The 57671-nt window shown below is 63.0% G+C and carries 46 protein-coding genes and 1 pseudogene (2 of these 47 only partly in view); 19 read left to right on the top strand and 28 right to left on the bottom strand.

What is annotated here, in order from left to right; genetic code table 11:
- The 9 genes from pcaD to LPJGGPFB_RS18590 all read right to left on the bottom strand — a co-directional run.
- Nucleotides 1-436 carry the 5' portion of a 3-oxoadipate enol-lactonase gene (gene pcaD, locus LPJGGPFB_RS18630; protein ID WP_173421433.1) on the bottom strand. Its footprint begins 383 nt before the window's first position, so only the first 436 of its 819 coding nucleotides appear in the window; it begins with the start codon at nt 434-436; its stop codon lies beyond the left edge, outside the window.
- Nucleotides 437-574: 138 nt separating this feature from the next.
- Nucleotides 575-1906, bottom strand: coding sequence for an MFS transporter (locus LPJGGPFB_RS18625; protein ID WP_173421432.1), 1332 nt, complete (start codon nt 1904-1906; stop codon nt 575-577).
- Nucleotides 1907-1950: 44 nt separating this feature from the next.
- Nucleotides 1951-2739: a benzoate diol dehydrogenase BenD gene (gene benD / locus LPJGGPFB_RS18620; RefSeq protein WP_173421431.1), complete on the bottom strand. Its 789-nt coding sequence runs from the start codon at nt 2737-2739 to the stop codon at nt 1951-1953.
- Nucleotides 2736-3758 carry a benzoate 1,2-dioxygenase electron transfer component BenC gene (gene benC / locus LPJGGPFB_RS18615; protein WP_173421430.1) on the bottom strand — a complete coding sequence of 341 codons (1023 nt, stop codon included), beginning with the start codon at nt 3756-3758 and terminating at the stop codon, nt 2736-2738. The genes benD and benC overlap by 4 nt, the downstream gene beginning before the upstream one ends.
- A 42-nt stretch (nt 3759-3800) precedes the next feature.
- Nucleotides 3801-4289: a benzoate 1,2-dioxygenase small subunit gene (benB, locus tag LPJGGPFB_RS18610; RefSeq protein ID WP_173421429.1), complete on the bottom strand. Its 489-nt coding sequence runs from the start codon at nt 4287-4289 to the stop codon at nt 3801-3803.
- Nucleotides 4286-5644: a Rieske 2Fe-2S domain-containing protein gene (locus tag LPJGGPFB_RS18605; protein ID WP_173421428.1), complete on the bottom strand. Its 1359-nt coding sequence runs from the start codon at nt 5642-5644 to the stop codon at nt 4286-4288. The genes benB and LPJGGPFB_RS18605 overlap by 4 nt, the downstream gene beginning before the upstream one ends.
- 109 nt (nt 5645-5753) lie before the next feature.
- Entirely contained in the window at nt 5754-6692 is a 939-nt protein-coding gene (gene catA, locus LPJGGPFB_RS18600; protein ID WP_173421427.1) for a catechol 1,2-dioxygenase, read from the bottom strand.
- Between the two features lie 74 nt (nt 6693-6766).
- Complete coding sequence (gene catC, locus LPJGGPFB_RS18595) at nt 6767-7057, bottom strand: muconolactone Delta-isomerase (RefSeq protein ID WP_173421426.1); 291 nt, start codon at nt 7055-7057, stop codon at nt 6767-6769.
- A 2-nt stretch (nt 7058-7059) separates the two neighbouring features.
- Complete coding sequence (locus LPJGGPFB_RS18590) at nt 7060-8250, bottom strand: muconate/chloromuconate family cycloisomerase (protein WP_173421425.1); 1191 nt, start codon at nt 8248-8250, stop codon at nt 7060-7062.
- A 163-nt stretch (nt 8251-8413) separates the two neighbouring features.
- Here LPJGGPFB_RS18590 and LPJGGPFB_RS18585 point away from each other — a divergent pair, with 163 nt between their 5' ends.
- Nucleotides 8414-9382: a LysR family transcriptional regulator gene (locus LPJGGPFB_RS18585; RefSeq protein ID WP_173422227.1), complete on the top strand. Its 969-nt coding sequence runs from the start codon at nt 8414-8416 to the stop codon at nt 9380-9382.
- 85 nt (nt 9383-9467) lie between these two features.
- Here LPJGGPFB_RS18585 and LPJGGPFB_RS18580 read toward each other — a convergent pair whose 3' ends face one another.
- From LPJGGPFB_RS18580 to LPJGGPFB_RS18550, 7 genes are all read right to left on the bottom strand, one after another.
- Entirely contained in the window at nt 9468-10934 is a 1467-nt protein-coding gene (locus LPJGGPFB_RS18580; RefSeq protein WP_173421424.1) for a UdgX family uracil-DNA binding protein, read from the bottom strand.
- A complete protein-coding gene (locus LPJGGPFB_RS18575; protein ID WP_173421423.1) occupies nt 10934-12166 on the bottom strand; it encodes a putative DNA modification/repair radical SAM protein in 1233 nt (410 codons plus the stop codon). Before LPJGGPFB_RS18575 ends, LPJGGPFB_RS18580 begins: the two co-directional genes overlap by 1 nt.
- Before the next feature lie 261 nt (nt 12167-12427).
- A complete protein-coding gene (msrA, locus tag LPJGGPFB_RS18570) occupies nt 12428-12934 on the bottom strand; it encodes a peptide-methionine (S)-S-oxide reductase MsrA (protein ID WP_173421422.1) in 507 nt (168 codons plus the stop codon).
- Nucleotides 12935-13185: 251 nt separating this feature from the next.
- On the bottom strand, nt 13186-14166 hold the full coding sequence (locus tag LPJGGPFB_RS18565) for an extracellular solute-binding protein (protein ID WP_173421421.1): 981 nt from the start codon (nt 14164-14166) through the stop codon (nt 13186-13188).
- A 65-nt stretch (nt 14167-14231) separates the two neighbouring features.
- Entirely contained in the window at nt 14232-15872 is a 1641-nt protein-coding gene (locus tag LPJGGPFB_RS18560) for an ABC transporter permease (protein WP_173421420.1), read from the bottom strand.
- On the bottom strand, nt 15869-16930 hold the full coding sequence (locus tag LPJGGPFB_RS18555) for an ABC transporter ATP-binding protein (protein ID WP_173421419.1): 1062 nt from the start codon (nt 16928-16930) through the stop codon (nt 15869-15871). The genes LPJGGPFB_RS18560 and LPJGGPFB_RS18555 overlap by 4 nt, the downstream gene beginning before the upstream one ends.
- A gap of 26 nt (nt 16931-16956) precedes the next feature.
- Nucleotides 16957-17775: an inositol monophosphatase family protein gene (locus LPJGGPFB_RS18550; protein WP_173421418.1), complete on the bottom strand. Its 819-nt coding sequence runs from the start codon at nt 17773-17775 to the stop codon at nt 16957-16959.
- A 257-nt stretch (nt 17776-18032) separates the two neighbouring features.
- Between LPJGGPFB_RS18550 and LPJGGPFB_RS18545 the strand changes: the two genes are divergently transcribed.
- The 6 genes from LPJGGPFB_RS18545 to LPJGGPFB_RS18520 all read left to right on the top strand — a co-directional run bounded on the left by LPJGGPFB_RS18545 (nt 18033) and on the right by LPJGGPFB_RS18520 (nt 26616).
- Nucleotides 18033-18821: a DeoR/GlpR family DNA-binding transcription regulator gene (locus LPJGGPFB_RS18545; protein ID WP_173421417.1), complete on the top strand. Its 789-nt coding sequence runs from the start codon at nt 18033-18035 to the stop codon at nt 18819-18821.
- Nucleotides 18822-19248: 427 nt separating this feature from the next.
- Entirely contained in the window at nt 19249-20604 is a 1356-nt protein-coding gene (gene hemA / locus LPJGGPFB_RS18540) for a 5-aminolevulinate synthase (RefSeq protein ID WP_173421416.1), read from the top strand.
- Between the two features lie 17 nt (nt 20605-20621).
- A complete protein-coding gene (locus LPJGGPFB_RS18535) occupies nt 20622-21941 on the top strand; it encodes an efflux RND transporter periplasmic adaptor subunit (RefSeq protein WP_173421415.1) in 1320 nt (439 codons plus the stop codon).
- An 8-nt stretch (nt 21942-21949) separates the two neighbouring features.
- A complete protein-coding gene (locus LPJGGPFB_RS18530) occupies nt 21950-25069 on the top strand; it encodes an efflux RND transporter permease subunit (protein ID WP_173421414.1) in 3120 nt (1039 codons plus the stop codon).
- A 168-nt stretch (nt 25070-25237) separates the two neighbouring features.
- Nucleotides 25238-26101 (top strand): AraC family transcriptional regulator, encoded by an 864-nt coding sequence (locus LPJGGPFB_RS18525; protein ID WP_173421413.1) that lies wholly within the window; start codon nt 25238-25240, stop codon nt 26099-26101.
- A complete protein-coding gene (locus LPJGGPFB_RS18520) occupies nt 26098-26616 on the top strand; it encodes a DUF1801 domain-containing protein (RefSeq protein WP_173421412.1) in 519 nt (172 codons plus the stop codon). The genes LPJGGPFB_RS18525 and LPJGGPFB_RS18520 overlap by 4 nt, the downstream gene beginning before the upstream one ends.
- 50 nt (nt 26617-26666) lie before the next feature.
- On the opposite strand, the gene LPJGGPFB_RS18515 is transcribed toward LPJGGPFB_RS18520, so the two are convergent.
- The 6 genes from LPJGGPFB_RS18515 to LPJGGPFB_RS18490 form a co-directional block, all read right to left on the bottom strand.
- Nucleotides 26667-27464, bottom strand: a complete 798-nt coding sequence (locus LPJGGPFB_RS18515) for a M55 family metallopeptidase (protein ID WP_173421411.1) — start codon at nt 27462-27464, stop codon at nt 26667-26669.
- Nucleotides 27465-27481: 17 nt separating this feature from the next.
- Nucleotides 27482-28588: an aminotransferase class I/II-fold pyridoxal phosphate-dependent enzyme gene (locus tag LPJGGPFB_RS18510; protein ID WP_345791048.1), complete on the bottom strand. Its 1107-nt coding sequence runs from the start codon at nt 28586-28588 to the stop codon at nt 27482-27484.
- A 5-nt stretch (nt 28589-28593) separates the two neighbouring features.
- Nucleotides 28594-30261, bottom strand: a complete 1668-nt coding sequence (locus tag LPJGGPFB_RS18505) for a serine hydrolase domain-containing protein (protein WP_173421410.1) — start codon at nt 30259-30261, stop codon at nt 28594-28596.
- Between the two features lie 51 nt (nt 30262-30312).
- Nucleotides 30313-31185: an ABC transporter permease gene (locus LPJGGPFB_RS18500; protein ID WP_077504655.1), complete on the bottom strand. Its 873-nt coding sequence runs from the start codon at nt 31183-31185 to the stop codon at nt 30313-30315.
- Nucleotides 31182-32219: an ABC transporter permease gene (locus LPJGGPFB_RS18495; protein ID WP_345791047.1), complete on the bottom strand. Its 1038-nt coding sequence runs from the start codon at nt 32217-32219 to the stop codon at nt 31182-31184. Before LPJGGPFB_RS18495 ends, LPJGGPFB_RS18500 begins: the two co-directional genes overlap by 4 nt.
- 78 nt (nt 32220-32297) lie before the next feature.
- Complete coding sequence (locus LPJGGPFB_RS18490) at nt 32298-34226, bottom strand: ABC transporter substrate-binding protein (RefSeq protein WP_173421409.1); 1929 nt, start codon at nt 34224-34226, stop codon at nt 32298-32300.
- Nucleotides 34227-34349: 123 nt separating this feature from the next.
- Between LPJGGPFB_RS18490 and LPJGGPFB_RS18485 the strand changes: the two genes are divergently transcribed.
- The 3 genes and pseudogenes from LPJGGPFB_RS18485 (at nt 34350) to LPJGGPFB_RS18470 (ending at nt 38715) form a co-directional block, all read left to right on the top strand.
- Entirely contained in the window at nt 34350-35303 is a 954-nt protein-coding gene (locus LPJGGPFB_RS18485; protein WP_173421408.1) for a LysR family transcriptional regulator, read from the top strand.
- A 267-nt stretch (nt 35304-35570) separates the two neighbouring features.
- Nucleotides 35571-37450: pseudogene (locus LPJGGPFB_RS33720) on the top strand (ABC transporter ATP-binding protein).
- Nucleotides 37451-37488: 38 nt separating this feature from the next.
- Complete coding sequence (locus LPJGGPFB_RS18470; RefSeq protein WP_173421405.1) at nt 37489-38715, top strand: alanine racemase; 1227 nt, start codon at nt 37489-37491, stop codon at nt 38713-38715.
- Nucleotides 38716-38822: 107 nt separating this feature from the next.
- Here LPJGGPFB_RS18470 and LPJGGPFB_RS18465 read toward each other — a convergent pair whose 3' ends face one another.
- Together LPJGGPFB_RS18465 and LPJGGPFB_RS18460 are read right to left on the bottom strand one after the other, a co-directional pair.
- Entirely contained in the window at nt 38823-39995 is a 1173-nt protein-coding gene (locus tag LPJGGPFB_RS18465; protein WP_234902979.1) for an MFS transporter, read from the bottom strand.
- 49 nt (nt 39996-40044) lie between these two features.
- The gene (locus LPJGGPFB_RS18460) at nt 40045-40305 is read right to left on the bottom strand and encodes a DUF1127 domain-containing protein (protein ID WP_234902931.1); all 261 of its coding nucleotides are present in this window, start codon (nt 40303-40305) and stop codon (nt 40045-40047) included.
- Between the two features lie 126 nt (nt 40306-40431).
- Between LPJGGPFB_RS18460 and LPJGGPFB_RS18455 the strand changes: the two genes are divergently transcribed.
- The 9 genes from LPJGGPFB_RS18455 to LPJGGPFB_RS18415 all read left to right on the top strand — a co-directional run bounded on the left by LPJGGPFB_RS18455 (nt 40432) and on the right by LPJGGPFB_RS18415 (nt 51462).
- Nucleotides 40432-41949, top strand: a complete 1518-nt coding sequence (locus LPJGGPFB_RS18455; protein WP_173421403.1) for a winged helix-turn-helix domain-containing tetratricopeptide repeat protein — start codon at nt 40432-40434, stop codon at nt 41947-41949.
- Nucleotides 41950-42074: 125 nt separating this feature from the next.
- Complete coding sequence (locus tag LPJGGPFB_RS18450) at nt 42075-43883, top strand: ATP-binding protein (RefSeq protein ID WP_173421402.1); 1809 nt, start codon at nt 42075-42077, stop codon at nt 43881-43883.
- Nucleotides 43884-44051: 168 nt separating this feature from the next.
- Entirely contained in the window at nt 44052-45002 is a 951-nt protein-coding gene (locus LPJGGPFB_RS18445) for an AraC family transcriptional regulator (protein WP_345791046.1), read from the top strand.
- A 239-nt stretch (nt 45003-45241) separates the two neighbouring features.
- Nucleotides 45242-46519, top strand: a complete 1278-nt coding sequence (locus tag LPJGGPFB_RS18440) for an ABC transporter substrate-binding protein (RefSeq protein WP_173421401.1) — start codon at nt 45242-45244, stop codon at nt 46517-46519.
- A 101-nt stretch (nt 46520-46620) separates the two neighbouring features.
- A complete protein-coding gene (locus LPJGGPFB_RS18435) occupies nt 46621-47481 on the top strand; it encodes a carbohydrate ABC transporter permease (protein WP_173421400.1) in 861 nt (286 codons plus the stop codon).
- Nucleotides 47481-48302 (top strand): carbohydrate ABC transporter permease, encoded by an 822-nt coding sequence (locus tag LPJGGPFB_RS18430; protein ID WP_173421399.1) that lies wholly within the window; start codon nt 47481-47483, stop codon nt 48300-48302. The genes LPJGGPFB_RS18435 and LPJGGPFB_RS18430 overlap by 1 nt, the downstream gene beginning before the upstream one ends.
- A gap of 17 nt (nt 48303-48319) precedes the next feature.
- Complete coding sequence (locus tag LPJGGPFB_RS18425) at nt 48320-49366, top strand: NAD(P)-dependent alcohol dehydrogenase (protein WP_173421398.1); 1047 nt, start codon at nt 48320-48322, stop codon at nt 49364-49366.
- A 3-nt stretch (nt 49367-49369) separates the two neighbouring features.
- Nucleotides 49370-50461, top strand: a complete 1092-nt coding sequence (locus LPJGGPFB_RS18420) for an ABC transporter ATP-binding protein (RefSeq protein ID WP_173421397.1) — start codon at nt 49370-49372, stop codon at nt 50459-50461.
- Nucleotides 50462-50649: 188 nt separating this feature from the next.
- Nucleotides 50650-51462: a nickel-binding protein gene (locus tag LPJGGPFB_RS18415; protein WP_173421396.1), complete on the top strand. Its 813-nt coding sequence runs from the start codon at nt 50650-50652 to the stop codon at nt 51460-51462.
- On the opposite strand, the gene LPJGGPFB_RS18410 is transcribed toward LPJGGPFB_RS18415, so the two are convergent.
- The 4 genes in view from LPJGGPFB_RS18410 to nirB are tightly spaced (at most 4 nt apart) and all read right to left on the bottom strand, a layout consistent with a single transcriptional unit that may run on beyond the window.
- Nucleotides 51459-52880, bottom strand: a complete 1422-nt coding sequence (locus tag LPJGGPFB_RS18410) for a siroheme synthase family protein (protein ID WP_173421395.1) — start codon at nt 52878-52880, stop codon at nt 51459-51461. The two genes, LPJGGPFB_RS18415 and LPJGGPFB_RS18410, sit on opposite strands and share 4 nt — an antisense overlap.
- Nucleotides 52852-55509 (bottom strand): nitrate reductase, encoded by a 2658-nt coding sequence (locus LPJGGPFB_RS18405; RefSeq protein ID WP_173421394.1) that lies wholly within the window; start codon nt 55507-55509, stop codon nt 52852-52854. The genes LPJGGPFB_RS18410 and LPJGGPFB_RS18405 overlap by 29 nt, the downstream gene beginning before the upstream one ends.
- A 2-nt stretch (nt 55510-55511) precedes the next feature.
- Nucleotides 55512-55862: a nitrite reductase small subunit NirD gene (gene nirD, locus LPJGGPFB_RS18400; RefSeq protein ID WP_173421393.1), complete on the bottom strand. Its 351-nt coding sequence runs from the start codon at nt 55860-55862 to the stop codon at nt 55512-55514.
- Nucleotides 55863-55866: 4 nt separating this feature from the next.
- Nucleotides 55867-57671 carry the 3' portion of a nitrite reductase large subunit NirB gene (gene nirB, locus LPJGGPFB_RS18395; protein WP_173421392.1) on the bottom strand. 655 nt of this gene lie beyond the right edge of the window, so 1805 of the gene's 2460 nt are visible here — the last part of the coding sequence; its start codon lies beyond the right edge, outside the window; the stop codon is at nt 55867-55869.

The raw sequence follows: 57671 nt of genomic DNA, 5'->3' as shown, positions 1-57671 counted from the left end.
CCTCCAGCCCTCCGGCTTGCACAGCCTCGATACGCTCCAACCAGCCTTCCGCAGTGCCGATCTTCGCAGCGGTCGCACATAGGACGAGTTTGCCAAGACGCTTGCCGGCATGAATACCCAACCACTGTCCCGTGAGACCGCCGATCGATAGGCCGCAGAAATGCGTTCGCGCGATGTCCAGCGCATCCAGCAGCGCCAGGACATCTCCACCGAGGTCGTCGAGAGAATAGGGCGGAGACGGTGCGGACGATCGGCCGTGCCCCCTGCGATCGTAGCGCAAGATGCGGTACTGCGCCGACAGGACGTCCACCTGAGCGTCCCACATATGCATGTCGGTGCCGAGCGAGTTGCAGAACACGAGCCAGGGCTTGTCGTCGCTCGCGTATCCATCGATGCGGTAATGCAGACGGTGATTGGCAAGCTCAAGATAGGTCACAGCGCAATTGCTCCGGTTGTTGCGGCTAGGGATGTGTGTCCGGATGGTCGAGCGTCCGCCGCCCATTCGGGCGGGCCAGAATGGGCGGCGGGGCAGTCCAGTGCGAGCGGTCGGCCTTGCTACATCAGCCGGATAGCCTCAGGCGGTCGCAAGCCGGGCGACTGCGGAGCTGCGGGCGTTGCTGACTGCAAATACGAGCATGGCAAGCGCGGCGACCGCCGCCGGGATCGAGAAGATCAGGAAGTTCTGTTGAAGCGGAAATTCCTTGGCAAGAAGCACGCCGCCGAGCGTCGGGCCGACGATCGCGCCGATCCGACCGACGCCCGACGCCCAGCCAAGCCCGGTGGAACGGACAGAGAGATTGTAGAGCTGCGCCACGCTCGCATAGAGCAGGATCTGCGTGCCGATCGTGGTGGCGCCTGCGACGAAGACCATCAGGAACAGGATCCCTGCCGACGGGTTGAGGCCGATCAGCGCGATGGATGCGGTGGCCGCAACGAAGAAGCCGACCACCACCTTTGGCAGACCGAAGCGGTCGCCCAGCCGGCCGCCGACGATCGCGCCGGCCATGCCGCCGAAATTGAGCGAGAAGAGGCTGAGCAGGCTTGCCTTCTCGGCATAGCCGGCTTCCTGCAGCACCTTCGGCAACCAGGACGAAAGCAGATAGACGAGCAGCAGGCAGCAGAAAAAGGCGGTCCACAGCATGAGCGTGCGCAACGCACGCTGGTGACGAAACAGTTCCGCGATTGATGCGGACGCGCCCTTGGCTTCGGAAAACACCAGCCGATCACTGGCGCCAAGGGCTAGTGCAGGCGCGAGCTTCGCGTAGATCTGTTTCGCCTTCTCCTGTTTGCCCTGGCGGATGAGGAAACCGAGCGATTCCGGCAGCTTCCACAGGATGATCGGCAGGAGCAGCAATGGCAGCGCCGCCACGAAGAACATCGGCTTCCAACCGAATTGTGGAATGATGCCGATGCCGAGACCGGCCGCGACCATGCCGCCGACCGAATAGCCCGAGAACATGATGGCGACCATGGTGCCACGAAGACGCTTGGGCGCATATTCGTTCATCAGCGCCACCGCATTCGGCATCAGCCCGCCGCAACCGAGACCGGCAAAGAACCGAAAAATCTTGAACTGCTCAGGCGAATTCGCAAAGCCGGCGAGCAGCGTCGACACGGTGAACAGCAGGAAGCTGATCGCGATGCCTTTCTTGCGGCCGATCCTGTCAGCCAGAGGCCCGAAGAAGAGCGCGCCGAACATCATGCCGAACAAGGCCCAGGCCTGGAGCGCCCCAGCCTGCGGCTTGCTCAGGCCCCACTCGGCAATCAGCGTCGGCAGCACGGTGCCGGCGACGAAGACGTCGTAGCCGTCAACGATCAGCAGCAGAGCGCAGAGCGCGACCACCAGCCACTGAAATCTCCCGAACGGATTGTTGTCTATCGCTTCATTCACATCGATGGTGCGCATGATCACTCCTCCCCGAGTCTGTTACGCATTCATGTCTCACGTCGTCAGCCGAGGTCGCCCCCGGCAACCGGCAGCACGCTTCCGGTGATGTAGGAAGCCTCGTCCGAAGCCAGGAACAGGATCGGCGCCACCTGTTCGTCGGTTGTCCCGTAGCGCTTCATGAAGGTGGATTGTTTCACCTGCTGCACGACCTCGCCCATCCAAGCTTTTTCGGCGTCCGTATCGCCTTCGGCATTGCGTGGAATGAGGCGCGGCGGTGCTTCGGTCCCCCCGGGCGCCGTGGCGACAACACGGATATTGCGATCAGCGACTTCCATGGCGAGCGACTGCGTCAGGGCGTTGACGCCACCTTTTGCCGCCGAATAGGGCACGCGATGGATGCCCCGCGTCGCATTCGACGAGACGTTGACGATGGTGCCGCCGCCGCGAGCGAACAGATGCGGCAGCGCGGCGTGGCAGCAGTAGAGCGTCGGCATCAGCGAGCGGCGGATCTCCGCATCGATCTGCTGTGGCTCGAATTCGCCGTAGGGCCGCATGCGGATCGCCCCACCGACCGTGTTGATCACGACATCAATGCCACCGAAGGTCTCCGCTGCGAAATGCATGGCGGCCGCCGCACCCTCATAGGCTTCAAGGTCGGCGTTGAAGGCCGCGGTTTCAGCATCCCGGGCCTCGGCCGCAGCATCGGCGACGAAGTCGGCGCGGTCGACGAACAGAACCCGTCCACCCTCTTCTGCCGCGCGGATCGCCACCGCCCGACCGATACCCTGCGCCGCACCGGTTACCACCAGCACCTTGCCGGAAAACCGACCTTTAAAGAGCGGCGCACTCATGCGGCCACCTTCGCGATCGCATTCGGCGTAAACTTCTCGTAGTGGAAGCTGTTCGGCGTCACATGGTTCTCGTCGAAGTGCCTCCGGACGGCATCTACCATTGGAGGCGGACCGCAGAGATAGACGTCAACGTCACCGTCGTTGAGGACATCCGCGGGCATATGCTGCGTGACCCAGCCCTTGCGCGGATGACTGGAGGCTTCCTCGGCCACGACGGTCACAAAGGTGAAGTTGGCAAGCCGTTTGGCATAGGCCTCAATCTCGTCGACGAGGACCAGATCGAGATCGCGCGTGACGCCATAGATCAGATGGATGTTTTGCTGCGAGTTTTCGCGGGCGAGCACCTCCAGCATCGACAGGAACGGCGCAAGCCCGGTACCGCCGGCCAGAAACAGGAGTGGCCTCTGAACCTCACGGAGATAGAAGCTGCCGAGCGGCCCGGTCAATTGCAGCGTAGTTCCGACCTCGGCACGCTCCAGCCAGTTGCTCATCAGCCCGCCGTGAATCTTCTTGATGAGAAAGCCGATGCGCGCCTCGCCAGGTGCCGTGCTGAACGAGTAGGAACGGTTCTGGCCACTGCCGGGCACGTCGATGTTGGCATATTGCCCAGGCAGGAAAGCCGGCGCTGTGTCGATATCGAGCTCGAGCACGATCGCTGCGTCATTGTGGGGGCTCACGCGCGCAACCGTCGCGGAGAAGCTCTGCTGTCCGGTCTTGCAAGCGGCCGATGTCGTTGGAACTGCGACCACGCAATCCGATGTCGGCTTCATCTGGCAGGTCAGCACGAGGCCGCTCTCCGCCTCGTCTGATGTCAACGCATCATCGATGAAGTCGTCACCGAGGTCGTAGCTGCCGCTCTCGGCCCGGCACTTGCAGGTGCCGCACACGCCGTCGGAACAGTCCATCGGCAGGTTGATCTTGTTGCGAAAGGCGGCGTCGAGCACTTTCTCGCCGTCCTTGCATTCGATGAAACGGGTGACCCCGTCTTCGAAGTTCAATGCGATCCTGTAGCAGCTCATGGAACCCTCCTCTTCAGTCCCTGTTCCGACCGGCAACGTGCGTCAAAGGTGATAGACGTCGACGACCTGGCGGATGTAATCGTTCTTCAGCACGATCTTCTTGCTGGCGATCAGCAGCCTGTCGCCTTGCCTTTGCAGCGTGACGAACATGGTTCCGAAGAACAGGTCGGTAACCTTGTAGCGATGGTTCAAGGTCTGGAAGTTGTAGCGCACGTCGACCGCACCGCCCCGATCCTCCAGCACCTCGACATTCGTCACGTTGTGGCTGGTGCGCGGTTCGGGTGTCGACGCGCCGGAGCGCTCGGTCTTGATGCGGAACACCCGGTCCTCCAATCCGTCGCGGCTCGGATAATAGATCAGCGAGATCTCCGAGTGCGGATCCTCGGTCAGTTGATCGTCGTCGTCCCAGGCCGGCATCCAGTAGGTGACGTCAGGCGCATAGCAGGTCAGCCACTCGTCCCATTGGCGATCGTCGAGCAGGCGAGCTTCACGGTAGAGGAAGGCGCAGATGGCGTCGTAGGAAGTGCTCATGCGACCACTCCGCTCTTTTCGGCGACAAGCGCATCGCGCATCACCTTGGCCCAGTATTCGTGCTGGCGGACGAAAAGCCCCTCGTCCTCGCTGCGCTCGCCTGACAACAACGGCTCGATGCCCATGCGCCTGGCGTTTTCGTCCGGGCCGTCGATCCACAGGGGCGCACCGCGCGACAGGTCGTTCCAAAGCGCTGTCGTTCCGGCGTAACCCTGTTGGCAGGCGCGGAATTCTTCGAGGTCGTCGGACGTGCCCATGCCGGAGACATTGAAGAAATCCTCGTACTGGCGGATGCGCAACGCGCGGTCGGCGGCGCTCTCACCTTTCGGCGCGAAGCAGAAAATGCTGATCTCCGTCTTGTCGACACTGATCGGCCGCGTCACGCGGATCTGCGTGCTGAACTGATCCATCAGGAAGACATTCGGATAGAGGCAGAGATTGCGGGTCTGGTTGACGATGAAATCCGCCTTGTCCTCGCCGACCCGTGCCACGATCTCGTCCCGCCGGTTGTAGACGGGGCGGACCTCCGGGTTCATTGTATTGGTCCACAGCAGGATATGGCCGTTGTCGAACCCGTAGACGCCGGCGACCGAGCGGCTCCAGCTGTTGGCGTCGACCGCCTTCGTGCCTTCCTCGTTGCGCCGGCCCATGGTGGCGGCGTAGTTCCAGTGCACGGAGCTGACGTGGTAGCCGTCGCAACCGTTCTCCATCTGCAGTTTCCAGTTGCCGTCATAGATGTAGGACGAATTGCCCCGCAGCACTTCCAGTCCATCAGGAGCCTGGTCTACGATCTGGTCGATGATGACTTTCGTCTCGCCCAGATAGTCCTCCAGGGCTGGAACGTCTTCCTTGAGACTGCCGAACAGGAAGCCGCGATAACTCTCGAACCGAGCGACACGTCTCAGGTCATGCGAGCCATCCTTGGCAAACTGCGGCGGATACTGCGTCGACTTTTCGTCCTTGACCTTCAAGAGCTTGCCGCTGTTGGAAAAGGTCCAGCCGTGGAAGGGACAGGTGAAGCTGCCCTTGTTGCCGTGCTTGCGGCGGCACAACATCGCGCCGCGATGCGCACAGGCATTGATGACCGCATGCAGTTCGCCGTGCTTGTCGCGCGTGACGACCACCGGCTGACGGCCGATATAGGTCGTGTAGTAGTCGTTGTTGTCGGGGATCTGGCTCTCATGGGCCAGATAGACCCAGTTGCTTTCGAAGATGTGTTTCATCTCCAGCTCGAACAGGTCTTCGTTGGTGAAGATATCGCGGCGGCAACGGAATATGCCGGCCTCCTTGTCGTCCTGCACGGCGGTCGCGAGCAGATGATTGAGGTCCCGGGCCTTGTCGATGATCGCAGACATGATCTATCTCCCGCAAAGCGCGCACTTGAGGGCGCAGCCTTTGCAACACAGTCGTTTATGACGATGATTGTCGGGGATGGCGGCCCATCCGGGCCGCCGGTTTTGCCGCTCAGGCGGCCGCGCGCTTGCGCTGTTCGTTGACCTGGTTGTCGATGCCGTCGACCAGCGCCGTCAGGTAGATGTCGAACTTGATCTCCGCGAAGGGCCCGGCCAGGCCATTGGCCTTGATGCTGGCCTCGTCGGTCCGTTCGGTGACGGCCGGAACCAGTCCATCCCTTGTGGCATAGGCGAAATCGTCATCGACCAGGGGATCGCCTTCGATGTTGATCTGCGTCGTCAGCTTGCGGTGATCGCCGGCGCTGATGAACAGGTGGATATGGGCCGGACGCTGGCCATGGCGGCCAAGCGCCGACAACAGCCGTTCGGTCGGGCTGCCGGGCGGTACCCCATAGCCATGCGGCACGATGCTCTGGAACTTGTAACAGCCGTTTTCATCCGCAACGATCGTGCGGCGCATGTTGAACGGCGCCTGCTTTCCCGTCGGGTCGAAGTGGGAATAGAAACCGCGGGTGTCGCAGTGCCAGACTTCGACGGTGGCCCCCGGCAGCGGCTTGCCATTGGCGCCGAAGACGGTGCCGTGCATGATCAGGGTGTGGCCGTTTTCGTCCGTGCCATCGTCGAGGCGGGCAAATCCGTGCGACACCGGCGCGCCGGCCACGTAAAGCGGGCCTTCGATGGTGCGCGGCGTCGGGTTTTCAATGCCGAGAGCCGCATCGATCGCATCGAGGCGCTCATCGAGGAAATGGTCGAGGCCAAGACCGGGCGAGATCAGCCCGGCCTGGCTGGTGGCGCCGATCTCGTTGATCCAGGCGATGCCGGTCCAGTATTCATCGGGGGTGATGTCGAGATCGTCGATGGCCTTGAACAGGTCAGACATGATCCGGTGGACGATCTGCTTGACACGCGGACTGCCGCCGTTGTTGTCGAGGCCGCTCAGAACCTTGAGAAAGTCCTGTGTCTCCGGCCTGTCGAAGATCTGCACGTTCATTTTTCATCCTCCTCTTGGATTGCTCAATAAGTTCGCGCCTTTCGCGTCCTCCCGGGCGCAGCGCCGATGATTGTCTAGCTATCGTCCTCGCGAACCGACGAGGGATGCCGCACCAGCGGCGTCACCTCGATCTCCATGAACTTAAACAGCGGAAGGCCGGAAAGTATCTCGTGCAGCTCCGCATTGTCCTTCACGTCGAAGACGCTGTAGTTCGCGTACTGGCCGACAATGCGCCAGATATGTCGCCACTTGCCGCTCTTCTGCAGCTCCTGCGAATAGGCCTTTTCCCGGACGATGATCTCGGCCGCCTCGGCCTGCGGCAGATCGTCTGGAATGTTCACGTCCATGCGCACATGAAAGAGCATGTTCAGCCTCCCTGCCCGGCAATGCTGATCGACTTGCGCAGTCCATCGCGCGTGAAGAAGGCCAGACGCTCTTCGTCAAGCTCGATTCCGAGCCCGGGTCCTGAGGGAACCGTCAGCTCAAACTCGCTGTAGTTAAGCGGTGTCGCCAGGATCTCTTCCGTCAGCAGCAGCGGCCCGAACAGCTCAGTGCCCCATTGAAGGTTGGCAAAGGTGGAAAACACCTGCGCCGACGCCACCGTGCCAACGGCGCCTTCAAGCATCGTGCCGCCGTAAAGACCGATGCCGGCCGCATCGGCGATAACAGCGACCCGTTGAGCATTGAAGAGCCCGCCGCTTTGCTCGATCTTGACGGCAAAGACGTCTGCACCACTGACTTTCGCCAGTTCGAAGGCGCTTTCGGCGCCGTGCAGCGATTCATCGGCCATCAGCGCGACGGGAAAGCGACGCACAAGCCGTGCGAGCGCCGCCGCCGAGGCGACCGGCTGTTCGACCAGATCGCAACCGGCGTCGGCCAGCGCGGCCATGCCATAGGCAGCATCCGTCTCGCTCCAGGCCATGTTCACGTCGACCCGCACCGAGGCGCGTTCGCCGAGCGCCCGCTTGATCGCCGCAACATGGGCGATGTCCTGGCGCAGCGGTCGTGCTCCGATCTTGAGCTTGAAGATCCTGTGACGGCGCAGGTCGAGCATCTTCTCGGCCTCGGCGATATCGGTCTTCGTATCACCGGATGCCAGCGTCCAGGCGACCGGCAGGCGGCTTCGCAAACGCCCACCCAGCAGCTCGCTGACGGGCAGGCCGAGCCGCTTGCCATGCGCGTCGAGCAGTGCGGTTTCAACCGCACATTTGGCGAAGCGGTTCTCCTTGACCATCTTGCCGATGCGCGCCATCAGCGCCCGAACCGCGGTTGCGTCCTGACCGACCATGACGGGGCGAAAATAGGTATCGACCGCAAGCTTCATGCTTTCCGGGCTTTCGCCGCCATAGGCCAGGCCCGCAATCGTGGTGCCCTCGCCGATGCCGACGATGCCGTCGCTGCAATGGACTTTGACCAGCATCAGGGTCTGGCCGTTCATGGTCGCCACCGAGAGCTTGTGCGGCCGGATGGTCGGCAGATCGACGAGCAGGGTCTCGATGCGCTCCACCAGAGGGAACGCTGCTGCAGTCGGGCCAACGGATGTCAAGGTCGTGTTCATGGGGCGACTTTGCGCCGGGCACGAAGTCCCGTCCAACATCAATTGCGTCTGCTACGATACCTTTCTGGTATCATAGGCGAAAAAATGTCACCCTATCGGCACTTCCCGCGGTGCAGCATATCGTCGACACCAGCGAAATCGGTCTAAGGGGTGCAAGCAAATGATGGATCTCCGCCAGCTTCGCTATTTCGTAGCCGTCGCGCGTGAGCGAAATTTTACCCGCGCGGCCCAGATGCTGCACATCGCCCAACCGCCCCTGAGCCGGCAGATCCAGTTGCTCGAGGAGGACCTTGGCGTCCCCCTCATCATCCGCAAGAGCCGCCCGGTCCGGCTGACCGAGGCAGGGCGCCTGTTCTATGAGCAGGCGCTGCAGGTGCTCGGCAGGGTCGAACAGATGCAGGCGGCAACCCGCCGCGTCGGCTTGAACCAGAACAGCGTCGTGTCCATCGGCTTCGTTGCCTCGACCTTGTATGGCGGGCTGCCCTCGCTCGTGCGAAAGCTGCGCCAGCACGCCCCGGAAGTGGATATCCAGCTGTTGGAAATGGTCTCCGTCCAGCAGATCCCCGCCCTCAAGGAGGGTCGTATCGACATGGGGTTTGGTCGCCTGCGCCATAGCGATCCGAACGTGGTCGGCACAGTGTTGCGCGAAGAACGCCTAGTCGTCGCCATACCCAAAGATACGCCGCTTGCCGAGGATGCCTCGCCGCTTGCGGTCGCCGCCCTTGCCGGTCAGAAGGTTATCGTCTACCCCAAGGAGCCTCGTCCCGGCTATGCCGACCATGTGCTCAACCTCTTGCAAAGCCATGACGCACGCCCGGCCGAAGTTCAGGAAGTGCGGGAGATCCAGACGGCCCTCGGGCTGGTGGCCGCTGAAGCCGGCGTCTGCATCATCCCCTCCTCCGCACGGCAGATGCGGTCTGACGTGCATTACCGTCTGCTTGAGGGAGAGGGAGCAACCTCGCCGGTCATCCTCAGCCATCGCGTCGGCGACAATTCCCGGTACATCGAACTCGTCAAACGGCTGATCGAGGAAATGTACGCGGAAAACCCGCCATGGCTGGATCCGGAATACAACCTTCTTCCCACCCGTGGCTCGACCGGCAGCCCAACGGCGCACCTAGAGAGGTTTTGACAGGCGCGCAATGCCCCGCCTGGCAACCGCGCACGTCAAGCGGCTATCTCGGCCGACCAGTGGCCTCGCGATCATCCGATCGCTTTTATGACCCGGGCGCACCAAACGCAGCGACCGCGGCCAGGTCTCGCTTGAAATGGACCATCTCGACCTCTCGGCGGGCGGCATCCGGAATGCGCAGCAGGAAGGATGGATGAACTGTGACGAACACGGCCGGACCATGTTCAGAGCGCCGTATCGTTCCCCTGACATCGGCAATCTTCGGGCGCTCTCCGGTGAGCGCGAACAGTGCTGTCGCCCCCATCGCCACGACCAGCCTCGGTTTGACCAGTGCCAGTTCGAGGTCGAGCCACCACCTGCAATGTTCCACCTCGCCGGCATCGGGCCTTTGGTGCAGCCGCCGCTTGCCGCGCATCTCGTATTTGAAATGCTTGACGGCATTGGTGACATAAAGGGAACGACGATCGAGCCCGGCTTCGTGCGCCACCGCGTCAAAAAGCTTGCCGGCCGGTCCGACAAACGGTCGTCCGGCGAGATCCTCCAGGTCTCCGGGCTGTTCGCCGACGATCATGATCGGTGCACCGGCCGGCCCTTCTCCGAACACCGTCTGCGTGGCGCTGCAATGGAGTGGGCACCGAGTGCAGCGGGACGCCTCGGCACGAAGTTCCTCCAATGTCCAGGGCACCGGCGGCCCTTCTTCCCGCACTTTTGCTGCGGCCTCAATTCGCGCGTGAAAGGCCGGCGGGTCTCGTGCCATTCGCTCGCCCATGGCAACGACGCTCGCCTCAGCACCTGCGATCATCCCGGGAATAAGCGAGGCCTCCGGAAGGTTTTTCCAGTACTTCTTCGGCATTTCCGCCTGCATCGCCTTCACCTTCAGTCGGGCGGGATTGAAGATGCTGGAAAAATAGGTGCGCCAGAGTTCTTCGGTGTCGTCCGACAACGCGGTCTTTTGGCCCGGGGTTGAGGACACCTCCAGCAGCTTGCCGTTCCAGGCGGCGATGCCGCGCGGGGTTGCGATCATCCAATCCATGTCGAAGAACCGCCTGTGAAAGAACGGTGCGACCCGAGCGACGATGTAGTGATCCGGCTCGAACCATGCGACGAACCGGCGGCGGCCGGCGTCTTCGCACGCACCGACCTCCTTGAAACGAACAAAGGCGGTCATCTTGTGGCTGTCGCGCCGGACCGATTTGGCCAATCCGTGCAGCGCCGCGACGTCGCCATCCGTCGCGTTACCCAACAGGTCGCGATCCCGTTGCAGTCGATGGAGAACCCGGTAGAGAACGCCGAACCGAACCGGATCGGCATGACAGATGGCGGTGGCCGCAAGGTCGAGGAACAGCCTGGGCACCGTCAACGCCGGTGAGGCATGCTCCAACGGCACTTGCTTCTCCGGATCACCTCGCTCCCGATCAAACAGATCGGCGCTTGCATCGGCCTCTTGACGCCATTCAACCGCCTCCGGCGGCACGCCCGCAAGCAGCAGCCTGCGCGCCGCATCGCGCCATTCGCCGAGCTCCCCTCGTCCTTCCAGGGCAACGACCCGCATCAAAACAGATCCAGCTGTTCGGGCTTGGGCTCGAACATCGAGCGTAAATCCGATCGGTCGATCAACTTGTGCGGCGTCCAGCCCTCCGTCGACAGGAATGACCGCACCTTCTTGACCGAAATGTGCAGCCGGGCAAGATCCTCCAACCTCAGACGACGCAAACGACGTGCCGAAAGAATGGCCCTGACGGCCTTCGTGCCAAGGCCGGGAACGCGCAAAAGCGCTTCTCTCGACGCGGAATTGACGTCGAGCGGGAAAAAATGCCGATTGACCAGCGCCCAGGAAAGCTTGGGGTCAAGCTTGAGATCAAGCATGCCATCCGGCTGGTTGGCGGTGATTTCATCGATGTCGAACCCATAGAAGCGATAGAGCCAGTCCGCCTGATAAAGCCTATGCTCGCGCATCATCGGCGGCTTGATCAGCGGCAGCTTGCGGGATGCATCGGGAATGGGACTGAAGGCCGAATAGTACACCCGGCGCAGTCCATAACTGCCGTAGAGCCTGGCGCTCGTGGCGAGGACCACGCGGTCATTCGCCTGGTCGGCTCCGACGATCATCTGGGTGCTTTGACCCGCCGGCACGAAGCGCTTCCTTCGCTTGGTCTGCAGTGTCGCGTCATTGGCCTCATCGATCTTCAGCCGCAACTCCCCCATCGATCTGCGGATGTGAGCCGGCCGCTTTTCCGGCGCGTAGGCCGCAAGACCCGCGTCTGTCGGAAGTTCGATGTTGATGGAAAGCCGGTCGGCATAGATGCCGGCTTGCTCGACCAGCAGCGGCGATGCCTCGGGGATGGATTTCAGATGAATGTATCCGGAGAAATTGTGGTCAACGCGCAAAGCCCGGGCGATGCGGACCATCTCTTCCATCGTGTAATCCGATGACCGAATGATACCGGACGAGAGAAACAGCCCTTCGATATAATTGCGCCGGTAGAATTCCATCGTCAGCCAGACGACTTCTTCCGCCGTGAACCTCGCACGCTCGACATTGCTTGACGAGCGATTGATGCAATAGGCGCAGTCATAGATGCAGAAATTCGTCAGCAGTATCTTGAGGAGCGAAATGCATCTGCCATCGGGAGCATAGGCATGACAAATGCCGGAGCCTTCCGTCGACCCCAACCCGCCGGTATCCGCCGAGCTTCGCTTGACGGTTCCACTCGAAGCGCACGAGGCGTCGTACTTTGCCGCATCCGAGAGGATTGCGAGCCGTTCTTTGAGTGATTTCTTCATATTTGTTCACTATATGTTCCATTCGTGCTTGCGTCAACATCGACGTGCTTCATGCCAGTTCGTGCCCGGCGTGCGATTTGCTGACTGTGGAAGACCGTGCCGGCAACGGGCCGGGTGATGCCGATGACACCGTTGAGCGAGGCGGTTGGACCCGCGTGTCCCAGGTCGGCCACCCTGGGCATCGCTCAGAAACGGCAAAGGCGCTCCAGCTTCGAGCCGGGGCGCCACAATGATCTCTACCGCAAATGGTCAGGCTGCAGCCTAGGCGGCCGCCTCCCGCTTGGGCAGCACCCAATTCGCCCGCGGAAAATGGCAGGTGTAGCCGTTGGGATAGCGCTTCAGGTAGTCCTGGTGTTCCGGTTCCGCTTCCCAGAAAGCGCTGGCCGGCTCGACCGCCGTCACGGTTTTTCCTGGCCAAAGGCCCGACGCATCCACATCCGCAATGGTATCTTCGGCTATTCGCCGCTGCTCATCCCCAAGAACGTAAATCGCCGATCGGTAGGAGGTGCCGACATCGTTGCCCTGCCGGTCGAGCGTGGTCGGATCGTGAATCTGGAAGAAGTACTCCAGAATCCGGCGGTAGCTGATCATCTCGGGATTGAAAACGATCTCGATGGCTTCGGCGTGTGTACCATGGTTGCGATAGGTGGCATTGGCCACATCGCCGCCGGTATAGCCCACGCGGGTCTCGATGACACCGGGCAGCGCGCGGATCAGATCCTGCATGCCCCAGAAGCAGCCACCAGCCAAAACAGCTTTCTCGGTCATTTGTTATGTCTCCACTTGCTTGAGATCGGCACCATAGCGCTTGGCGTTCATTTCGCCGAGCGGAATGAACCGCAGTGCCGCGGAGTTGATCCAAGAACGCAGCCCGACACAGGCAGAGACGTCAGACCCGGCGCAAGGAAGGTCAAGGGATGGTGGCGTGCGGGCGGGAGAGTTGCCCGCACACCACCCACGCGGCAAGGAAGCCGCGTTGAGGCGTGAGCCCGAGGCGGCTTCCTTGCACGGCTGGATCGTTACTTGCTCGAACCGGCCTTCGGCAGAGCGGCCCATTCCGCGAGGAATGTGTCGCGGCTGCGGGCGGCCTCTTCCTCGTCGATCTTGAAGACCTTGATCGAGGCGAGTTCCGGCAGCTTCACGAAGTCGGAAACCTGGATGTCCGTGCGGCTCGGACGGCGAAAGGCGACCTTCAGCAACTCGATCTGCGCTTCCTTGGAAAGCAGCGTATCAATTGTCTTCTTGGCATTGTCACCAGCCGGTGCGCCTTTGACGAGCGCAGCGAATTCCGGCGTCGTGAAGGTGCCGGAGGAGGGGTAGACGATGCTGATCTCCGTCTGGCCGCCGTCGACATAGCTGTAGCTGTTCGTCTCGAAGGTGATGCCGACGGTATATTCGCCCATAGCCACGCCCTTCGGCACGGCCGACGACGAACTGCTGACGACGAGATTGGCAACCAGCGCCTTGTAGGTCGCTTCATCGAGCAGCTTCGACAGGCCCCAGACGATCGTGTAGCCGGTCGAGCTGTTGGCCGGATCGGGCAGGACGATACGACCCTTCCAGGACGGATCGGCCAGGTCCTTCCAGTCGCCCGGCGCCGCGGAACCGTTCAGCTGGTCGGTATTGACCATCACGGTGACGACATGGACGTTGGCGGGCTGGAAATAATCTTCGGGAACACGCAGGTCCGCAGGCATCGCGGCCAGTTCCGGCGAGGTGTAGGGTTCGAGTACATCCTTGAAAGCGCCCATCGTGTTGGCCGAGGACGACCAGAAGACGTCGCCCTGGGGGGTGGCCTTCTCCGCCTCGATGCGGCGCAGCAACACACCGCTGCCACCGGTAATGATGCCGGTCGTCAGCCCGGCCTTCTCCTTGATGACGGCCTGCACGGCCTCGACGGCCGGGACCGGGTTGGTGGTGTAGATCACGGGATCGGCAGCGGCGGCGCCTGCTGCGGCAAAGCCGGCGAGAAGCATGGTCGTTGCGGCAAGTTTCATCATGGCAGTTCCTCCTGGTTGGTCTGAGATCGGCCGCGTCCCTCACGCGGCCGGATGGTCGTTGATTTTCACTTCGAGCCGAACAGGTCCACTTTGAACACGGTCGTGGCGATCACGACCGGCAGCAGGATCACGGCAACCAGCACCAGGCCATAGGCCGAGGCATAGGCCATCAAGCCCGAGTCGATCAGCCGGAAGATCTGGATCGGCAGGGTTTCGCGGCCGCCGGAATAGACAAGCAGCGAAGCCGAGAGTTCGGAGACGGTGGTCGTCCAGGTCAGGATCGCGGCCGAGGCGACGGCAGGCAGCATCATCGGCAGCACCACGCGCAGGAACGTCCTGAACGGCGGCGAGCCGAGGCTGATGGACGCCTCTTCGATGGAGTTCGGGATGTTGTGCAGGATCGCCTGGCCGTTGCGCATGCCGAAGGGCATGCGGCGGATGACATAGGCGAGCACGATGATCGTCGAGGTCCCGGTCAGCGAGAGGAAGCCGCCGTTGAAGGAGGCGAGCAACCCGACGCCGAGAACGGTGCCCGAGAGCGCCAGTGGAATGGCTGCGACATAGTCGATCAGCGGCGTTACCAGATTGGGCTTCTTGACGACGAGGTAGCTGACGAGCGTGCTGAAGGCGACCGAAATGAGCGTGGCGATGCCGGCAAAGAGGATCGAATTGACCAGCGGGCCGGGCGCCGTGATGAAGACGCGGGCCATGTTGTCGAGTGTCCATTCCCCCCAGCGCATGACCGGCCCCCGCGAAACCGTGAAGGCGCCCACGGCAATGGTGACGAGCGGCAGGAGCGAGATGGCGACGACGACGCCCGCAGCAGCGCTGACGAGCACGCCTTGACCGCCCTTCAGCGGCTGGGGCTTGGCGCCCCTGCCCTGCACGATCTCGTAGCGGCCCCTGGCGATGATACGGCGATTGACGAAGAGCAGACCCATGACGATCAGCACGGAGGTGCTGGCAAGCGTGCTCTGCATGGTGAGGTTGCTCGCGCCCTCCGCCACGGCCGCCTGATAGATCGCGACCGAAAGCAGCGGCACGTTGTGGCCAAGGATGGTCGAGATCGCGAAATTACCGACGACCATGGTGAAGACGAGCAGTGCCGAGGCAAGGATCGCCGGGCGAATGACCGGCAACATGACATGGAAGCGCGAGCGCACCGGTGCCGTACCAAGGCTTTGGGCGGCCTCCTCCAGCTGTGCATCGAATTTGCCGATGGCTGCCACGGTGCCGATATAGACATAGGTGTAGTAGATAAAGCTCATCGACGTGATGAGGCCGAACCAGCCGTAGAAACTCGGGAGGAAGATCCCGTGGCCCTTCAGGAAGCGGGTGATGAGGCCGTTGTTGCCCAGGATCATCAGCCAGGTCTGCGCCGTCACGACTTCCGGAATGACCAGCGTGATGAGCGGCAGCAGCGTGATCAGCAGCTTGCCGCGGAAACGGAAGCGCGCCGAGACATAGGCAAGCGGCACGCCGATCAGCGTCGAACACAGCGTGACGACGCAGGCGAGCACCAGCGTATTGCCGATGGCCGCCAGGCTGCGCCCATCATGCATGAGCTGGACCCAGCCCGAGCCGCCGTCTCCGAAGAAGCTCGCGGTGAAGATGTAAAGCAGCGGATAGACGACGAAGACGCCGAGAAGAGCTAGCGCCAGCGCGGAAAACCAGGGCCAGGGGGAGCGCAGAAGAGACGGGTTCATGACCGGATCACCCGTGCCGCGGCGGGATCGAAGCCGAGGTGGACAGAGGCACCCGGCAGGAAGGCGTCGTGCCCTGCACCGTGCAGTTCCGCATTGAGGACGAGGCCGCCTGCGCATTCGACGCTGTAGCTGGTACGGGCGCCGAGATATTGCCGGCCACGGATGGTTGCCGGCAACGATTGCAGGCCGGCAACCGGCGCTGAAGAAATCTTCAGGTCCTCCGGTCGAAGAACGAGGAGACCGTGCTCGGCTGGGCCCTCCAGTGCGTCCGTCGCCAGCAGGCGGTTGCCGGCGACTTCAAACTCGACGAGACCCGGAGAGGTCGAGCGCACGGCAACGTCTGTTCGGTTCGCTGCACCAACGAAATCGGCGACGTAGCCGGTGCGGGGCGTCGCATAGATCTGCTGCGGCGTGCCCAGCTGCTCGACCTTGCCCTTGTTCATCACACCGATCAGATCGGACATGGACAGCGCTTCTTCCTGGTCGTGCGTCACGAAGACCGTGGTGATATTCGCCTCGCGCTGCAATTCGATGATCGTCTCGCGGATCTGGACGCGGAGTTTCGCATCGAGATTGGAGAGCGGTTCGTCCATCAGCAGGACCGTCGGTTTGATCACCAGCGCGCGGGCAAGCGCCACGCGCTGACGCTGGCCGCCGGAAAGGGCTGCCGGATGGCGGGAAAGCAGATGGCCGAGGCCGACCCGCTCAAGTGCGGCCTTCACCTTGCGCTCGACACCCTCGCCCTTTTCGCCGCGCGCACGCAGGCCGTAGGCGACGTTGTCGGCCACCGTCTTGTCCGGAAAGAGCGCGTAGTCCTGGAACACCATGCCGATCGCGCGCTTGTGCGGCGGCAGTTCGGTGACGTCGCGTCCGCCGAAACGGATCTGGCCGCCGCTTGCCGGCGCAAAACCTGCAATGGTGCGCAACAGTGTGGTCTTGCCGCAGCCGGAGGGGCCGAGCAGCGTGAAGAAGCAGCCTTGCGGAATATCCAGCGACAGGCCGGAAATGACGGTCTCGGCGCCGTATCGCACCGACAGGTTGGAGATCGCTATGCCCATGAGTTCCCTCTTCTTTGTCTTCAGGCTTATGCGTTGACCGAAACGGCAGAGCCGGATTTCATGTCCTTGACGAGATCGAGCGCCTGGGCGTGCACCCTGGCGTCGCCCGCCCCCAGCAGCTGGCCGGAGCTTTCCAGCGTCAGCGGCGCGCCGGCCCAGTCCGTGACGATACCGCCGGCACCTTCGACGATGGGCCGGAAGGGCGCGAAATCAAAAACCTTCTGGCCGCCATCAAGCGCCAGATCGGTGCGCCCATCGGCAAGAAGGCCATAGTTGAGGCTCGCCCCGCCATAGACCCGCGCGCTGGTGGCCGCGCGCAGCCGGTCGAGCGCGGGGCGTTCGTTCTGTGCCAGATAATCCTGGTTGCTGTTGGTCATGATCGCCTCGGCAAGCGAGGCGCAGGAACGCACGCTGACCTTCTGGCCATTGCGCGTCGTGCGCCGGCCTTCAGCGCCGATCCATCGCGAGTCGATTGCCGGAATGTCGATGATGCCGAGGCGCGGCACGCCGCCGACGGCAAGCGCGATCAGCGTACCGTAGACGGGCATACCGGCGATGAAGGCCGTCGTACCGTCAATCGGATCGAGCACCCAGACATGTTCGCTGCCGGGGCGGACCCAGTCGCGCTCCTCGCCGATGATGCCGTGGGAGGGATACTGCGCGGAAATCATGCCGCGCAGCCGGTCCTCGATGAGGATGTCCATGGCCGTCACAAGGCTGCGGTCCGCCTTGACCGAGACGTCGACCCGCGCCAGGCGGTTTTCTCTGAGCACGGCCCGAGCGATATCCGCCAGCTCCACGGCGAATGCCACATGTTTGTCTTCGATGAGGGCGGCGCTGGTCATTCTCTGTTTTACGCTTTCCCGTTTGCCGGCAGCCGCCATCGTTCCCGCAATGCATGCAGGTTGGGCGCCGGCCTTGGCTCCGACTGATTGAAGATGCTGATCGGGTAAGTCCGACCTGTGCGATCTACGTACAGGCAATTGTCGAATGTGGCAATATGCGTTTTTCGTGGCAATATGTGTTTTTATGCGGCGAGCGATATGGCGCTTGTGGCAATGCGAGGCGTCGCATATCAAGAAGCTGCAAGGGAGGCTTCGCGATGTGGCAAGAAGAGCGTCAACAGAAAATCCGTTCGCTGCTTGCGGCCTATGGCCAGGTATCGATCGACCGCATCGTCGATGATTTCGGCGTGTCGCGCGAAACGATCCGCCGCGACCTCATGGAAATGGAGATGGCAGGGGAGTTGCGTCGGGTGCGCGGCGGCGCTGTTCCGGTAACGCGGGAGGACACGACCTTCGGCGTGCGCATCACGCTGCGTCTGCAAGAGAAGCGTGCGATCTGCGCGGCCGCCCTCGGGTACCTCGAAAGCGGCCAGACCATCTTCATGGATGCGGGCTCGACCAGTTCGACGATGGCCGAGGCGCTCGCCGGCCCGAGCGGCCTCAGCAACCTCACCATCCTCACCAATTCCATCGACGTTGCCAGCCAACTGACGGAACGGGCCGGCGAGCTTTCGCGCGGCACGCGCGTCATTCTGCTCGCCGGAAACGTCAAGCAGGATCCGATGGAGACCTTCGGCGAGGCAACCATCAACGACATCCAGCGCTACCGCGCGGACATTGCGCTCCTTGCTCCCTGGGGTGTCGACGCCACGATGGGCGCGATGAACTATTTTCTCCATGGCGCCGAGATCGCCCGTGCCATGGTGCGCAACTCCGGCCGGACGATCATTCTCGCCGACCATTCCAAGGTCGGTGTCGTCAGCCGTTCGGTCTTCTGCGAGACCGGAGAGATGGCCCATCTCATCACCGATGCGAAAGCCCGCCAGAAGCCCGGCTTCGATGCGCTAGCGGCCGCTGTCGAAGGGCTTGTCGTCGCGGGCGAGTAGGCCGCTTCTGATAGCGCTGAACCAATCACGCCGATTGCAGGACCGAAAGACGTTCGCACGAAGCCTTGTCGCTTATCGGGAGGAATTCATATCTCACCCCGTCTCGGGCGCGATTCCGTGCTCGCAGCCGATGTAAAGCGCTACGGCGTGCGGCTCGACGCACGCTCATTCATCGATTGCGGCAAGGTCGTCATCCTAGCCGTGGCCACCACCGGCACGGTGGTCGCGCTCCTCGCAGGCCTTTCTGTCGTGCGAAATGTCAACGGCAAGATCTCACATCGGACTTTGGTCTTGCGGGGCCGGTACCTACGTCGAAAACCTCGCTGAACCTAAGTCTGTGTCACGCCTTCCTAAAAAGCCCTACTATACGAGGGTTCGAAATCGACCATTCCGGACGGATCGAGCCAACCGCACTGAGGAGGGGGCAATGGACTACGGTGTCTTTTTTACCAACGCCCTGGAGGGACTGCGCCAGGAAGGGCGATATCGCGTCTTTGCCGATATCGAACGCATGGCCGGCGCTTTTCCGCATGCCAGACTCCACGAGGGAGATCGTGTTCGCGAGGTCATGGTCTGGTGTTCGAACGACTACCTCGGGATGGGCCAGCACGAGAAAGTCCGAAGCGCCATGCACCAGTCGCTGGACCTGTCCGGCGCCGGTGCCGGCGGAACGCGCAACATCGCAGGCACGAACCACGCGCATGTGTTGCTTGAGCGCGAACTGGCCGATCTACACCGCAAGGAAGCAGCATTGCTGTTCACATCAGGCTATGTCTCCAACTGGGCGGCGCTGTCGACGCTTGCGGCCAAGTTGCCGGGATGCGTCGTTCTGTCGGATGCGGGCAATCACGCCTCGATGATCGAGGGCATCCGCCACTCGCGCGCGGACTACCGGATTTTCAAACACAACAGCCCGGAAGATCTCGCCCGCTGCCTAGAACAGGTGGAGCCCGATCGGCCCAAGCTTGTCGCGTTCGAATCCGTCTATTCGATGGATGGTGACATCGCCCCGATCAAGGAACTTTGCGACGTTGCCGACCGCTACAATGCCATGACCTACCTGGATGAAGTGCATGCGGTCGGTCTCTATGGTCGCCGTGGCGCCGGCGTCGCCGAACGCGACGGCGTCATGGATCGCCTGACCATCGTCCAGGGTACGCTTGGAAAGGCGTTCGGAGTGGTCGGAGGTTATATTGCCTCGACGGGGCCGATCGTCGATTTCGTGCGCTCCTTCGCCTCCGGCTTCATCTTCACGACCGCGCTGCCGCCGATGCTGGCAGCCGGTGCCCTAGCCTCCGTCCGGCATCTGAAGACCAGCCAGAGCGAGCGCAGGGCACAGCAGGACAGGGTGCGCATGCTGCGCGACAAGCTCGACGCCGCCGGTATCCCGCATATGCACAATCCGAGCCATATCGTTCCGGTCGTCGTTGGCGACGCGGCGAAGTGTCGGGCCGTTTCCGATCGGCTGCTCGATGGCTTCGATATCTACATTCAGCCGATCAATTACCCGACCGTGCCGCGCGGCACCGAGAGGCTGAGGATCACCCCGTCGCCGCTGCACAGTTACGAAGACATCGACTATCTCGTCGACGCGCTCGATGCGGTCTGGTCGCAGCATCACCTCGCCCGCACCCGGCCGATCGGACCGACGATGCCGCGCTGGCGCATGGCAAACAGGCTGCCTCTGCCCGACCCCGCGCAATGCGAGGGCTGTCGAAAAGTGATGGCGCTGCTGCCCGCGACGGCGGCCGACGACGTTCCCGTCCACGAGATGCACTCATAGGGGCAAGAGGTGTCGTCATGATCCGCAGACGACCAACACATCTCGATACGTCGCCGCTGGACCGACAGCCAGGAACCGCGTCGGAAAAGAACCACAGGCGACGCAGAACGGTCGGTTCCGTCGCACTCATTGCCGTAGCGGCCCTGCTTGCGGCAGCCTACCCGATGGTTGTCGGCCATCTCTCCCCAACCGCAGGGACGGCAATGGCGGTCGCTACAGGATCGGCCGGTGCCACCTCTGGCGACGATGCCTCCGTGATGAGCGTGTCGGTCGTCAATGCGTCACCCGGCGACCTCACGACCACAAGCACTGTTTCCGGGTCGATCGTCGCCCGCGAGGACGTGCTCGTGGGGACGGAGAGCGATGGCGCCGGCGTTCTGTCCATCCTGGCCGAGGAAGGCGATACGGTTCGAGAGGGCCAGGTCCTGGCCGTCCTGATGTCCGACCTGGGCGAGATCGCCCTGGCGATGAACGACGTCGAGATCGAGCGCGCCAATGCTCTGTTGACCCAAAGCGAGAGTACGATCGCGCTTGCGCAAACAAATCTCGATCTCGCTGGCAAGGCACTGGCCCGTGCCGACCCACTCTCGAAATCCGGAGTAACGTCCCTGGACGTCCTCGAACAACGCCAGGCCGATGTGCTTGTCGCCGAAGCCAAGCTTGCCACCGCGCAACAGGCAAAGAGGGTCGCCTTGGCCGAGCGCGCCATCGCGTTGGTCAAGCGCCGCGAACTGACTGCCCATCTCGAGCGAACGCGCGTACGAGCGCCCGCGTCCGGCATTATCGTCGAGCGCTTCGCTCATGTGGGCGACATAGCCACGGGAAAGACGCCGCTGTTTCGCATCGCCCGGGACGGACTTTTCGAGCTCGAGGCGCTGGTTCCCATGCGCATGATGGATCGGATCCGGCCTGAAACGGCAGCCTCCATCTCCATCCCGGGGATCGAGGTACCCCTGGCCGGCACCGTCCGGCATCTATCGCCGCGGATCGAACCGACCACCAGAATGGCGCGTGTCCGCATAGCCCTTCCGCCGAACGTCATGGTTAGGCTCGGCGCCTTTGCGCGCGCGGAAATCCGCACGACGGAGCAGATGCAGATCGTCCTGCCACTCAGCGCCGTCCAGCCCACGGCCGATGGCAGCCAGGTGCAGCTGGTAGCCAACGGAACCGTCGAAACGCGCGCCGTCGTCACCGGCCGCAAGACCGCCGAGGCTGTCCAGATCGTCTCAGGGGTATCGTCCGGCGAGCAGGTCGTCCTGCGGTCGGGCAGCCTGGTGCGCGCCGGCATGCGCGTCACGCCCGTTTTGCCCGCCGCCGTCATCGCCTCAAACCGGTGAGGCATCCGATGGCCATCAACGTCTCGAAATGGTCGATCGAGCGCCCCACCATCGGCGTTGCGCTGTTTCTCGTTTTGACGGTTATGGGGTGGCTGTCCCTGACCTCACTGCCGGTCAACCGCTTCCCGGAAATGGACTTTCCTGTCGTCACGATCATGCTGCGTCAGCAGGCGGCATCGCCGAGCGACCTGGAAATGCAGGTAGCGAAAAAGATCGAGGACGCCTTCGAGGACATCGAAGGTCTTGAGCGTCTGGACGCCACGATCAGTGACGGCAGTGTCACGTTGAGTGCAGAATTCGCCACCCACATTTCGCCAGATGTCGCGCTGGATCGGGTACAGGCGGCGATGCGGACGGTCCGCAGCCAGTTGCCGGCAAATCTGGAGGAGCCTTCGATCGAGCTTTCCAACATACGGCGTCTGGCAATCGCCACTTATGCTCTGCGCTCCGACCAGCTGGCGCTGCCGGCGATCTCCAGGCGCGCCGACGAGCGCATTCGCCCCATCCTGGAAAAAGTGCCGGGCGTCGGCAGGATTGTCCGGGTTGGCGGCAGCGAGCGGGAGATCAGGGTCTGGCTGCAGCAAGATGAAATGATCGCCCGTGGCCTGGCGCCACAGGACGTCAGCCGGGCACTGCGTGCCGTCAGCGACAACCGGGCCTCCGGAACGACGGAGACCGACGGCTTCGACGAGCCGATCCGCACCGTCTCGGCACCTATGTCGGTGGAGGATCTCGACGCGCTTACCGTCAGAACCGGCCCCGGATCCAGCAACCGGCTTTCCGACATTGCCAGGATCGAGGATGCCTGGAGCGAGCCTTCGGGTTTCGCGACGCTCGATGCCGATCCGATCGTCGCCTTGGCGATCTTTGCCGAAAAGCGGGCCAACGAGGTTGAGACATTCGAGCAGATAAGATCCGCAGTTCAGCGTCTCGACGATGCCGAGACTGCGGTGCAGTTCACGCTGCTCGACGAAAACGCCAGCTACGTCAGCAACAACTTCACCGGCACGATGCGAACCATGGCCGAGGGCGCGCTGTGCACCATCGCAGTCGTCTTTCTGTTCCTGCGGGATCGGCGCGCGACGCTCATCGCTGCCATCGCTCTGCCGCTGGCGGTGATCCCGACCTTTCTTGCCATGGAAGTTCTCGGCTTCTCACTCAATCTCGTTTCCCTTTTGGGCCTGACGCTGGCGATCGGCCTTCTCGTCGATGACACGATAGTGGAGATCGAGAACGTGTCGCGTCACCGTGAAATGGGAAAGACGATCTGGCGCGCGGTCATCGATGCGACGGAGGAGATCGGTAGCTCGGTCATCGCGATATCGCTGACCGTTGTCGCGGTTTTCCTGCCGCTGGCGCTGATCGAAGGTCTGCCCGGTCGATACTTCCGGGAGTTTGGACTGACCGTGGCCGTCGCGACGCTCCTGTCATTGCTGGTCGCGCGAGTGATGACGCCCATGCTGGCGGTGGCGTTGTTGAAGCCCGCGCCACCGGGCGAGCGCAGCAAATCCGGAAGGAGCCACGGATTTTATTCGCGACTGCTGCGGCTGTCGATCGGCCGGCAGAAAGTGTCGTTGGGAGAGCGAAGCATCCACATCGACATGACCCTCGTGATTTTGGCGCTCGGCCTGCTTTCCGTCGCGGTGCCGTTCCTGGCGGTACTGCCGACCCTGCCGCGCGGGTTCATCCCGACGGAAGACGGGACCCGCCTGGCGTTCGCAATCGACATGGCCGACGGAGCCAGCACCTCGTCGATGATGCAAAAATCCGTCGAGATCGCGCGCTCCCTGAAGAAGGACCCGGATGTCCAGCACATCTACGCCTATCGCAGCGATCTCACTTTCGGTCCACCGAGCCAGCAGTCCTTCACCGTTCACCTGATGCTGACGGCACCGGCCGAGCGCAACCGGACCCGCCAGCAGGTGGCCGCCGATGTCACCAGGCAACTGGCAACAATCGCGGATATCCGCAGCAGCGAACTGGGGTTGACCGGCAGCCGCCAGTTCTCGCTGACGCTCCTCGGCGATCAACCTGGCCGCCTGGAGCAGGCAAGCGACAGCCTGTCGTCGGCGATGGCTGAAATGCCTGAGTTCCGAACAGTGACGTCGCTTCGCCCCGCCCTTCGCAGCGAGTTGCAGATCGTGCCCGACCGGGACCTCGTTTCGGAACTCGGCATCAGTCTCGACGCGCTATCGGACGCGGTGCGCGTGGCGACTGTCGGAGACATCAGCCGCGAGCTGGCCCACATCGATCTGCAGGGCCGTCGGGTTCCGGTGCGGGTCCGGGTGGAGGCTGAAGATGACATCGACATTTCGCTGATAGAAGGCATGCCGCTGAGGACTGCCGATGGCAACGTCGTACCGCTGGCGGCAATCGCCGAGGTCGTGGCACGTTCCGGCCCGGCCGAGATCATACGGCGCGACGGGTTGCGGCGCATCGATATCACCGCCGATCTCAAAGGGGCTGTCTCGTCAGGCACCGCCCTGTCGGCGGTGACGGCGTGGATTGCAGACAACCCCTTGCCGGAGGGCGTCAGCCTGCAGCCTGCCGGCGAGACCCTGTCGATGCAGGACTTTTTTTCAAGCTTCCTCCGCGCAGTGCTGTTGGGGCTTGCCGCCGTGTTCGCGATCCTGCTGATCCTCTTCGGCAACCCGTTCCAACCGCTGACAATCCTGTTATCCCTGCCTCTCGCCCTGTCCGGCGGCATCCTGGCCCTCGCTCTCACCGGAAACGGCGTGACAATGCCGGTGCTGATCGGCGCATTGATGTTGATGGGCATTGTCGCCAAGAATGCGATCCTGATCGTCGATCTCTCTGGCCAGCTGATCAAGCAGGGCCACGCCCCCCGCGAGGCCGTGGTCACCGCCGCAGAACAGCGGGCGCGGCCTGTGATCATGACCACCGCGGCGATGATCGCCGGCATGGTACCCGTGTCGCTCGGTTTCGGCGACGGCGGAGCCTTCCGCGCGCCGATGGCGATCGTCGTCATCGGCGGGCTGCTCGCCTCCACCGCCCTTTCGCTGCTTTTCGTGCCGGCGCTGTTCCTGCGCGTTCACGCGCTGCAGGTCCTTGTCGCAAGACGCGTCGGCGCCGTGCTCCGCGCGCCCGAGGCGCACGCAGACAGCTGACCGCGACGGCCGGGTCAACATCCCGCTCGCCCTCGGGCGCAAAGGGAGACGGATGCAAATCGGCAGCCATTGGCTATAGTCGCACCGACAGGGTGATCAAATCCGCAGGATTTACCGGCCCTGCTCATGCCAATCTCTTCGCTAAGTGGAAAACCGAAGAGGACGCCGATGCACAAGGGATTGACTGAGGCGAGCTACAGTGCCCGGATGATCCGGGTGATCGACCATGTCTATGCCCATCTGGAGGACGACATTTCGTTCGACCGATTGGCTGAAGTCGCCTGCCTTTCCCCCTATCACTGGAGCCGGATCTATTCGGCCATGCGTGGCGAAACCATCGTCGCGACCATTCGCAGGCTCCGGCTGCAACGCGCTGCCGACCGGCTCGCCAATTCGCAGGTCGATATCGCAACCGTTGCCGATCGCGCCGGATACGGCTCAACCGATACATTCGGACGAGCGTTCCGGAATGCCTTTGGCACAACGCCCGCTGCCTATCGCGAAAACGGCCAGCACGCAGCCTTCAGAAATGCCAACGCCGCCGGCGACGCGACCGGGTTCCCGGTGAGCATAGTCGATCTGCCCGAGCGACGCTGTGCGTCGATCGATCACCGGGGCTCCTATATGGAAATCGACCGGGCGATGGCGCGGCTCTTTGCCGAACTCGTGGCCCGCGGAGCATTGCCCGCGCAACAGGAGATGATCGGGGTTTTCTTCGATGATCCCGAGCTCGGGCCTGAGGAGGACCTGCGTTCTCGCGCCTGCATGCTGATTGCCGACTCCGTCGCGCTTGATGCGCCGTTGACAGAAACGGTCCTGCGCGGAGGCCCCTACGCCAAGCTGAGTTACACCGGCCCCTACGCGGCCATGCCTGGCGCCTATCGATGGCTTCTGGGCGTCTGGTTGCCCGGGTCAGGGCATGAACCGGACGATCAGCCGGTCTTCGAAGCCTATCTCAACGATCCGCGAATGGTTCCGCAAAGCGAATTGCGGACCGATATCCATCTGCCGCTGAAGAAACGCGTGCCATGACGAGCCCACCCGTTCCTGCCGATATCGCCGAGGTGCTGGCACAGCATAGCGCGACGGTGCGGACGCGCCTGCTGCAGATTCGCGATCTCATCTTTGTCGTTGGCGCCGAGACCGAAGGTGTCGGGCCGCTGACGGAGGCACTCAAATGGGGAGAGCCCGCCTACCTCACGGAAGCAAGCAAAAGCGGAACGACGATCCGGTTGGGCGTTGTCAAATCAGCACCGGCACATTGCGCGGTGTTCTTCAATTGCAAGACGACGCTAGTCGATACCTTCCGCGTTCACTTCGGGAGCGAATTTGCCTTTGAGAGCAACCGTGCCCTCCTCATCCCCGCCACAGGCGACCTTCCCGCAGAACCGCTTGCCCACTGTCTGAGGGCGGCGCTGACATATCATCAGCGCAGGAGGAGGCAGTGGCCTGGGCCAATATGCCGACACGCCAGTGAAGTCTGTAAGTGCTTCAATTCATGCCATGACGGCTCGCGTCTGGCTTCAACGCCCTATCTGGTGGATTAGAGGCGCGCGCGATACCGAAGCAGCTTCTCGCGCGCCGTCCATTGCCTCGCTCAAACGATGAAGCGAATAGCGCGCTGGATTTCGAAGAAGTCCTTCGCCTCGAAGCGCAGCGTGCGCGCCGCGATATGCTCGACACCTGGGTACCAGCTGCCGCGATAGGCCTCGATTGGTGTCGTGTACTCGACCACCAGCTCGAAACGGTCGGCGAGCTTCGGCAGGCAGGCCTTCAGATCGCCCGAAAGCGCCTTCTCCACGCCCTCGCGAATAGAGGCAACCGCAGCCTTCGGCGTCAGCGACCGGGTCGCGGGACCGAACCCTTCGCTTGTCGCTACAGTGCCGATACCCGGAGCAATCGCCTTGGCCTCGGCGCACATGCCGGCATCGCCCGAAAGAAACGCCGAAGGCACGCCATAGCGCGCGGCGCAAAGCGCGTTCAGCGTGAATTCCGACGCCACTTCGCCATTGATCAGGAGCCGCGACACCGTGCCGGTCAGCGTGTGGGCGAGCGGATTGGTGTCGGTCCCGGCCTTGTTGTGATAGCCGGTGTAAAGCGCTGCCGAGAAACTCTTGTCGATGCCGAACATCATCAGATCGGGATGGCCGCTCCAGCCCCTGACGATGCTGACATAGGCCGGCAGCTTCGACAGGATCAGATTGCGGGCGGTCGAATGGGCGTCCTTGACCACGATCTCCTTGGCACCGGCGGCCTTGGCGCCTTCGCAGGCAGCGACCAGCTCGTCGGTCATGTATTCGCGGAACTCCTCGTATTCCGGGTGGCCCTTCTTGGCCTCGTCCCAGGCGGTGATCCCCGCCGTGCCCTCGATATCAGCGCTGATGAAAACCTTCATGATCGTACTCTCATCTCTCAAATAAGCTCGGCCATCGACTGCAGGAGCCGATCGATCTGAGCCGGGGAATGTTCGGAAAACACCGCGAGCCGAAGCGTCGGCACATCAGGCGCGTCGGAGTAACCGCCGGCCTGCTGCACCCGGACGATGATGTCGCGTTCGGCAAGGCGGTCGCGCAGCTGCTCGAGATCGGTCACGCCCTTGACGGTGACGATCGGCACAGGCGTGTCGGCGACTTCGAAGCCGAGCGTCCGCAGGCCGCTGCGCACGTGCTTGATGTTCCGGATGAGGTTGGTCCGCTTGTCCGGCGTCGCTTGCAGCACCCGCAACGATGCGGCGGCCGCCGCCGCAAGACCGGGCGGTGCCGGCGAGGCGCCGCGCATGATCATCGCATTGCGGGCGATCTTTTCGGCAAGGGCGACATCACCGGGAACCACCCCACCGAGCGCACCGAAGGCCTTGCTCATGGTGCCGGCGAGATAATTGCCCTCGCCTTCGAGCCCGGCGTATTGCAGCGAACCACGGCCGGTCTCGCCGAGAACGCCGACGCCGTGGGAATCGTCGATGCAGAGAAGCGCCCCTTCATAGGGAGCCATTGCATGACGATAATCGCCAAGCGGCGCAAGCTTGCCCGAGGACGGGAACACCCCGTCCGTCAGCACCGCCGGCCGCTCACCCGGCTTCACATGCTGCGACAACTGCGCGGCCAGATCGCCCGGATCGGCGTGGCGGAACTCGTGGATCCGCTTGCCGAGCGTCGGGATGGCGTCCCGCGTGCTGTAATGCGTGGCGGAATCCATCAGGATCACGTCGAAATCGTCACGCAGCCCCTGCAGCAGCACCATCGGGCTGGTGTAGCCGGAGATCATGTAGACGACCTCCTCCGTGCCGAACCAGTCGCGCAGCCGCTCCTGCAGGTCGGCATAGACCTGCATATGGGCAAGCGTTCCCGGCCCCATGCCGTATCGCCGCGTGGCGTCACAAGCCGCCTCGATCACCTCGGGGTGGCCGTGCAGGCAGAAATAGGACGTGCCGCAGTAGTAGTCGACCTCGCGCCCGCCGATGAACATGCGGGCGCCCAGGGGCGACTCCATCCGGATCGGAGCGGCCATGGTTCGGCTCACGCCGCTTACGCCTGGGACGAGCTGCGCCGCTCCAGGAACATCGGCCCGACGCGGATGCCGCGCTTGCCGTTGTCGTCGACGGCATCGAGTTCGAGGATCTCGTCTTCATAAAGCCGCCCATGCATGCGGAAGCGGCCTTCTTCGACCGGCTCGCAGGTGTGGGTGCAGAAGTACTCGATCAGGCATTTCAGCCCGCCATGGCTGTAGGTCAGGTAGGTGATGTTGAAATCCGGCCCGTATTCGCCGAGATGCGGCGCGATCGCGTCGGGCACGGTCTCGTCATCGGGCGCCTCGATGCGGGTCCAGGTCGCATCCTTCCATGCAAGCTTGCCGGCTTCCGGGAAGGAGAGGTTCATGTGGGCGTAGTCGGCGCCGCGGCCGTAGATGCGGCCGTCGATGACGAAATCGTTGCCGGCGACCGGCCGGATCCTGTGTGGTACGCCCTCGCCCATCAGATAGATCTTGCCGTCCGTCGACTTGACCTCGACAACTTCCTGCGTGGCGTCGTCTCGGTAATAGCCGGGAAGCGTTTTGAACTGCGCTTCGGAAATCTCGGGCGGACGCTGGACGCGTTCGGGCATTTTGCCCATCTTGCGTTCGGCAAGGACAATGCGCACGCCGTCGACGCCGAGGCGCGAGGCGATCTGGTTGGCAAAATCGAGAGTCGCAAAGATCAGCACGCCGACGCCGGCGGCCGGCAGCAGCATCATCTGCGAAGCGTAACCATAGACGGCACCGCCATGGCCGACGGAAGTCCAGCCGTCGACGTCACCGGAGCCGAAGCACAGGCCGTAGCCGTTGAGCGTCTTGTCGTGGCCGGCCGGACGCTTGCCGAACGGCGTCCACATTTCGCGCAGCGACGCCGGCGAGATGATGGAATTGCCCTCGGCGTCGAAGCCGCCACGCAGCAGGCACTGGGCGTAGCGCGCCATGTCGCCTGTGGTCGAGAAGATGTTGCCGGCCGGCGAACCGCCGAGGCTGAACACCGGCGCCGGCGTATCGCCGTCAAGCGTCCACATGTCGGCAGGTGCCAACCGCTCGCGGATGCCGGGCGCCATGCCGCAGGACGAGCTGTCCATGCCGAGTGGCTTCAGGATGTTGGCGGCGACATAGTCGGAATAGCTCTGGCCAGTCACCGTCTCGATCACCCGGCCGACGACGGCGATGCCGGCGTTGGAATAATGCATCACGCCGAGGCTCGGATCCTGCTTGAGGATCGAGCTCGCGAGCTCGTTGACCGTATCTTCGAGCGGCGGCCGGGTGGCGTCGAGATAGTGGCCGCTCTTCGGCTCGCGCACGATGCCCGCCGTATGGGTCATGAGCTTGCGCAGGCTGATGACCGAGCCGTAAGGCCCGCCCTCGGCACCGGCGAACGGGTTTTCCGGCTTGAAGCCGGGCAGATAGGTCGAGACGTCGACGTCGATATCGACAAGGCCCTTCTCGACCAGTTGCATGATCGCCAGCGACGTGAAGGTCTTGGTGATCGAGCCGATGCGGAAGCAGGTGTCCTTGCCCATGTCGAAATGGCGGTCGTGACGCTGGACATGGCCTTCGGCAAGCACGCCGTCGCGGTCGACGAGGGCGTAGGAGATCGACGGGATCGCCTTGTCTTCGACCTCATAGCGGATCAGATCCTCGAATAGTTCGATCGAGGCGGCAGACAGAGAGGACATCGGGAATGCTCCTTGAACCTTAAACGGATTGGGTCTTGAAGGGATTGGGTCTCAATGGGCGTGGCGGGGGTCGAGCATGTCGCGCAGCGCATCACCCACAAGGTTCCACGACAGAACGAACAGGAAGACGGCAGCGCCGGGGAAAGCCAGCGTGTACCAGAACTGGAAGGGGTTGCCGGGCTGGCCGACGATCCAGTTGCGCGAATAGGCGATGAACTGGCCCCAGTCGGCATAGCCTTCTTCGGTACCGACACCGAGGAAGCTCAGCGCCGAGGCCGACAGCACCATGGAGCCGGTCGCCATCGTCGCCAGCACGAGCACCGGGAACATGGCATTGGGCAGGATATGCAGCACGATCAGACGGAGATCGCTCGCCCCGTAGCTGCGGGCCGCATGGATATAATCCATCTCGCGGATCCTCAGGATCTCGCTTCGAACGATGCGGGCATAACTCATCCAGCCGAACGTGGTGAGCGCGATCGTGATGGGCACGATGCCTTTGCCGAGCAACGCCGTCAGCACCATGGCGGCGATCAGGAAGGGAACGGCCATGAACACGTCCACGATGCGCATCAGCACCTCCTCGATGACGCCACCGTAGTAGGCGGCGACCGCGCCAACGACGGTGCCGATCAGGACGGAAATCGCCACAACCCCGAGGCCGATCTTGAATGCGGTGCGCGTGCCCCAGACGACGCCGTAGAAGATGTCGTACTGGCCCTGCGTCGTGCCGAAGACAGCCTCCGGCGACGGCGGCTGCGGCGTGGCCAGGAAGCCGGCACGCGGCGTATCGTAGGGCGACAGCTGAAAACTCTGCGGCGGCGCCAGGACCGGCGCGAAGACGGCGATGAGCACGAAGGCGAGAAGGATCACGACGCCGAACAGCGACACCGGATTTCTTGCGAGGTAACGAAGAAACTTCATTGCGTCTTCACCCTCGGATCGAGCAACGGATAGATGAGATCGACGACCAGGTTCATGATCACCAGGACGACCGCGAAATAGAGGCCGAAGCCGAGGACTGCCGGGAAGTCGAGATTGGCGGCGGTCTTGGCGGCGAACTGGCCTAGCCCTGCATAGTCGAAGATGGTCTCGGTGATGACGACACCGCCCATCATCACCGCGAGTTCCATGCCGGCAATGGTCGCAAGCGGCAGAAGCGCATTGCGCCGGGCATGGCGCAGTTCGACCACGCGGCGCGGCAGACCCTTGGCGCGGGCGGTGCGCACATAATCCTGACGCAGGGTTTCCAGCATCGAGGTGCGCATCACCCGCGTCATGCTCGCAACGTTGACATAGGTTAGCGTGATGACGGGTGCGGCAAGATGGCGAAGCGCATCGCCGAAGATCGCCAGATTGCCGTTGAGCAGCGCGTCGATGGTGTTGGCGCCGGTATAGCGCACGAAGTCGCTGGAGCTGACCACGGTCTGCGCCCACTGGCTGAGCCGGCCGGGCGGGAACCAGTCGAGCGCCGAATAGAAGATCAAGAGCATCAAGAGGCCAAAGACGTAAACCGGGAACGACCAGCCGAGAATGGTGAAGATGCGGATGACGTGGTCGGGCCAGCGGTTGAGATAGATGCCGGCGCGCGAACCCAGGAACACAGCCAGCAACAGGCAGGGGACGAAGGCCAGCACCACCAGTTCCAGCGTCGCCGGAAACAATGACATCAGCGCCGTGGACACCGGCTGGCGGGCCGTCTCCGACCAGCCGAGATTGCCGGTGAGGATGCCGCCGATCCAGCGGCCGTACTGGATGTAGAAGGGATCGTTGAGCCCATACTGCTCGATCATCCGGCGGATGCTTTCCTGGCCGCCCTTGAGATAGTCAGGTGACGGCGCATAGGCCGCCAGCCTCTGGGTCGGCGAAAGCGACATCTGCAGCGCGAAGATCATCAACGACAGGGCGAAGAGAACGATCGGCAGCATCATCAGTCGTCTGAGTGCATAGTTCAGCACGGTTCACACGTTCCGATTTCAGGGAAAATGAAGAAAAGGCATGTCGAGCGGATTCTCGCCCGACATGCCGATCGCCAATCAGTCGTTGGCCTTGGTGACCGGGTAGAAGTCCCAGGCGCCGTAGAGGATCATGTTGTCGACATAACCATCGATGTTGCTGCGGGTGACGACGTAGCCGAAGTCTTCCCAGAGGAACTGGGTGGTGGCGTATTCGTAGGACATTTCCTGCAGCTTGGCATAGATCGGCTCGCGCACGGCGGGATCGACCGAGGCCCAGGCTTCGTCGAGCAGCGGCTTGAACTTTTCCGCCATCAGGTCGCGGTAGCCCTGGCCAACCATGCCGCCGACGAGACCCGTGGGCGAGAGGTAGTAGCTGGCTGCACCGAGCGGACCACCCGGGTCGGAATAGTCAGGACCCCAGCCCATCACCGTCAGGGGTGCTGCCGGCTTTTCGCGGTTGTTGAGCTTGTCCGAGACGGAGGCCCATGGCAGCGCCTGGATCTGCATCTTGAACTTCGGATTGATGCGCGACAGGCCTTGCTGAAGTGCGGAGAGTGCCGCGGTCAGCTGCGGATTGCCTTCGGTCACGTAGGCGGTGAAGGCAAAGCCGGTATCCCAGAGCTTGCCGCCGAACGCCTTTTTGAAGTGTTCCTCGGCCTTGGCGGGATCGTAGCTGTAGACAGGAGAATCCGGGCGGTAGCCCATGATGCCGCGCACGGTCGGCCCGCGCGACTGCACGGTCTTGTTGAGCAGCACCTGGGTCAAGAGCGCATCGTAGTTCTGGGCGTAGTTGAAGCCCTTGCGAACGTCGATGTCGGCGAAGAAGTCCGGCGGAATGCCGGCGCCGTCGAGCTTGCCGCTGCCGATGGCCGGATTGTCGTTGTCGTCGAGCGGCCAGGCGAAGAAGACGCCGCGGGAAAACACCTTCTGCAGGCCGTCGATGACTTTCACGCCTTCGGTCTTGCTGAGTTCGTCGATGAACTCGACCGGTGCAGTGACGAAATCGGCGTCACCGGACAGAAGCTGCAGGCGCCGCGTCGTCCATTCCGGCACGGTGCGCATGACCACGCGTTCGAGCGCGGCCGGCCCCATGAAATAGTTGTCAAACCGCTTCAGCGTGATGCGCCGGTCGGTGCGGTCCCATTCCTCGAGCATGAAGGGGCCGGTGCCGTTCTCCTCCGCAAACAGCGGATTGGCGCCGAGTTCCGGGCGGTAATGGGCCTTCCAGGTATCGCCCGATCCATCCCAGCCGCCGACCGAAGCGACCCATTCCTTGTCGAGAACGGAGGTGCCGAAGGGCAGCGCGATGACGCCGAGCGTTGCCGGAAACGATTTCGGCAGTTTCAGCGTGACATTGTCGCCGTCGACGACGATCTGCGAGGCGAGCTGGTCATAGACCTTGCGCAGGACCTCAGGGCTGGCGTCGTTGATGGATTTGACCTCGCCTTCGGTCTCGACCCACTTGGCGATATCGGTGTATTTGCCGGCGGTGATCACCTCGGTGATCGCGTTCGACATCCACGACTGGCCTTGCAGAATGGCGCGCAGCAGCGAGTAGCGCACGTCTTCGGGCGTGATCTGGCCGTAACCCGGCTCGATCGTCGCCTTCTGGGCGTCGGTCAGCTTGTCGTAGTATTCCCAGGTGACCTTGCCGTCGGCGCCCTTGACGCCGACCTTATGGGCGAAAACGCCCTTGCGGATAGGGAAGGTATAGCTCACCGAACCATCGTCGGCCTGCTTGATCAGGCCGTTTTCGAGCGAGGGCACCTCGGTCGAAAGCGACGGCACGAACTCGGAGATCTTCGAGCCGTTGAAGTTCAGCAACCGGCTGTAGATGTTGAGCGAGCCGTAGGAGCTCGGTGTGTTGGCGATGTAGGCCGGATCGAACGACTGGATGTCGTCGGTCCACATGAAGACGAAGGTGCCGGGGTTCTTGGTCTCGGCCATAGCGGGCGCAGCCGCGATGCCGAGCCCCAGGCAGAGGGCTAGGGCTAAGGTGCGTTTCATTGTTGTTCCCATTTGGTGGAGGCGGAAGTTTTCTTCTCGTTACAGGGGAGGCTAGAAGAGCGCTTGCGGGTCTGTCCAATGTGTAGTTAGGATAGACTATGCAAAACACGCATGAGGGCCGGCATGGAACTGCAATGGCTTGAAGATTTTCTGGAAATTGCCGCGACCAGGAATTTCTCGACGGCGGCGACGGCGCGCAACATTTCCCAGCCGGCCTTCAGCCGGCGCATCAAATCGCTGGAGAACTGGATCGGCGCCGACCTGATCGACCGCAGCACCTATCCGGTACAGTTGACGCGGGCAGGCACGATGTTCCTGCCGGGCTGCCAGCGGCTCGTGCGCGAAGCCTATCGGCTGCGCACCGACTGCCGCAATGTCGCCGGCGAAAGCTCGGCCATGCTCACCTTCACCTCGCTGCATACGCTGGCAATGTACTTCTTCCCGAAATGGATCGGCTCGCCGCTGATCTCGCGCCTGCCGCTGCGCACCAGCATGCATGCGGCCGACTTCCTCGAAAGCATCGACCATCTTTGCTCCGGCCAGTGCGATTTCGCCATCACCTATGTGCACCCCGATGGCCCGCCGGTGCTCGAAGGGGGACCCTTCGAATCCCTGCAGATCGGCAAGGATCGGCTCATTCTCGTCTCGGGAACCGACGACAGCGGCCGGCCGCTTTTCGACATCGATGGGCCCGAGACCACAGAAATTCCCTATCTCGCCTATTCCTGGAGCGACGGCTACATCGGCAAGCTGGCGACACTGATCCAATCGCGCTGGCGCCGCCCGCTCAACCTCAGCACCGTCTACCAGTCCGGCCTTGCCGACGGCCTGAAACATATGGCCGTCGCCGGCCGCGGCGTCGCCTGGCTGCCGCAGATCTGCGTCGCCGAGGCGATGCGGCAGGGGCGCCTCGCCCAGATCGGCGGGCAGCAGATGTCGCTGGAACTGGAGATCCGCATCTTCCGCCGCGCCGGCTCCGGAAGCCATGACAGCGATGCCCTTTGGCAGCACCTCAAGCAATGCGCCGCCCTGCCCCAGTACAAGAACAGTTTCGACGCCGTCATCGATGCGGCCTGAGGCATCGTACCGTGCAAAAATGCGTGTGCGGTGCGATATGCGAAGACAGGCGATACAATGCGCAACGCGCATAGTTTTGCCTGCCACAATCGTGACACATTGATTTTACTCGATTTTGCCGGCGCAACCTGCCCATCGGATCAGATTGAGCAGTTGCAGCGACGCGGTCGAACACCGCAACCGCCTCCCTCACCCGTATTGACAGGATGCGACCTCGTTGCGAGACCTGATGACACAACGTCCCCTCGAAATCGGGTCCCTGTGCTGATGCTCCTGTCGAAATCCGCAACGCCTGAACTGCCCGAGGATGTCATCCTTTCCGTGGAAGACCTCGAAGTCTCCTTTGCTGCCGGCACCAAGGCGCAGCTGCGCGCGGTCCGCGGTGTCTCCTTCCAAATCGCCCGCGGCGAGACCGTGGCGCTGGTCGGAGAATCCGGGTCGGGCAAATCGGTAACGGCGATGACGATCATGCGGCTGACGGAATATGACGGCGCAAGCATTACCGGCGGGCGGGTGCTGATGCGCCTGAAGGACGGCAAGGTCGCCGACCTCGCCAAGCTCTCGGACAAGCGGATCGAAGCGCTTCGCGGCGCTGATATCTCGATCGTATTCCAGGATCCGATGTCGAGCCTGAACCCGGTCTTCACGGTCGGTGACCAGATTGCCGAGGCGGTGATCCACCACCAGGACAAGACGCCGGAACAGGCACGCCAGATCGCGCTCAACACCCTAAAGCTGGTTCGTGTACCCGACGCGGAACGCCGGCTCGACCAGTATCCCCACCAGCTCTCCGGCGGCATGCGCCAGCGCGTCATGATCGCCATCGCCCTTGCCTGTCGCCCGTCGCTGATGATCCTCGACGAGCCGACGACCGCGCTCGACGTGACGATACAGGCGCAGATTCTCGACTTGGTGCGCGCCCTTCAGCACGAGATCGGCATGTCGGTGCTGTTCATCACCCATGACATGGGCGTGGTTGCCGAGGTCGCCGACCGCGTCTGCGTCATGCTCAAGGGCGAGATCGTCGAGACCGGTTCTGTCTACGACATCTTCGCCCAGCCGAAACATGCCTATACCCGTGCCCTCATTTCCGCCGTGCCCCGCCTTGGCAGCATGGCGGACAAGGACGCGCCGGAGAAATTCCCGTTGCTGGTGTTCGAACCGGAGCGTGCGCTCGCAGAGGTGACAGAATGAACGCGTCCGCACCGATGAAGGAAACCCGCCAGCCGCTCGTTTCGGTGCGCAACCTGGTCACGCGCTTCGATCTCAAGGCCGGACTGTTCGGCCATGTCTCCGGCCGCGTGCATGCGGTGGAGAACGTCTCCTTCGACATCTTTCCTGGTGAGACGCTGGCGCTGGTCGGCGAATCAGGCTGCGGCAAGTCGACCGTCGCCCGCTCGATCATGCAGCTCGACCGGCCGCGCTCGGGCTCGATCCGCTTTGACGGCACCGAATTGATCGGTGCACCGCGCGCCGTGCTCGCGCGGTTCCGGCGCGACGCCCAGATGGTTTTTCAAGATCCGTTCTCCTCCCTCAACCCGCGCATGACCATCGAGCAATCGCTCATCGACCCCATGCGGGTTCACAAGCTGGGCTCGACCGACATGATGCGCGCCCGCGCCGCCGAGCTTCTGGCCAAGGTCGAACTGTCGCCCGAGCATCTCGAGCGTTATCCGCACGCATTTTCCGGCGGCCAGCGCCAGCGCATCTGCATCGCCCGCGCGCTTGCGCTCAGCCCACGCCTGATCGTCGCCGACGAGGCCGTCGCCTCGCTCGACGTGACGATCCAGGCACAGGTGATCAACCTGCTCATGGATCTACAGCGCGAAATGCAGATCGCGCTTCTTTTCATCAGCCACGACATGGCCGTGGTCGAGCGTATCGCCCACCGTGTCGCGGTGATGTATCTGGGCGAGATTGTCGAGATCGGTGACCGCCGCTCGGTGTTCGGCAATCCCCAGCATCCCTATACCCGCAAGCTCCTGTCGACCGTGCCGATCGCCGACCCGACACGCCGCCCGGAGGGCCGCCAGCCGATGTCCGACGAAATCCCCAGTGCCGTGCGCGCCCCGGACTTCGTGCCCCGTGAACTGCCGATGCATCAAATCTCATCGACCCATTTCGTAAGGCAGGTCGCAACGGGCTGACGCCCGGCAATTCCCTTTTCAAATCAGAGCACTCCAAGATGACCACTTCCGAAGTGACGGTGGCGGCTGCGCCTGCCGCCGGCAGCGCGACTGCCGACATTGACAATGGTTCAACCGACCCGAAGGCCTCGGGCTTCTGGCGTCCATCGGCCGCGGAGCGACCGACGCCCTATATCGAAGTCGACGAGGCGCGACTCGTGCGCAACATGAGGGCCATGCAGCAACGCGCCACCGCCGCCGGCGTCTCGATGTTCCCGCATGTAAAGACGCACAAGAGCGTCCATATCGCGCGACAGCAGCTGGCGCTTGGCGCACGCGGCATCACCGCATCCAAGCCGAGCGAGGCGCTGGTCTTTGCCGAAGCCGGAATCCCCTCGATCATCCTGGCCTATCCCATCGTCAAGGCGCAGTCGCTCGACCGCCTGCTGCCCGCGGTAAAGGCGCGCGGCACGGAACTGCGGACGATTGCGGCAAGCGGAACGGGTGTCGATGCGCTGGCTGAAGCCGCCAGGCATCACGGCGTCGAAATCGGCGTCTTCCTCAAGGTCGATGTCGGCCTCGGCCGTGTCGGTCTCAAGCCGAACGATCCGGCAGCACTCGAACTCTGCGCCCGGATCGCGGCCGCCGACGGTCTGCGCTTTGCCGGACTACTCTCGCATGCCGGCCATTCCTACGCTGCCGCAAACCCGCAAAGTCTCGCCAAGGTCGCGCTTGATGAAGCGGCAGACCTCGCCGGTCTCGCCGGACGGCTTCGCGACCGCGGCATTGCCGTCGAGTGCCTCTCCGTCGGCGCGACACCGACCTGTCTGGGGGCGCCGCTTCCTTCAGAGGTCGATTGCATCCGACCCGGCAACTACGTCTTCCTCGACGGCACGGCGCTCAGGCTCGGCATCTGCACGGCCGACGATCTGGCGCTCTCCGTCGTTGCCCGCGTCGTTGCCTCCAATGACACCCACTTCATCCTTGATGCCGGCTCGAAATCAATGAGCTCCGATCGCGGGGCACACGGCATGGGCGGCGCCGGATTCGGCACCGTCGTCAGCGCCGAGGATGATGGCGAAACGGGCTCGTGGACGCTCGAGCGCCTTTCCGAAGAGCATGGCTTCGTTCCCTTCTCGGGACGTCCCTTGGCACTCGGAAGCCGGGTGCGGGTCTTCCCCAACCACTCCTGCGCGTCGATCGCCAATTTCGACCATTTCACGCTGCGCCATGCCAATGGCGAAGCCAAGGTGCTGCCTGTCGATGCCCGCAGTTGCCAAACGTAATGGGGGTAGGGCACGGCAAACCGCCGCTCGAATTGGGAGATAGTCAACAGACATGCCCCGCGCCCGAGGCCCGGCATGTCGTTGACCGCACGAGGCAAGCCCATCGACTAGAGGCGCTGTCCCTGAGTGATCAGAAACACCGCCAGTAAAGAGCACAGCGCACCGAGGGACAATGGCAGCCCCTGAGGTCCGATCAGTTGCATCGCCAGTCCGGTCGTCGGAGAGCCCACGATGCCGCCGATGCCCCATGCGACCGCGAAGGCCGCGTTGCCGGCAATCAGGGCCTGACCGCTGAAGCGCTCGCCGAGCCGGATCAGCGCCATGGTGTAGATCCCGAACGAGACCCCGCCCCAAACGAAAACGAGCGGCCAGATGAGCCACGAGGTCAAGAACCACGGCAGCAGCAGGCAGCCGAGCAGCGAAAAGAGCGTGCAGAGCAGCATGGTTCGCGTCGAACCGAACGTCTCGGCAGCGCGGCCGAGCAAAACCTGCAGCACGGCATTGCCGGCGATGTAACAGGTGATGAGCGAAGCAACCCGCCCCTCGGCGCTGCCGAGCGCGGCGCCATAGACCGCAAACAGGGAAAGCACGACCTGCTCGAAGGCGGCAGCGACGAGAACCGCGAACAACAACAGCGGCGCCTGCGCGAAGAAGCCGCCGACCGAGGGCGCCTCGCCGTCATTCGGCATGTCAGGCAACCGCGGCACGACCGCAAGCACGATGAGACCGCAGGCGATAAAGGCCAGCATGCCGACGACGAAAGGTGGCCAACCCTGCGTCCCGACCAGCCCGAGGGTCAAAGGGCCCATGGCGAAGCCGCCCGAAACGATCGAGGAGTAAAGGCCCATGATGCGCCCCCGGCTGGACGCGGGCGTGATCGACATCAGCCAGGTTTCGCTGATCACGTAGAGTGGATTGGCGAAGATGCCGAGCAGAAAGCGCAAGGGCATCCATGCCCAGACGTCCTGTTGCCAGGCAATTGCGAGCAGGGCGAGCGCCGCCAGCAGCGAGCACACGATCGCGAGCCTTGCTGCGCCCACGCGCCGCGCCAGCGCCGGGAGGAAGGGCGCCGAGACGATGAAACCCAGCGGCGTCATCGCCGCCGACAAGCCGATCAGCCCCGGCGTCGTTCCCTGCCGTTCAAGGATGAAGCTGAGCAGCGGATAGGTCAGCCCCTGCGCCACGGCGAATACCGTGACGGTCGCGATGATGCCCGCCATCGCGGCCCAGGGGATCCGCTCTTCCGGCGGTGATATCGACCGCTGCGGATGACCGCTCATCGCCTCGGCAGGCGGAAACTGGCGATCCCTGGCCATTGCAGCATTCCCCTTACAGCACTTGCCAGAAGGGCCTGTCGAGCTCCTCCTGGATCTGCCGCCGCGACAGGCCGACGTCATCGATCAGGTGCGGATCTCCGTCCAACTTTTGCTCGAGTTCAGAACGAAAGCGGTCTCGTGCACGCCATCGCGCAACCAAACGGCGCAGCTCCCGAACAATGGAGGGGCGATGCGACCGGTTGGCAGGCTCCCCGCGCAGTTCGGGTTGTGCTCCTTGGTATGCGGCTGAGCCGAGAGTGGGCGTATCGGTCATGGCAACCTCCATGGGGGCTTGAGGGTCCGATGACCCGAGCTGGAAGAGGTTCAATTCTGCAGTCCCCGATCAGCGCCGTCATTAAGCCCTCCCAAAGAGTTCCAAAAACTTCCAAACGCGCTATAGATGCGCCGTATGCAGGGATCGCGGGTCGTCTTTGGTCCATTCGTGCTTGATCCGGGTGCGGGAACGCTCTTTCGGAACGCAGAGCCCGTCGCTGTCGGTTACCGCGCCCTAAGGCTGCTTGCAGCACTCGTTGCACGACCCGGCGAAGTCATTGGAAAGGCCGAGCTGATGGACGCGGCGTGGCCAGGCATGGCCGTCGAGGAAGGCAACCTTACCGTCCAGATTTCTCAACTGCGCAAGGCGCTTGGTCCGACCGCCGACGGCGGTGAATGGATCGCCACGATTGCGCGCGTCGGCTATCGCTTCACAGGGGCCATCGATGAGCGCGGCGATGCCAAGCGTCTGCCTTTGCCGGTGCCCGACAAACCATCGATAGCCGTGCTGCCTTTCGTCAATCTCAGCAATGACCCCGAGCAGGAAAGCTTCGCGGACGGGTTGACCGAAGACCTGATCACGGACCTGTCGAGGATCTCCGGCCTGTTCGTCATCGCCCGCAACTCCTCCTTCGCCTACAAGAAGAAGGTGATGGACGTGCGCGCGATCGCCGACGACCTCGGCGTGCGCTACCTGCTGGAAGGCAGCGCAAGACGTGCCGAAGGACGCGTACGCATCAACGCCCAGCTGGTCGACGCGACGAGTGGCGATCATCTATGGGCGGAGCGCTTCGACCGCGACGTCAAAGATATCTTCGCCGTTCAGGACGAGGTCACTGGCAAGATCGTGCAAGCCCTGCTCGGCCAGCTGCGCACACCGCCCGCGCGCAACCGGCCCAAAAACCTTGAGGCCTACGATCTCTGCGTGCGGGCGCGCAAGCTGATGGATGATGCACCGCAGGCAGCACAGGAAGCGCATCTGATGCTCACGCGCGCGGTTGCGCTCGATCCTGATTATGCCGAGGCCTACCGCTGGCTGGCCATGAACCACTGGATGGGCTGGGTCCATTCCGACGGCCCCACCGACGCTGGCCGTATCGCTGCTCTGGGGCTGGCGCGCAAGGCTGTGGCGATCGACCCCAACGATGCCGGCTGTCGTTGGATCCTGGCTTACCTGCTTGCCTATGAGCGCAATTTCGCCGAGGCCGATCGGGAATTCGCCAAGGCGATCGAGCTCGACCCGAACGAGGCCGACACCTGGGCGGCATTATCCGACATCACCATCCTCGCCGGCCGGATCGACGAAGGTATCGAGCACATAGGCAAGGCTTTCCGGCTGAACCCATACCCGGCAAGCTGGTACTATCTGACGCTCGGACAGGCGCTGTATGCGGCCCGCAGATATGAAGCTGCGATAGAGACGCTGCGCAGGGACGAGACCTACCGGACAAGCTCACGCCGTTTCCTCGCCGCAAGCCTTGCTCAATTGGGCCGGCTCGACGAGGCGCGCACGGAAGCCGAACTTTTCCTTGTCGGCAATCCGCATTTCACGACCCGCCACTGGGCCGCGACCGAGCCATTTCGCGATGCTGCGACGCTTGAGCATTTCGTGGAAGGATACCGAAAGGCCGGGCTTCCGGAGTGAGCCAATCGCGCGACCGTCCGACGTTCGCCTGACCGCTGCTGCAACTTCTGGGAAACAGTTTTGCGATAGACCAACCGACTGGGACGGAACGGCGCATGACGTGCCTCCGGTGTTTGGAGGGGCCAATGCACGAAGACAAGATCCGCCAGGCTCTGATCGAGCTTTTGTATCGCAACTCCTATGGCGTGGTCATCTCCAACATCGTCATTTCTCTCGCCGCCGTGTCGGTCCTTCGGCATGCGGTATCGGTGAGTTGGCTGGTTGGATGGGTTGGCGCGCTTTACCTGCTCATCATCCTCCGTGTCCTGGCCTCCCGCCGGTTCTTCAGCCGCGCAAGAGACCCCCGGTCCATCATGCGATGGGCCTGGCTCGCAGCAGCGTTCACCTGGATATCCGGCCTGCTGTGGGGCACGCTCGGCTGGGTCGGGTTCCTTCCGGACGAACCAATCGTGCTCTCCTTCACGGTCATCGTGCTGACTGGCCTCGTCTGCGGCACGGTCCCTTCTCTCTCGGCTTTTCCGCCCGCGCTCATCGGCTCTATTCTGGTGACGGTTCTGCCAATTGCCGTGCGCTGCATTACCACGGACAGCGATATTTCCGGCGCTTTCCTGTTCCTGCTCGCCTCGCTTGTGGCAATCAATTTCTACTACTGCCGCATCACCTATCGGATGCTGCGCGAAACCGTCAGCCTGCGCCTGGAAAACGAAAGCCTCGTCGGCAACTTGCAGGAGGAACGCGATCGGGCACAGGCAGCGGACCGCGCCAAGACGCGCTTTCTGGCAGCGGCCAGCCACGATCTGCGCCAGCCTATCCATGCATTGAGCCTGCTCGTCTCCACACTTGCGATATTGGGGCAGCGCGGAAACGTCGCCTCCGATGACGCTCGCGATCTGGCAGCCAGGGCGAAATCCGCGGTCGGCAATCTCGGCGGACTGCTGAACGCGCTGCTCGATATCTCCCGTCTTGACGCCGGCATCGTCACCATTGCCAACGAGGCGGTGGCCTTGCGCGATCTCTTTCGCGATTTGCGCGATGAGTTCACCGCCGACGCAACTGATCGCGGCGTGCAATTGCGGGTCGTCGACAGCGACCTTCTGGTCGACAGCGACCCCATGATGCTCCGGCGGATCCTGAACAACCTGTTGTCGAACGCCTTCCGCTACACGAAAACGGGCAGCATCCTGCTTGGTTGCCGCAGACGCGGCAACTCGGTCGAAATCCAGGTGTGGGATACGGGCTGCGGCATCCCGGCCGATCAGCAGGCGATGGTCTTCGAGGAGTTCGTACAATTGCAGAACCCGGCAAGGGACCGCACACAGGGCCTGGGTCTGGGTCTTGCCATCGTTCGCCGCACTGCGGAACTGCTGCAACACCCCTTGAGACTGGTTTCCGTTCCCGGACGCGGCTCCATGTTCTCGATCACCGTTCCGAAAGCCCGTCCGATAACGTCTCCGCTGCAACTCTCCCGGTCCTTGCCTGCAGCCGGCATTGCCGCGGGCATCATGCTGGTGGAAGACGAGAAGGACGTCCTCGACGCCATGACCGGGCTGCTCACCCTGGAAGGCCATCGCGTCTATGCCGGTCGATCCGTTGGCGATGTGCTGAGCACTCACGCCGAAGCCCTGAGCGCGGGCGACGCGCCGATCGATCTTGTCGTTGCCGACTACCGCCTCGAGCATGGCGCCAACGGTTTGGAAGCGATCGAAAGCCTCTACGCCCATATCGGTCGGCGTGTTCCGGCAATCATCGTGACGGGCGACACCTCGCCATCACGTCTCAAGGAAGTCAGCGCAAGCAGCGTTCGTATTCTGCACAAACCGGTCACTGGAGAGGAACTGAGCGAAGCGATCCGTGTCGCCTTGAGCGAAGTCGACGCTTTGGCCCCAACGCGAAATCCCGCCGTGGGTACAACGGAGGGCCTGAGCCTTCGATAGCGCCAGTGCGCCGGGCGATGACGCGCCAGGCGCAGTCCGGCCACCCTTTCTCACGGGCGCGGCGCGTCTCGACACGAAAAGGAAGATATCTTATCGCTTCTTCAGACGGGGAAGACGGAACGGGCGGAGGACGCTTGCGAAGCGCGATGAGCCGATCGGAGCGATGACATGAACGTCGGAGCAAAGCGGAAATCTGCTTCGCCCAAGGCCGCACTGAGCGCGAAGTCGGCATCCATGGCGGCGAATTCCCCGACCTTCGAGCATATCGTTACCGACGTCAACGAGACGTTTCTCTGGCGCCTCGACGATTACCCCTGGGAGCGCAACGTCTGGAACTTCCATCCAGAGATCGAGATCCATCTGCTGCGAAAGTCCACCGGCATGGCCTTCGTCGGCGACCACATCGGCGAGTTCTCGCCGGGATACCTGACCGTTATCGGCAGCAACCTGCCGCATGACTGGGTTACGGCAACGGCGCCGGGTGAGATCATCGAGGGGCGCGATATCGTCATCCATTTCCATCCGGATCGGATCCGGCAGATCACCGGCGCCTTGCCCGAATTCGCACAGCTCGAGGATTTTTTCACCCGGGCCGAGCGCGGCCTCGTCTTTCATGGCGAGGCACGCGCAAGGGGTGGCGAACTGATCGAGCGGATGGGCGAGGTGAAAGGGCTGTCACGGCTTTCGCTTTTCGTTCAGCTTCTGGATCTGCTCGTCAACAGTGGGGACCACGAGGTGCTGTCATCGCCCGAATTCGCGCCGAAACTGGACGCGGAATCGCTCGACGTGCTCCGTCGGTCCCTGGCCTATATCTACGAGAACATCGCCACCGACATCCACCTGAACGACGTGGCGTCCGCGGCCGGCATGAGCGACACGGCCTTCTCGCGGTTCTTCAAGAAGAACACCGGCAACAGCTTTACCGACCACGTCAACAAGCTGAGGATCTGGCAGGCCTGCAAGCTGCTTGCAGAAAGCGACATGCCGATTACCGACATCTGCTTTGAAGTCGGTTATCTCAACATCTCCAATTTCAACCGCACCTTCCTGCGCCACCACCGGATGACACCTTCGGCCTACCGTCGCCTGACGGGACAGCGCCGCACCTCGCGCAGCTAAGATCCTCACGGCCGCACGCGTCCGCGAGCAATGAACCAATGCTCGAACAATGGCGCGCTGAAGGCATATCAGGACCATTCTCCGCATTAAAGTACAGAACAGGCGCATCGCGGGCGCTAGTTCACGCCCCGATAGCGCCTATGATGATCGCCAGCGAAACGGTTCGCTATCAAAGAGACATGCGCCCGATCTGAGGAGTTTCCGGCGCGCGTCGTTACGACCTTGGGGAGGTCCATCACATGAGAAAAGCCAGAAAGCTCGTTTCGAGCATCGCCTTCGCATGCCTTCTTTCCAGCACGGCATCGACCGTTGCACTTGCCGCCGAATGCTCTGATACGATCAAGGTGCTCGCCCAGCCGCGCGACGGCCTCACATTGCTCGAGGACTACAAGGCCGAGTTCGAGAAGCTCAGCGGCGGCGCGTCGTTCGAAATCGACTACCTCAATGAAAACGATCGCCGCGCCAAGACGAAGGCCGATGCTTCGACGATCGGCAAGTACAATGTCTACTACATCGACGAAGCCAACGTCGCCCTGTTCGCCTCGGCCGGGTGGGTCGCACCGCTTTTGGACTACTATCCCGCGGACTATGATTACGCCGACTTCGATCCCGGTCGTCAGAAAGTCGCGACCTATGATGGCAAGGTCTGGTTTGCCCCGATCACCGGCGGCGGCGACCTCATGGTCTACCGAAAGGACCTGCTCGAAGCGGCAGGCATAACACCGCCGAACACGCTTGATGAATATATCGCCGCGGTGAAGAAGCTCAACCAACCCGATCAGGGCATCTACGGCACCGCCCTTCGCGGCCAGCGGGGCTCCGGCGCGAATGTCTGGCGCTGGATGCCCTTCTTCAAAGGCTTCGGCGGAAACTGGTTCGACGGCAAGACACCCGTGTTTGACGGCGAGCAGGCGATCAAAGCAACCGAAACCTATCTCGAGCTCTTCAAATACTCCGCGCCCGGCAGTCAGACCGGCGGTTGGGACGAGGCCGTTGGTGCCTTCACGTCGGGCCAGGTGGCGATGCTGATCGAATCCACCCCGCTTGTCGGCATGGCGATCGATCCGAAGTCGTCGAAGGTCGCCGGCAAGGTCGGCTATCTGCCACCGCCGGCACCGCTGACGGGAGGCGGCTACGGTCACGGCCTGGCGATCGGTGCCAAGGCCAACAAGGACGAGGCGTCCAAGGCCTGCGCCGGCCTGTTCATCGCCTGGGCGACGTCGAAGGAAAATGAGAACCGGCGGCTGGAGGCCAATCAGTTCAGCGAACTCAATCGCACCAGCATCATGACCAGCAAGAAATTCGCCGAACTCTACGGTCCGGATCTCGGCCAGGCGCTGGCCGACACCGGCAAGGTGACCGCCGTCAACTTCTGGCAGAACCCGCAATGGCCCGATCTTGGCGACCGCTGGGGCATCATCCTGGAGGAGCTGATCACCGGCACCCGCACCGATATCAAGGATGGCCTCGACGAACTCGACGGGTTCGCCAAGGAGCTCGTGGCCCGCAGCCAATAGGCTGTTAGCCCCGACTGATCGCTCCGGCAGGATGCCCCCTTGCCGGAGCCGCTCCACCCAGCCGGAAGCACGCCCGCCCCTTGCCGTAGGATGTCTATCCCATGAAACAGAAAAACAGTCTGCCGGCGGTCTTCCTGACCCCGGCGATGATGATCCTGGCCGTGCTCGCATTCGTGCCGACTGTCTACGCGATCTATATTTCCTTGCAGAACCGCGAACTCAGCCGCCCCGTCGGCGACTTCGTCGGGATCGCCAATTACATCGACCTCTTTTCCGACCGCCGTTTCATCAATGCCATCGGCGTATCGCTGACATGGGAAGCGGTGACGGTCGGCATGACGTTGATCGTAGCCGTCGGCCTCGGCATCCTTCTGTTCGAATGTGCCGCGCCGCGCATGCGAAACATCCTGGCCCTTCTCTTTCTGATGCCGGTGATCCTGCCGCGCGTCTCGGCGGCCTTCGTCTGGAAGTTTGCATTCCATCCGCTCTACGGCATCGCCACTTACCCCTACAAGGCCATCACCGGCCAGCCGCTCGACCTGTTGTCCAACCCGGCAACGGCGCTTGCGACTGTGGCTCTGGTCGACGTCTGGCAATGGGGGCTGTTTTTCTCGGTCATCGTGCTCAAGCTTCTGGAGACCTTGCCGCCGCAACCGTTTGAGGCGGCCCGCCTCGATCATGCCCGCACCTGGGAGATCTACACCCACATCGCCATACCCATGCTGAAGGCGCCGCTGATCTCGCTCGCATTCGTCAAGATGATCGAGTCGCTTCGCGCCTTCGACCTGATTTACGTGATGACGCGTGGCGGCCCCGGCATCACGACAGAAACGCTCGACATGTACGCCTTTTCCCAAGGCTTCATCGAGTCCGGACGGATTTCCTACGCATCGAGCATGGCCGTCCTGATGATGATTGCCACCTCCATCGCCTTTACCTTCATCTGGAAGAGGGTCCAGTGATGAACGCCCACAAGCTCGGCCGCGTGGTCGGCCGCATCCTTCTGCTCCTGGCGGCGTTCTCCGCTGTCTTCCCCGTCTTCTGGACATTGCTCAATGCCTTCAAGAACCGGGTCGATATCGTCACCCCGACCCCGCTGTTCTTCTTCACACCGACGCTCGACAACTTCGCCTACGTGCTCGGACGCGAGAGCGTCTTTGCCGGGCTGATCAACTCGCTGATCATCTCGGGTGCCTCCGTTCTGATCGGTGCGCTTCTGGGGCTTCCTGCCGCATACGCGATTGCGCGTTATCCCAATCGCTGGTCGGGCGATATCCAGTTCTTCGTGCTGTCGCTGCGGTTCCTGCCGCCGGTGGCGATCGCCATCCCGCTGATGGTCATCTGGCTAGATTTCGGCCTCTACGACACGCGCCTCTCGATGATCGTCACCTACACCCTGCTGACGCTCGCAACCGTCATCTGGCTCAGTGTGCCGGCCTTCGCGAGGGTCCCGAAAGAGGTCGAGGAGGCCGCTAGGGTCGATGGATACGGACCCTATGCGATCTTCTTCCTGATCGCGCTGCCGATCGCGCTCCGATCGCTGATCGGCGCCGTTGCCTTTGCCTTCGTGCTGGTCTGGAACGAGTTCCTGATCGCGTTGATGCTGACGACATCGGATGCCAAGACCTTGCCGATCGTCGCCTCGGAGCTGACGCAGCTCGGCCGCGACGTGCCCTGGGGCATCCTCAACGCCTCCGTCGTTCTTCTCTCGATACCACCGCTGCTCTTCATCGGAGTGCTCAGCGGCATGCTCAACAGCGCCTTCAAGCGCAAGACATCGTGACAACAAGGAAAGCATCCATGCAAGCGTTGGTCCTCGAAGAGAAGGGCGTCCTGTCGCTGAGGGAGATCGAACTCCCCCTCGAACTTGGCCCGGATGACGTCAAGATCGCCATTCATACCGTCGGCGTCTGCGGCAGCGACGTGCACTACTACACCCATGGCGCGATCGGCCCCTATGTCGTGCGCGAGCCGATGGTGCTCGGACATGAGGCCGCGGGAACCGTCATCGAAATCGGCAGCAATGTCGGCAATCTGCAGGTCGGCAACCGGGTCTGCATGGAGCCGGGCGTGCCGGACCTGTCGTCCCGCGCCTCGAAACTCGGTCTCTACAATGTCGACCCGAAGGTGCGCTTCTGGGCAACGCCGCCGATCCACGGCGTGCTGACGCCTGAGGTGGTGCACCCCGCCGCCTTCACTTACAGGCTGCCCGAAAACGTGTCGTTTGCCGAAGGCGCCATGGTCGAGCCCTTCGCCATCGGCATGCAGGCAGCCGCCCGGGCCCGCATCGCGCCCGGCGACGTGGCGGCAGTCATCGGCTGCGGCCCGATCGGTATCATGGTCGCACTCGCCGCGCTCGCAGGCGGATGCAGCCGCGTCTTCATCTCCGACTTCAGCGCCGAGAAGCTTGCAATCGCCGGGCAATACCCCGGCATCACCCCGGTCAACATCGCTGAACGATCCTTTGCCGAGACCATCGCCGCGGAAACCGTCGGCTGGGGAGCGGACGTCGTCTTCGAGGCGAGCGGCAGTGCCAAGGCATTTGCCGGCATCTTCGAGCTGGTCCGCCCCGGCGGCGCCCTCGTTCTCGTCGGTCTGCCTGTCGAGGCGGTCACCTTCGATGTGCCGGGCGCGATCTCGAAGGAAGTCAGGATCGAGACCGTCTTTCGTTACGCCAACATCTTCGATCGCGCACTGCAACTGATTGCATCAGGGAAAGTTGACCTCAAGCCGCTGATTACCGGGACATTCCGCTTCAAGGACAGCATCAGCGCTTTCGAGCGGGCCGCCGCTGCGCGTCCGTCCGACGTCAAGCTTCAGATTCTCATCGGCAGCGGGGAGGAATAGTTCATGGCGAATATCGTCTGCTCAAATGTCGACAAGCAATACGGTGCCGTCAACGTCATCAGGGATTTCAACCTCGACGTGGCCGACCATGAGTTCATCGTTTTCCTCGGGCCCTCCGGTTGCGGCAAGTCGACCCTTCTCAGGATGATCGCCGGACTGGAGGACATCTCTGGCGGAAAGGTGATGATCGGCGGAAAAACCGTCAACGATCTGCCACCACGCGACCGCGGCGTGGCGATGGTGTTCCAGAACTACGCGCTCTATCCGCACATGACGATCTACGACAATATTGCCTTCGGTCTGAAGCGGATGAAGGTGCCAAAGCCGGAGATCGACCAGCGCATTCGCGCGGTGGCGGCGACGCTCGGACTTGACCCCTACTTGCAGCGCAAGCCGACCGAGCTTTCCGGCGGCCAGCAGCAGCGCGTGGCTATCGCCCGCGCCATGATCAAGACGCCGCGGGTGTTTCTCTTCGACGAGCCGCTCTCCAATCTCGATGCGAAGCTTCGCAACCACATGCGGGTCGAGATCGCGCGGCTGCATCAGAAGCTGAAGACGACGACGATCTATGTCACCCACGACCAGCTGGAAGCAATGACGCTCGCCGACCGGATCGTGCTGATGAAAGGCGGCGCGATCGAACAGGTCGGCACGCCGGCCGAGATCTACGACCGACCGAGAACGCTGTTCGTTGCGGGTTTCATCGGCACACCAAACATGAACTTCATCGATGTGTCGGCAGAAAAAGTGGAGGACGGATGGGCACTGCGCAGTGCCGGCGTCGATTTCCGTGTTTCCAGCAAAAGGTTTGCGCTGGCCCCGGGCCAGAAGGTCGTTCTCGGCTTTCGCCCAGCCGACCTGCAGAAGCAGGAACCATCGGCGGCCCGCACGAACGTCCTCGCCGGCATGGCCGATCTCGTGGAATTTCATGGCAATGACGCACTGGTGACGTTTGTCTTCGCCGGTTGCGAAATCGGTGCGCTGGTCAAGGCCAGCGGCTGCCCGAAGCCGGGTGACCCCGTTTCATTTGCGGTCGACGAGGACAGCATCCATCTGTTCGATCAAGCAACAGGACTGTCCCTTCTGAAGATGTGACGGACACAGCGCCGGCCCGACAGCCAGGTTTTGGAGCGGGCCGTTGCATCAACCGAGCGCGCCCGATCCCTTTGCATCTGTTCGATCGAACCATCGTCCTGCCGTCACGCGGTCCGAGATAGACGATAATCCGGGACTGTCGTAGACTGCTGGCCGGCTGTGGCGACGGTCCCCTGGGGAGCGAACGAATGCCTATCTTCATGGACCGGCACGATCTTGCGGGCGCTTCTGCCGAGGATGTCGCCGAAGCGCACCTCAAAGATCTCAGCATACAGGACCAGTATGGCGTCAAATTCCTGACTTACTGGTTTGACCACAGGCGCGGAACGACGTTTTGCCTCATCGACGCGCCGGATGCTGAAACCGCGCAGTGCGTGCACCGGGAGGCGCATGGGTTCATCGCAGGCGAAGTCGTGGAGGTTGCCCTGTCTGCCGTCGAGGCATTTCTCGGGCGAATACAGGATCCGGAGGCGGCGGGTGCGATCTCGAAAGACATGGACCCCGGTCACCGGGCAATCCTTTTCACCGATATCGTCGGATCCACCGAAATGACATCGCGTCTCGGCGATCGCATGGCCACGGAACTCATCAGAGCGCACGACGCCCTCGTTCGAAGCTGCCTGGGACGACTATCCGGTCGCGAGGTCAAGCACACTGGGGATGGGATTATGGCGGCGTTCTCTTCCACGGCATTTGCAGTCGACTGCGCGATTGATATCCAACGCGAGTTCCACCGCTACAACGCAGGCAATGGCGAACCTATCCACATCCGCATCGGACTGGATTGTGGCGAACCTGTCGAAGACAGCAATGATCTCTTCGGCACGACGGTGCAGCTGGCAGCAAGGCTTTGCGCTGCCGCCCGTAGCGATCAAATCCTGATTTCGGAGAACATTTTCCAGGAGTATGGCAAGGTCGATGTCTTCACCCATGGCGCCCGCCATAAGCTGAAGGGCTTCGCAAAACCCGTTATGGCCTATCGGTGCGAATGGCTGGGTTAGCTGCCGCCTGCGCCCGCCCGTGAGGTGATCAGGAGCGCAAACCGCGCAAGTGCCGCCGCGATTGGCCGGCCGCTTCGCCGAAGCGGATCTGGCGTGCGGTGCGCCCTTGTCACGGCAAACCCGGACCAGGCTCGTTCGGTCTCGCCGAGTGGGCTGCGGTCCGCCGGCCGCTTCGCCTCGTGCATGATACCCTGCTTGAAGGGCATGCCCCCGCTTGCGTCTCGGCCGGAAAGAAACGTCGGCGGTTGCATTGACCATCGGCCCGGACGACGAGGGATGGGATCGGCAGAGTTACGTGCTGGGCGAGGGACACCAAGCCGGGCGATCTCACCATTCGTCACCGCAACACCCGGGACGACGTCGGCCAGTATGCCCTGGTGACGCAACCGGACGATCTCTTCGCCGGCCCCCTCGGACGTCACCGGGTCGCCAGATGTCAGGCGGACGACATGCTTGCCGGCACGCGCCAGCGACACCACCGTGCCGTGGACGTCCTCCTGCCCATGGCACGTGCGGCCGCTGCGCTCATCGACGGGAAAGCGGGTAGCCTCGCGCCGCGCAAGTTCCAGCACCTCATCGGAAATGCCGTGGTCGAAAAGGATGACATCGGCGGCCTGAAGGGCGCGCACCGCCTTCAGCGTCAGATGCTCCGCCCCGCCGGGGCCGGCGCCGACGAGCGTGACGCGGCCGGTGTCGGTCCGGTTCGCCGAGAGGCGATCCATTTCCGTCACCAGCCGCATCTCGACACCCTCCTCCGGTGTCTCCTGAAAGGCCCGATCGACAAAACGTTCCCAGAAAGCGCGCCGCGCCGCACCCGCCTTCAGCCGCGCATTGACCGTTTCGCGGAGCGTCTGCGCCAGTGAGGCCCAATCCTTAAGAGCCGGCGGCAGCAGCGTCTCGATGCGCCTGCGGATCGCTTGCGCGAGGATCGGCGCCGCACCGTCCGTCGAGATCGAGACCACGACAGGAGAACGGTTGACGATCGATCCGAACTGGAACTGGCAGTAAGCCGGCTTGTCGATGACATTGGCAGGGACGCCCGCATCCCGCGCTGCCTGACAGAATGCCTGCGCCTCCTCCTCCGTTTCGCAGTCGGCAATCGCGAACGCCGCACCGGCGAGCACCTCGGGCGTCCAGGCCACGTTGTGATGCACGAAGCTGCCCTGCGGGTGCGGGGCCCTCCCCGCAATCAGGCGGGCACAGACCTCTCCCAGATCCCCGCTCGGCGCATAGACGTGAACCTCAGCGCCGCAGGCCGCCAACAATTCGGCTTTCCAGGCGGCGGCGTCGGATCCACCGGCCAAAGCGACGCGGCGACCCTCGAGCGCCCAGAAAACCGGGAGCTTCGCCAGAGGCATCATGCGCGGTCGCTCGGCGCGCAAGGCTTTTTCATTCCGCGGCAGCAGCAAGGCATCCATCGACGATCCCCCTGATCTCGGCGCGGCAGGAGCCGCAGTTGGTTCCGGCATTGAGTGTCTGGCCGACGGCTTCGACCGTGCGGCAGCCGTTGCGCACCGCTGCAACGATCTGATTGACGCCGACATTGAAGCAGGAGCAGACGGTGGCACCCGGATCAGGCTTGTCCGCGCCCGGACGGCCGGCGACGAGCGCGAAGCGCAGGCGCAGATCTCCATGCGAAATGCTGAGCTGCTCGACCGCCCAGTTGCGGGCAACGGCGACGGGCTCCGGCGCGAGATACAGCGCCAGCAAAAGCCGGTCGCCATCGAAAAAGGCAAGCCGGCGATGGCCGGACGGCCCGTCGGCATAGCCGATAGGCTCGACCTCTCCGGGGAGGTCGAAGATGCGGCGGCACCAGCCGACCCAATCCTCGGGCGCACGCCTGACGGCCACCTCCAGCCGCCACCCGCTCTTTGCCTTTGCCAGCGCCCAATAGGCACAATCGAGCCCTCGTGGCTTTGCGGCACTCACCGCAAACCCATAGGCGGAGGCGGCGAAGCGCCGAGCGGAAACGGCAACGTTCTTGGAGGCGGGTTGGCCGGAGACGGGGTCGGTGATCGGCGGCACCAAGGCATCGATGCGGGCCTTTGCCGCGAACTGGTCGCTCCAATGCATGGGCACGAAGAGGTTGCCGCGCGCCTGACGTTCGGTAATCAGTGCCCGAACGATCGACGTACCATAGGGGCTTTCCAGTGCCACGAGATCGGCGGGCGACAGGCCAAGTTCCATCGCGTCCCGTGGATGGATCTCGACGAAGGGCTCGCCGATGTGGGCGGAAAGCCGCGGGCTTTTCCCCGTCCGGGTCATCGTATGCCAGTGGTCGCGCACCCGGCCGGTGTTGAGGGTGAAGGGAAAGGCAGCGCTAAGGCGATCAGCGAACCCACTTGCCGCCGCGACAAAGCGCGCGCGACCGTCCGGATGATAGAAGCCGCCGTCGGCGAAGAAGCGCGTCGTCGCGCTTTCCGTGCCGCGCGGCTGCGGCCATTGGAATGGCTGCAGTTCATCGTAGTGCGGGCGATCGATTTCGGCATGGGCGCCGATATCGAAATCGCGCCGCCCGTCGTTTTCGAAGCTGGAAAGGCCGGCATGTTCGGCAAAGATTTCGCACGGCGACGTATAGGCAAACGCACCTGAAAAGCCCATGCGATGCCCGGCTTCGGCCAGTTGCCACCAGTCGGCTCGCGCCTCGCCGGGGGGCGGCAGGAAACCGCGTTGGCGGGAGATGCGGCGCTCGGAGTTCGTAACGGTCCCATCCTTCTCGGCCCAGCCAAGCGAGGGCAGGAGCACATGGGCGTGGCGGGTGGTATCTGTCTCCTTCAAGACATCGGAGACGACGACGAAGGGACAGGCCTTGAGCGCCGCCTCGACCGCATCGGCATCCGGCATGGAGACAACGGGATTGGTCGCCATGATCCAGATCGCCTTGATGCGCCCATCGGCGACCGCGCGAAACATGTCGACGGCCTTGAGACCCGGTTTCGACGCCAAGGCGGGCGCGCCCCAGAAGCGCCTGACCTGATCGCGGTGTGCCGACTTCTCGATATCCAGATGGGCGGCGAGCATGTTGGCAAGACCGCCAACCTCGCGGCCGCCCATGGCATTGGGCTGGCCGGTCAGCGAGATCGGCCCCATGCCGGGCCGGCCGATGCGGCCGGTTGCCAGATGGCAGTTGATGATGGCGTTGACCTTGTCGGTGCCTGCCACCGACTGGTTGACCCCCTGGCTGTAGCAGGTGACGACCCGTTCGGTCGTTTCGAAAAGCCGGAAGAAGGCCGCGACTTCCGATATGGCAAGCCCGGTCGCCTCGGCGAGTGTGGCCTCGTCGAGTGTGCCTGCCGCCGACAACGCCTCGGCGAAACCGCTGGTGTGCGCTGAGACGTAATCATGATCGACCGCCGCGCTTGCTGCCAGATGCTTGAACAAACCGTTGAAGAGCGCGACGTCGCCATCCGGGCGGATCGCCAGATGAAGATCGGCGATATCGGCGGTCATCGTGCGGCGCGGATCGATGACGACGACCCGCATTTGCGGCCGCGCGGCCTTGGCCGCCGCCAGGCGCTGGTAGAGGACCGGATGACACCAGGCGAGGTTGGAGCCGGTCAGGATGACAAGATCCGCCAGCTCCAGATCCTCGTAGCACCCGGGCACGGTGTCGGCGCCGAAGGCACGGCGATGCCCGGCCACGGACGACGACATGCACAGGCGCGAATTGGTGTCGATGTTGCCCGAGCCGATGAAGCCCTTCATCAGCTTGTTGGCGACATAATAGTCTTCCGTCAGCAATTGCCCCGAGACGTAGAATGCAACCGAATCCGGACCATGTTCGGCAATCGTCCGTGAAAAACGCTCGGCAACGCGGTCGAGAGCCTCATCCCAATCCACGCGTTCGCCATCGATCTCGGGATAAAGCAGCCGGCCATCGAGATCGAGTGTCTCGGCCAGTGCCGAGCCCTTGGAACAAAGCCGGCCAAAATTGGCCGGATGGTCCGGATCGCCCTTCACGCCAACGCCGCCGTCATCGCCAACCGTCGCGATCACGCCGCAGCCGACACCGCAATAGGGACAGGTGGTCTTGACCTCGGTTGCCATGACTACTCCGCCGCGATCATCAGGCTTTTGAGTGCGATGAAGAGCGCGCCGCCGTCGTTGCGCACGGGGATCGTGCGCACGGCCCCCTCGTCCGCACCCAGCGCCTTGCCGGTTTCGAGTGAAATGACCCAGTTGTGCAAGGGGCAGGTGACGGCCGTGCCGTGCACGATGCCCTGCGACAGCGGCCCGCCCTTGTGCGGGCAATGGTCCTCGATGGCGAAAACCTCGTTTTCGGCGGTGCGGAAGACGGCGATCTTGCCTTGAGGTGTTCGCACGCAGCGCGCGCCCCTCAATGGAATGTCGGAAATATCACCGATTGGGTGCCAGTTTTCTGTTGGCCAGTTCATATCCATCATCTCACTCCGCGGCTTGCGAAAAGCCGACCGTCGCCATCGGCCGGAACTCGTGCTTGTCCTTGCCGGAGACACGCTCCGACCAGGGATCGACCTGGGCGAATTTCTGGCTGAAGACGAATCGGTCGAAGAACGCCTTGCGCCGTTCGGCGTCGCCCATGATCTGGCGGCGGATCTCCTCGACGCCAATGCGCTTGGCCCATTTGTAGATACGCTCGAGATAGCGGCCCTGCTCGCGGTACATCTGCGTCAGCGCGACGATGTGCTCGAGCGCCTCGTCCTCGGTCCTCACCAGACCGAGAACCTCGGTGCCCTTGATGTCGAGCCCGGCGGCACCGGCGAAGTGGATCTCGAAGCCGCTGTCGACGCAGATGACGCCGATATCCTTGCAGGTCGCTTCGGCGCAGTTTCTCGGACAACCGGACACCGCCAGCTTCAGCTTGGCAGGCGTCCAGGATCCCCACATGAATTTCTCGATGCGGATGCCGAGCCCGGTCGAATCCTGGGTGCCGAACCGGCACCAGTCCGAGCCGACGCAGGTCTTGACCGTGCGCAGGCCCTTGGCATAGGCCTGACCGGAGACGAAGCCGGCCTTGCCGAGATCGGCCCAGACGGCGGGAAGATCTTCCTTCTCGATGCCGAGAAGATCGATGCGCTGACCGCCGGTCACCTTCACCATCGGGATCTCGAACTTGTCGACCACGTCGGCGATCGCCCGCAATTCCTGAGAGTTGGTGACGCCGCCCCACATGCGCGGAACGACCGAATAGGTACCGTCCTTCTGGATGTTGGCGTGCACACGCTCGTTGATGAAGCGGGACTGATAGTCGTCGGCGTATTCGTCGGGCCAGTCGCTGACGAGATAATAGTTGAGCGCCGGCCGACATTTGGCGCAGCCGCAGGACGTCGTCCACTCCAGTTCCTGCATGACGGCGGGAATGGTCTTCAGCCCCTTGGCCTTGATCAGTCGGCGGACATCGTCGTGGCCGAGTTCGGTGCAGGTGCACATCGGCTGGACGGCGGCGGGATTGTAGGCTTCGCCCAATGTCAGCGACATCACCTGCTCGACAAGCCCGGTGCAGGAGCCGCAGGATGCGGACGCCTTGGTATGGGCACGCACCTCGTCGAGCGACGTCAGTCCCTTGCCGGTAATCGTCGCGACGATCTTGCCCTTGCACACGCCGTTGCAGCCGCAGATTTCCGCATCATCCGGCAAGGCTGCAACGGCCGCCGTAGGGTCCAGCGGCGACCCTCCCTGATAGGCCTGGCCAAAAATCAGGGTTTCGCGCATGGCGGTGATATCAGCGCCCTTCTTCATCAGATCGAAGAACCAGGATCCGTCCGATGTCTCACCGTAGAGGACGGCACCGATGATACGGTTTTCCCTGAGCACGAGACGCTTGTAGACGCCGGCAGTCGCATCGCGCAGGACGATCTCCTCGCGACCTTCGCCATCGGCAAAGTCGCCGGCGGAGAAGAGATTGATGCCGGTGACCTTCAGCTTCGTGTTGGTGACCGAGCCATGATATTCCGCCTCGCCGCCGGCGAGCCGATCGGCAAGCACCCGGGCGCTCTCATAGAGCGGCGCCACGAGGCCGTAGCAGGTCCCGCGATGTTCGGCGCATTCGCCGAGCGCATAGACAGCCGCATCCGACGTCATCATGCCGTCGTCGACGACGATGCCGCGGTTGACGGCGATACCCGCCTCCTTCGCCAGATTTGACGCCGGACGAATGCCGACGGCCATGACGACCATCGACCCCTCGATGATGCGGCCGTCCTCGAGCTCGATGCCCTCGACCTTCGTTT

This window comes from Ensifer adhaerens (assembly GCF_013283195.1).
GTDB lineage: Bacteria > Pseudomonadota > Alphaproteobacteria > Rhizobiales > Rhizobiaceae > Ensifer > Ensifer adhaerens_G.
This window is presented reverse-complemented; position numbering and strand designations above follow the sequence as displayed.

Coding starts and splice junctions, on each gene's coding strand:
- LPJGGPFB_RS18625 (WP_173421432.1), bottom strand. CDS start 1,906: ATGCGCACCATCGATGTGAATGAAGCGATAGACAACAATCCGTTCGGG.
- benD (WP_173421431.1), bottom strand. CDS start 2,739: ATGAGTGCGCCGCTCTTTAAAGGTCGGTTTTCCGGCAAGGTGCTGGTG.
- benC (WP_173421430.1), bottom strand. CDS start 3,758: ATGAGCTGCTACAGGATCGCATTGAACTTCGAAGACGGGGTCACCCGT.
- benB (WP_173421429.1), bottom strand. CDS start 4,289: ATGAGCACTTCCTACGACGCCATCTGCGCCTTCCTCTACCGTGAAGCT.
- LPJGGPFB_RS18605 (WP_173421428.1), bottom strand. CDS start 5,644: ATGTCTGCGATCATCGACAAGGCCCGGGACCTCAATCATCTGCTCGCG.
- catA (WP_173421427.1), bottom strand. CDS start 6,692: ATGAACGTGCAGATCTTCGACAGGCCGGAGACACAGGACTTTCTCAAG.
- catC (WP_173421426.1), bottom strand. CDS start 7,057: ATGCTCTTTCATGTGCGCATGGACGTGAACATTCCAGACGATCTGCCG.
- LPJGGPFB_RS18590 (WP_173421425.1), bottom strand. CDS start 8,250: ATGAACACGACCTTGACATCCGTTGGCCCGACTGCAGCAGCGTTCCCT.
- LPJGGPFB_RS18585 (WP_173422227.1), top strand. CDS start 8,414: ATGGATCTCCGCCAGCTTCGCTATTTCGTAGCCGTCGCGCGTGAGCGA.
- LPJGGPFB_RS18580 (WP_173421424.1), bottom strand. CDS start 10,934: ATGCGGGTCGTTGCCCTGGAAGGACGAGGGGAGCTCGGCGAATGGCGC.
- LPJGGPFB_RS18575 (WP_173421423.1), bottom strand. CDS start 12,166: ATGAAGAAATCACTCAAAGAACGGCTCGCAATCCTCTCGGATGCGGCA.
- msrA (WP_173421422.1), bottom strand. CDS start 12,934: ATGACCGAGAAAGCTGTTTTGGCTGGTGGCTGCTTCTGGGGCATGCAG.
- LPJGGPFB_RS18565 (WP_173421421.1), bottom strand. CDS start 14,166: ATGATGAAACTTGCCGCAACGACCATGCTTCTCGCCGGCTTTGCCGCA.
- LPJGGPFB_RS18560 (WP_173421420.1), bottom strand. CDS start 15,872: ATGAACCCGTCTCTTCTGCGCTCCCCCTGGCCCTGGTTTTCCGCGCTG.
- LPJGGPFB_RS18555 (WP_173421419.1), bottom strand. CDS start 16,930: ATGGGCATAGCGATCTCCAACCTGTCGGTGCGATACGGCGCCGAGACC.
- LPJGGPFB_RS18550 (WP_173421418.1), bottom strand. CDS start 17,775: ATGACCAGCGCCGCCCTCATCGAAGACAAACATGTGGCATTCGCCGTG.
- LPJGGPFB_RS18545 (WP_173421417.1), top strand. CDS start 18,033: ATGTGGCAAGAAGAGCGTCAACAGAAAATCCGTTCGCTGCTTGCGGCC.
- hemA (WP_173421416.1), top strand. CDS start 19,249: ATGGACTACGGTGTCTTTTTTACCAACGCCCTGGAGGGACTGCGCCAG.
- LPJGGPFB_RS18535 (WP_173421415.1), top strand. CDS start 20,622: ATGATCCGCAGACGACCAACACATCTCGATACGTCGCCGCTGGACCGA.
- LPJGGPFB_RS18530 (WP_173421414.1), top strand. CDS start 21,950: ATGGCCATCAACGTCTCGAAATGGTCGATCGAGCGCCCCACCATCGGC.
- LPJGGPFB_RS18525 (WP_173421413.1), top strand. CDS start 25,238: ATGCACAAGGGATTGACTGAGGCGAGCTACAGTGCCCGGATGATCCGG.
- LPJGGPFB_RS18520 (WP_173421412.1), top strand. CDS start 26,098: ATGACGAGCCCACCCGTTCCTGCCGATATCGCCGAGGTGCTGGCACAG.
- LPJGGPFB_RS18515 (WP_173421411.1), bottom strand. CDS start 27,464: ATGAAGGTTTTCATCAGCGCTGATATCGAGGGCACGGCGGGGATCACC.
- LPJGGPFB_RS18505 (WP_173421410.1), bottom strand. CDS start 30,261: ATGTCCTCTCTGTCTGCCGCCTCGATCGAACTATTCGAGGATCTGATC.
- LPJGGPFB_RS18500 (WP_077504655.1), bottom strand. CDS start 31,185: ATGAAGTTTCTTCGTTACCTCGCAAGAAATCCGGTGTCGCTGTTCGGC.
- LPJGGPFB_RS18490 (WP_173421409.1), bottom strand. CDS start 34,226: ATGAAACGCACCTTAGCCCTAGCCCTCTGCCTGGGGCTCGGCATCGCG.
- LPJGGPFB_RS18485 (WP_173421408.1), top strand. CDS start 34,350: ATGGAACTGCAATGGCTTGAAGATTTTCTGGAAATTGCCGCGACCAGG.
- LPJGGPFB_RS18470 (WP_173421405.1), top strand. CDS start 37,489: ATGACCACTTCCGAAGTGACGGTGGCGGCTGCGCCTGCCGCCGGCAGC.
- LPJGGPFB_RS18465 (WP_234902979.1), bottom strand. CDS start 39,995: ATGAGCGGTCATCCGCAGCGGTCGATATCACCGCCGGAAGAGCGGATC.
- LPJGGPFB_RS18460 (WP_234902931.1), bottom strand. CDS start 40,305: ATGACCGATACGCCCACTCTCGGCTCAGCCGCATACCAAGGAGCACAA.
- LPJGGPFB_RS18455 (WP_173421403.1), top strand. CDS start 40,432: ATGCGCCGTATGCAGGGATCGCGGGTCGTCTTTGGTCCATTCGTGCTT.
- LPJGGPFB_RS18450 (WP_173421402.1), top strand. CDS start 42,075: ATGCACGAAGACAAGATCCGCCAGGCTCTGATCGAGCTTTTGTATCGC.
- LPJGGPFB_RS18445 (WP_345791046.1), top strand. CDS start 44,052: ATGAACGTCGGAGCAAAGCGGAAATCTGCTTCGCCCAAGGCCGCACTG.
- LPJGGPFB_RS18440 (WP_173421401.1), top strand. CDS start 45,242: ATGAGAAAAGCCAGAAAGCTCGTTTCGAGCATCGCCTTCGCATGCCTT.
- LPJGGPFB_RS18435 (WP_173421400.1), top strand. CDS start 46,621: ATGAAACAGAAAAACAGTCTGCCGGCGGTCTTCCTGACCCCGGCGATG.
- LPJGGPFB_RS18430 (WP_173421399.1), top strand. CDS start 47,481: ATGAACGCCCACAAGCTCGGCCGCGTGGTCGGCCGCATCCTTCTGCTC.
- LPJGGPFB_RS18425 (WP_173421398.1), top strand. CDS start 48,320: ATGCAAGCGTTGGTCCTCGAAGAGAAGGGCGTCCTGTCGCTGAGGGAG.
- LPJGGPFB_RS18420 (WP_173421397.1), top strand. CDS start 49,370: ATGGCGAATATCGTCTGCTCAAATGTCGACAAGCAATACGGTGCCGTC.
- LPJGGPFB_RS18415 (WP_173421396.1), top strand. CDS start 50,650: ATGCCTATCTTCATGGACCGGCACGATCTTGCGGGCGCTTCTGCCGAG.
- LPJGGPFB_RS18410 (WP_173421395.1), bottom strand. CDS start 52,880: ATGGATGCCTTGCTGCTGCCGCGGAATGAAAAAGCCTTGCGCGCCGAG.
- LPJGGPFB_RS18405 (WP_173421394.1), bottom strand. CDS start 55,509: ATGGCAACCGAGGTCAAGACCACCTGTCCCTATTGCGGTGTCGGCTGC.
- nirD (WP_173421393.1), bottom strand. CDS start 55,862: ATGGATATGAACTGGCCAACAGAAAACTGGCACCCAATCGGTGATATT.